Below are 57,671 nucleotides of genomic sequence, written 5' to 3' on the forward strand. Positions count from 1 at the left end.
TATCGGCGCTCCGCCCGGCGCGCGCATTGTCGAGAGCGACCGCATCCGCAAAGCGATGCATGGGGTGCCCGCCCAAGCCAGACTGCCGGACAGGGCTTATCGACCGGAGGTCTCCGAACGCGTCTACCGCGAAATGGCATGGCGCGCCGGCCTGATCCTCTCCGAAGGCGGTTCGGTGGTTGCCGATGCCGTCTTCGACAGACCGGCGGACCGTGACCGGATCGAGAAGGCGGCAAGCAGCAGAGGGGTCACCTTTGCCGGATTCTGGCTCGAGGCAGATCCACTTCTTCTCTGGCGACGGATCAGCGAGCGAAGGGGCGGTCCTTCCGACGCCACTGTAGATGTCCTTTCTCGGCAATTGCATAGAAATGCCATCCAGTCTGCCTGGCACAAGATCAACGCCGACCAGAAGCTCGGCCACATCGCCAGAGAGTTGGTGAGCTATTCGGAGGCGACCGCCTCGATGAAGGTCGATCCGCTCAAGACGGCATCCTGAACTGCCGGCGGCCAATTCAGCCGAGTTCCAACGTCGCCAATGATAGACCCGACTCGCTGGGATGATGGCTTACCAACGGCCGCCGCCTGAAAGAGCGCAAGATCATGGATTCCCTCATCTTCCGGCTCGGGCTTGCCCTGGCAATCGGCCTCCTCGTCGGATTGGAGCGCGGCTGGCGCGAACGGGATGCACCCGAAGGCAGCCGGACGGCCGGTATCCGCACTTTCGGAATTTCAGGGCTGCTCGGCGGTGTGATCGCGGCACTGGCCGATGCACTTGGCGCGGTCTCTGTGTTGGTTGGTGGCTTCACCGTCTTTGCGGCGATCTTCGCTTTCTACAAGGTGCGTGAGGCAGCCCATGATGAGGATTTCAGCGTTACGGGGGTAATTGCGGGCCTTGGCGTGTTCGCGCTCGGTGCGCTCGCCGTCGTTGGTGACTATCGAGCGGCAGCGGCCGGCGGGGCGGCGCTTGCAGCGGTCCTTGCCAGTCGCGGGATACTGCACGGCCTGTTGAAGCGGCTCACCTGGATCGAACTTCGTTCGGCACTGATCCTGGCGGTGATGACCGCGATTGTCCTGCCGCTGCTGCCAAACCGGACGCTTGACCCATGGGGCGGTTTTAATCCCTGGGAGGTCTGGTTTCTCACGGTGCTTATGGCGTCGATATCGTTCGCCGGTTATGTCGCCATTCGCATCCTGGGAAACACGCGTGGCCTCCTCGTCAGTTCGCTCGCCGGCGCCATCGTATCTTCCACCGCCGTGACCTTGGCGCTTGCCCGCAGCGCGACATCGGCAAGCAATCCACTGCCGCTCGCCGGAGCGGCTTCGCTGGCGGCGATGGTCTCAGTGCTGCGTGTTTGCGTTGTTGTTGTGATCATTGAGCCAAGTGTAGCTCCTGCGGTCGTTATCCCGGCGATTGCCGCAGCGATCACATTCGCGCTTTGTGGGGCGTTCCTGATGGCTCGCAACAGCAGGGAAAGCGAGAATAAAGCGCCGACGCGCAATCCTTTCGAGTTGGGTCCGTTGTTGCTCTTTGCCCTGCTGTTTGCCGTCGTCGCCACCGCCAGCGCCGCATTGGCGGCTCAGTTCGGCGGGCGCGGCCTGCTGGCGAGTTCGGCATTTGCAGGCACGTTCGATGTCGATGTCTCGGTTCTCGGCGCATTGCGTCTGGTCAAGCAATCTGTCGCCCTCGAGACGGTGGCCCAGGCCGTGCTTGCCGCGCTGGCGGCGAATGCGATCGGCCGCGTGTCTCTGGCAGCGTTCGCCGGACCGGTCCGGTTCTGGCTGCCTCTGGTTGGCGTGACCCTGATCGCTGCGACGGCCGGGTATTGCGCCATGGCGTTGCTGCCAGCTTTCTGACGGCTCCCGCATCGAAGGACTTGATGCGGATCAAGGCCAGATCCTGCCAGGGCGCTATAAAACTCCGACAAAGGAGTAAGCCATGACAAGCTTGAAAGACCTCAGCGCGAAATTCCGGCACATCCGATTGCTGCTTGCCCGCGAAAAGGGCCATCCCACGGGGGATCACGAGGAAGGCTATGACGTTCTCGCCCCCTTGGACAGCGATGGCCGGATCGACGCACACGAGTGGAAGGAGCATCGGGGCGCTTGTCGTGTCCGTCGCTTTCGTACCGGTGAAGACGACCTGATCGGCCGTTTGCGGCGTAAGCCCGGCGGACAGTGGTATTTCGACTATGCCGAAGGCGACCGCGACGACGATATCGGCTTCCATCTCGGTGACGAACGTTTCGTGACCGGTGAATACGTGTCGATCGAACGCAACGGAGCCATGCACACCTATCAGGTGGCACGGGTCGAGCGGCCTTAGCGTTTCAAACGAGACGCCTCGGGAGCAACTCATGTCGCGACGCATCCTGGTTGTGGTCGGCCATCCTGACCCGTCTCCGGACCGGCTCTGCCGCGGCCTTGCGAAGGCCTATGCCGAGGGCGCGGAACGGGCGGGACATGTCGTGCGGCAAATCGATCTGGCAGGGCTCGATTTTCCTATGCTGCGTACGATGCAGGAGTTCGAACACGGCGCGATACCCGACAGCCTCAAGGATGCCGCCGAAGCGATCGTCTGGGCGGAGCACATCGTGTTTGTGTTTCCGCTTTGGCTCGGAACCATGCCGGCCTTGCTCAAGGCTTTTCTGGAACAGGTCATGCGGCCGGGAACGGCCTTTGCCTACCCGGACAATGGCGGCTTCCCCAAGACACTGCTTCGCGGCCGCTCCGCCCGTATGGTGGTGACGATGGGCATGCCCTCCATTTTTTACCGGCTTTGGTTCCTCAGCCACGGCATTGCGGGCATGCGGCGGAGCATTCTGCGCTTTGCCGGCATCAGCCCGGTGCGCGAAACCCTGTTCGGCATGGTCGCGGGCGCCAGCGATGCGACGCGGGCGAAATGGCTCGGACAAATCCGCAAGCTCGGTGAGCGGGCCAGATAGTCCGGTTGGAGTCGATCACGGCACCAGGACGGCACTTTGCCGCCCTTGCGCACAGCACGCAACGCGATCGGGACCAAGTCAGCGACGGGAGCGAAGATGATCGCGGCGTGACGGGTAAGCTCAGTGATGGATACGGCGGCGAACCCGGAGTTTACACGAAAAGGTACCAAAACGGCGGGAAGGTTAGTAGGAATCCTATCCCGAGCAAGATGAGCGCTGCGACGTTGACGGTGCGCATGTTCACCGTTTCCCTTTGCCAAATCCGTGACAGCCCGTACCAAGCAATGAGCCAAACGATGATTGTTACGGTCGTCTTGCCGGAGAGCGGGCCGACAGGATTGTAGAAATTCAATAGACCCCGCAGTCCGGGCGACAACTCGGACACGAATGCTAGAACGCCGATGGCAGCACAACCGATGCCCGCTGCCAGAATGGCCGCAGCTCCGGGGCCATTCGGGATCGTCTCAACGGTCTTTCCAAACTCGACCGCATTTTGCGACGTAGTCATGGCACTTCCTCCTGCATCAGAATGATCACATCGCCACCCCGTATCGGAGCGTATTTGTTCAGGAATGCACCGAACGCTCCGGCGATCCCCGTGGCGACAAAGGCAGCCACGGCGAAACTTAATACGGAGATGCGCATGTTCCGGTGTTGAATGATTGCTCGCCCGTATTTCGTGGTGACGTAGGCCACCATGGTCATGGCGATCGGTGCTAGCCAGCCTACATGCTCTTTCCATTCCATGCCGACGTTATGCCACTCGGATGTCTTCCCGCTGGACAGGAGCAATCTCCGCGGATAGTCCGCAAGATCGGTGACGCCTTCCGGCGGAACGGCTCGATACCAAGGATAGATGACGTAGGTGCCAGAGAACACAGTGAGCCACGCGAGTATCACCATCGCCACGAGGTAAAGACCAAGCAGTGTCTGGCCTCCCGCGCTCATCGCCGACGGCGCGCCAGGCGCAGAAATTCGATAGAGTTCGACCAGCGCGCCGGAGAACGCCAGCATGAACAGGGCTCCAAACCCCATTCCATGCAGCACCGTCATGAGGTCGTGCGTTGTAATTTCCATGACAGACCCCTTTCATGCCTGGCAATATATTAGCGACCTCGTATGTTGCGGCGTTGATCAATATCAAAATCTCCCACTTACGGGCGTTACACTGCTCACCGCAGGCGACGTTTCACCCCTTCTGCGGGTCCACCTAGCGACGCTCGATTGCCGATTCGGCGGGCGATGCAAAAGTTCAAACACGGCGCGTTTCCTGACAGCCTCAAGGATACCGCCGACCGAGCTGGAGCAGGTCATGCGGCCGGGAACGGCTTCGCCTACCGGACAAGCATCGCGGCTTCACCGGGACACTGCTTCGCGGCAGGTCTGCTCGGGTCGTGGTAACGATGGGCATGCCCTCCGTTTTTATCGGCTTTGTTCCTCAGCCACGGTATTGCCGGCATGCGTCGAAGCATCCCCCATTTTTGTCGGCATCCGTCTGGTGCGCGAGACCGCGACGCGGGCGAAATGGCTCGGGCAAATGTGCAGGCTCGGCGCGCGAGCATCCGGCCACCGCCCGTGTTCCTTGAATCACGTCAAAGGCCACCGCATCCCAACGAAAAGAACCCGATCCGAGTGCGCAACTGTTTGACGCGCGTCAAAGTTGCCCGCCGCCTTTTCCTGTTCATTGCCTCCCATCGAGATCTTCAAACCCGGGAGAGCATCATGACGACGGCCGGAATAGATATCCCTATTCGAAAAGTGACGAGCACAGCAGCAACGAAGCTTCGATTGGGTTCCCTCACGGCACTGGTGATCGGCTCGATGGTCGGCTCCGGCGTGTTCAGCCTGCCGCAGAATATGGCCGCAGGCGCTGGTCCGCTTGCCATCCTGATTGGCTGGGCCATCACCGCGGTCGGCATGCTGGCGCTCGTCTTCGTCTATCAGTCGCTCGCGACCCGCAAGCCCGCACTCGACGCGGGTCCCTACGCCTACGCCAAGGCCGGCTTCGGTCCCTTCATCGGCTTCAACAGCGCCTGGGGCTATTGGATCAGCGCCTGGGTCGGCAACGTCTCCTACGCGGTGATCGTGTTCAGCGCCCTGTCCTATTTCTTTCCGGCCTTCGGCGACGGAAATACCTGGCAGGCCGTGCTCGGTGCATCGATCCTGCTGTGGCTGATCCACGCCCTGGTTCTCGCAGGCATCCGGCAACAATCGTGAACGTCATTGTCACGGTGGCAAAGATCGCTCCGATCGTTCTGTTCGTCGGGGTTTTCGGAGTCGCCTTCAAGCTGGATGTCTGGTCCCTCGACTTCAACGGGCTTGGCAACGCCGACCTCGGCTTGATCACCGCACAGGTGAAGAGCACGATGATGGTGACCCTGTGGGTGTTCATCGGCATCGAGGGCGCCAGCGTATTCTCTGGCCGTGCCGAGCGCCGCAAGGACATTGCCGTGGCGACTGTTCTCGGCTTCTTCACCTGCCTCGCGCTCTACGCCCTGGTCTCGCTGCTGTCGCTCGGCATCTTGAGCCAGCCTGAGCTTGCCGCGCTGAAGAACCCCTCCATGGCTGGTGTCCTGGAGGCGGTGGTCGGCCCCTGGGGCGCCATCCTCATCAACGTTGCGCTTGTCGTGTCGGTGGTCGGCGCCTTCCTGAGCTGGACGCTGCTTGCCGCCGAAATTCCGCATGTCGCCGCCAAGGACGGGACGATGCCGAAATTCTTTGGCCGGGAGAGCGAGCGAGGCGTGCCGTCAACTTCGCTCTTGATCACCAACCTGCTGGTCCAGGCATTCCTGGTAGTCACGCTCTTCGCGCAAAGCACCTATCAGGCGTTGTTCTACATCGCATCGGCGGCGATCCTGGTGCCTTACATCTTTTCCGGAGCCTACGCGGCCAAGCTCGCGCTGACCGGAGAGAGTTATGAGAGCGGCGAACAACGTGCCGGACCTCTTTTCGCCGGGCTGCTGGCGACGGTCTACGGACTGTGGCTCGTCTACGCGGCGGGGCCCGCCTACCTGTTCATGTGCGCGATCCTCTATGCGCCAGGCATCATCTTCTACGTCTGGGCCCGTCGTGAAACCAGTCAACGCGTGTTCCATCCTGTCGAAGCAGCTCTCGCCGCAGCACTTGTCGCTGTCGGTATCGCTGCCGCCTACCTCATCTGGAACGGGAGCATCAGCCCGCTATGAACGCTCCTATCACCACGACCAAGCTTGGCGCCTTTTCTGAAGTTGGCCGACTCCGCGAGGTGCTGGTGCACCGCCCCGATCTCAGCCTGCAAAGACTGACGCCGGACAATTGCAAGGCGTTGCTCTTTGATGATGTCCTGTGGGTCAAGAAGGCACGGCAGGAGCATGATGTCTTCGTCGATGCGTTGCGTGAGCGCGGCGTGCTGGTGCATTCTTTTGAGGACCTTCTGGCCCAGACCATGAGCATTGCCAAGGCTCGCGACTGGCTTCTCGACCGCCGGGTTCATTCCGGAGTCGTCGGGCTCGACATGGTCGACGAGATGCGGGGATGGCTCGATGAAATGTCCTCGGCGCAGCTGGCGGCTTATCTTATCGGCGGCATTGCCCGCGCGGAGCTTCCTTTCGAACCGCGGGGACTTACCGGAAGGTCGCTCGCACCCCAGGACTTTGTGCTTCCGCCGCTACCGAACCAGCTTTTCACCCGCGACAGCTCCTGCTGGATCTATGGCTCGGTCTCGGTCAACGCCATGTACTGGCCCGCGAGGCGGCCAGAAGCGGCCAATGTCGAAGCCGTCTACCGCTTCCACCCCCGCTTTCGCGACAGCGGCATCCCCTTCGTTTCACCTGATCCGGGAACCGGCATCAGCCTAGAAGGCGGAGACGTCATGCCCATCGGCGATGGAACGGTTCTCGTCGGCATGGGAGAGCGGACCACGCCACAAGCCGTGGGCGCCCTCGCACGCAGCCTGTTCGCTGCTGGCGAAGCGGCGCGCGTGATCGCCGCGCTGATGCCGCGGGACCGCAGCTTCATGCATCTCGACACCGTCTTCACCTTCTGCGACCGCGATCTGGTCACGATGTACCCGCCGGTGGTCGAGCGGCTGCGCACCTTCTCGCTGCGGCCGGGCGACGGAGCGGCAACGGTCGAGGTCACGGATGAGACAAAACCGTTCACAGAGGTTGTTGCCCAAGCGCTCGGATTGAAATCGCTGCGGATCATCGCCACCGGTGGCGACCGTTATGAGGCCGAGCGCGAGCAATGGGATGATGGCAACAACGTCGTTGCGCTCGAGCCCGGCGTCGTCATCGGCTATGACCGCAACGTCTACACCAACACGCTTCTGCGCCGCGCCGGGATCGAAGTCATCACCGTCGAGGGCGCCGAACTCAGTCGCGGCCGCGGCGGCGGGCACTGCATGACCTGTCCCATTGCCCGCGACCCGGTCTGACCTGAAAGGAAAACCGCATGTCGATCAATCTTCACGGCCGCTCCGTCCTGACCCTGGACGATCTCACGGCCGGCGAGATCCGATTTCTTCTGAAGCTGGCGGCCGATCTTAAGGCCGCCAAGCTCGCCGGGCACGAGATACCGCGTCTCACCCGGAAAAATATCGCGCTGATCTTCGAGAAGGATTCGACGCGCACACGGACGGGGTTCGAGGTGGCAGCTTATGACCAAGGCGCCCATGTCACCTATTTCGGCCCCAGCGGCAGCCACATCGGTCACAAGGAATCCATGAAAGACACCGCCCGTGTGCTCGGCCGGATGTACGACGCGATCGAATATCGCGGCTTTGCCCAGCATCAGGCCGAACTGCTTGCCGCGCATGCCGGCGTGCCTGTCTATAACGGCCTTACCGACGAGGCGCATCCGACGCAGATTCTCGCCGATTTCATGACCATGCGCGAGTATACGCACAAGCATCTTTCCGCATGATCGTCACCTTCGTCGGCGAGGGTCGCGACAATGTCGCGCTGTCGCTGGCGCTCGGAGCGGCCAAGGTCGGCATCGACATGCGCATCGCCTCGCCCAAGGAACTTTGGCCGGACGAGGAATTCTGCGCCCATGTCAGGGAACTGGCGGAACACAGCGGCGGCCGCTTCAGGCTGGACGAAGACGTGAAGGGCTGCGTCCAGGACGCCGACTTCGTCTATACAGACGTGTGGATGTCGATGGGCGAGGACAAATCCGGCTGGACCGAGCGCATTCGTCTGTTGACGCCCTACCGGATCACCAGCGAAGTGATGGCTGCCGCCAGCAACCCCCACGTCAAATTCATGCATTGCCTGCCGGCGTTCCACGACACCGATACCGAGATCGGTCAGTTCATCGCACGGGAATACGGCATCGACTGCATGGAGGTCACCGACGAGGTATTCGAATCGGACGCCTCAATCGTCTTCGACCAGGCCGAAAACCGCATGCATACGATCAAAGCCCTGCTCGTCGCCACGATCGGCAACTGAGATGCTTATCGTCGTTGCGCTCGGCGGAAACGCACTGCTGCGCCGTGGGGAACCGATGACCGCCGGGAACCAGCGCGCCAATATCGTGCGTGCCGCGGCTGTATTGGCGGATCTGGTTGGCGAAGGGCACTCGATCGTGATCACGCACGGCAACGGCCCGCAGGTTGGCCTGCTCGCGCTGCAGGCGGCGGCCACTTCGGACGGTGGAACGTTTCCCCTCGACGTGCTCGGCGCCGAGAGCGCCGGCATGATCGGTTATGTGATCGAGCAGGAGCTCGGCAACCTCCTCACGGAGAGGCTGTTTGCGACGCTGCTGACGCAAGTAAAGGTGGACCCGCACGATCCGGCTTTCGCTCGCCCGACGAAGCCGATCGGCCCGGTCTACGATGAGGCAACTGCGCGCCGGCTTGCCGCGGAACGCGGCTGGCAGATCGCGCCCGATAGCGACAAATGGCGCCGCGTCGTGCCCTCGCCCAGGCCGCTGGAGATCCTGGAAGCATCCGTGATCTCGTTCCTTGTCGAACGCGGCGTCATCGTCATTTGCACGGGCGGCGGCGGCGTCCCGGTGATAGCGCGGGATGACGGCAGTCTTTGCGGTGTGGAGGCCGTTATCGACAAGGACTTGGCAAGTTCGCTTCTGGCGCGCCAATTGAAGGCCGACATGCTGCTCATGCTGACCGACGTCGACGCAGTCTACGTCGATTACGGCACCGCTGCTGCCCGTGCGCTCCGGAGAGTGGCCCCAGGTGAGATATCGGGCAAGAATTTCCCTGCCGGCTCCATGGGGCCAAAGGTCAGTGCCGCAATCGAGTTCACTGAGGCAACCGGCAAGCCTGCCGCGATCGGCAGGCTCGATGACGCCGTCGAAATTGTTAGAGGTGAACGCGGCACATGGTTTGAGCAGGCGCTCCAATCTAACCGTCGAGCCTCAGCCGGCTGAGCAGGCATCGCTCGTTTAAGCCGATTTAGATGCATCGCTCGCCGGCTTCGGGACCTCGCCTCGGGACGATCTCGATCCCATGCTATAGCTGCCGATCACCCGGAGCTTTGGGACTCCGATGGTGTCCCAACCCTCCTGTCAGCAGCCGCCAGCGTCCTTGTCGCATCGCGCTGCCCGAGACGTTTTTTTGCCGAGCAGTTGGCCGATCGGAGTATCGCCCCCCGCGAATACGCAAACTGTTAGGCGAGCCGCCGTTTCGTCAGGACTGATGATCGATACAAATTCAGATGACCAGGACCGGAGCAAAACCGCCGCCGGGTGTGCGGAAATTGGTAGTCTGGCCCTGGTAGAGGCGCGCGGCGGCCAGCAGCACCTGGCCGCCATAAGTATAAGCCGCACGTCCATCTTGCGCGGCGCTGGTGCGCCATCGATTTCGATCATGCGCTGTCCGGGTGAGGCAGATGACTGGGCCACGTAGCCGCCACGGGCGATCTCGGCCCACACCGCTTTGGTCACCTTGTCGCCTCGGTAGACCGCCTTGCTGCCGTGGCCGGAGAGCGGCTTCGGTTTCCCCGGCCTGCAAGGCGCCGCATTCCTACCGCTGCCGCCGCGATGGGGCTCGCCGCGATTGCGAGCCTGAAGCTGCCGCGACGGCCGCCGCCGCCGCTGGGGACGGCCGAGCCTTTTTCCATTTCCAGGAGGAGTGCTCCTGCTCCACAGTGAGCAGACTCCTTCAACCGCCGAATACGCTCTACCTCGGCGCAAGCCGATCAAACAGCTGGCGTCGGTTCCCGATCGAACTCTCCCAACCAGCCGCCTTCAAATCCCGCCCGTTGCAGGCCGCTGCGGATGTACTGGCACGAGCGCATCAGCCGCCACAGGAGGCCATTGCGATCGTTCCATTAGCACGACGGGGCCCTCGTTGAGGCCGAAGTGCCAGGGCGAAACCCACCATCCAAAGGCGTTGTCCATCGTCCCTGGATGCGTCGGATTGAAAGCCGCCTTGAAACCGTAGGCATTGGCGGCCTTGAGCTTGGCCTGATGGATGCAGAAGCTGATCGCCGGTCGGACGATTTCTGGCGCGAACGGCAAGGAGGCCACGACGGCCCACGGAGCGAGCGTGCCATCGTCGGGGCCGTACGGGACGCCGCGCGCGACATAATCCTCAAAGCTGCGTTCGATGCCGTTCAACTTGAGCGTGGAAGGCCGAGGACCCTCGGTATCGAGGAACAAAGGGTCCGCACGATCATCGATTTCGTCGATCCTCCCGAAGCATGGCGGTCGCTCGGTCACGATTATCGTGTGATCGTGCATATCACGATTTGGAAGGCCGATGACGTCCTGACCGTGCCGGTGGGTGCCCTGTTCCGACAAGGAGACGACTGGGCGGTGTTCGCCGTAAGGGGCAGCAGTGCGCGGGCGACCATCATCAAGATCGGTCAGCGAAACAACCGGACGGCAGAGGTTCTGTCGGGACTTGCCGCAGGCGATCGCGTGGTGCTGCACCCGAGCGACAGGGTCACGGACGGCGTGACCGTCGCAGAGCGCGGTGGAATAGGCTGAAACGTCCATTTCGCCGGCAGCTCAGCCGCTTCATCGAAAAGCTTTCAAGGGTGGTAGGCGCGTGGACTCGCTCCCTAGTCCGGAAGAGTTACTTGCGCTGTAGCTAATGTAGTTACAATCTTACAAAGCCGGAAGCCGCACCGACCGGCGAAGCGCGACTGCTGTCGCTGGCGTCGATCGACCACGCTTTTGCCGGTGCGCTGGAGGGGAATTCAATGAGATTGACTATAATTTGCGCGGCAATTGGGATTGCCGGATCCACCGCCGCCGTTGCGCACGAGAAGAAGGTGGTGGTCGGAAAAACAGTAACGTCAGCCTGTTGCGATCTGTCAGGCACGACCAAGAAAAAGCGGGGAACTGAGTTGGATTGCCGTTCAACCGGAACTGTCTCGGGCGCAATCCCGAAAGACGATTCAAAAGACAAATCGGAACCGCGCCTAGGCTTCGAAATAGTTAATCCTGGGATCATATCCATCTTTTAGTTTAATGATTGTGTGCTTCGCTAATTTCGATGCAGCAGAGGTCGCCAGAAGAATACGCAAGTGCCCAAGAAAGCGAGAGCCGGCATGATACGCTGCCCTCCCCCTGCGACTGTTCCTTCGACGGGCGACAGCAACGAAACGGCTTGTGAGGCGGTTCTGCCCCAAGCGGATGCTGTATCATTGTTTCGGGCCAACGGGTGGCGGGATGAGGCCGGCGCCAGCTAGGAACGTGCGAACTGCTATACGAACATCCTGCTGCTGTTCAACCAGAAGATGTCCCCCAGCGTCGTAGACGACCAGTTTGGCACCTGGGATCTTGGCCGCGGCGAACTCAGCTGCCGGCAGCGTGTTAAACAGGTCGTCGCGCGCAGAAATAATGATCGTCGGCGCAGTAATTACTTCCAACGGCAGTTCATGTAACTCGGGGGCGCTATCGATGTTGATTCCGGGGAAACGCAGCGACAACGGCTCAACGCTCTTGACGACACTCATGACGCGGTCCCGCTCGGCCCGGGGCGCAGCCGCAACCAGCGCGGGCCGAACGCCGAGGAAGCGAACGAGCACTGACGGTGCGATCTTCTCGGTGGCCCACCATGCGAAATCGCCGCCGGCATTGACGACCCAGAATACGAACTTGTTGCCGCGGCTCGCTTGTATCGAGACCGGACTGGTGGGCGAATAAAGGCCTGGGACGATCAGAATGAGAGCGGTGACCTTGTCCGGGTGCCGGAGTGCTAGCTCGACCGCAGAACGCGCGCCCGCCGAAACGCCGACGACCACCGCTTTGGGAACGTTCAGTTTGGACAGCAGCGCCGCGTGCGCATCGGCCTGCGCGGCTGGAGAGGTATCCTGCGGAACGGGCGTCCGCAAATAGCCGAAGCGCGACGGCGCGATGACCCGAACGCCCTCACCCACAAAATTGGCTGCATTGGCAAGGCCTTGGTCAAAGCCGCCACCGGCGCCGTGGATCGATAAGAGCGGAGTACCCACGCCACTGTCGGCGTATTCGATCGGGCCTATGTCGAGCTTGGCGACCACACTGCCGCGGCTGGCAGCGTCGCGCATACGGCCAAGCTCGTTCTTGTAAAGCAAGAAAGCCACACCCGCCGTGGCCACTATGGCCATAGACATGGCCAGCAGGAAACCACCAATTCGTCTCATTGGAAAAAGCTCCACAAAGGACAGACGAATATTGGCATATCTCGCTTGAAAGCAGGTTGATTTACCTCAATTTCCCTGAGTGACAGCATCGGCCGGTGTATTCGGATGCTAATCAATTGTGGGAGGCGGAAGCCGGTCCGGCGCCCCCCGACTCTCCCGAGTTGTGCACGGTACATCCGGAAAACCGTTCGGCTTCGCTCCCCAAGCGGCCTGACGATCCAGGGTTCGTGCAGCACAGGGCCAGACCACTAGCGCCTCTCGAGCGCTAGGTAGTTTCCCGTAGGGACATAACCGAATTTCGCGACCCGCGGATTCGCGCGATTGCTGGTGTCACGGATCAACCGGGAAAACAGCCATGCACGCCCAATCGACCTCCAGAATTTCACTGCCGTCGCACTCCGTGCAGCCGAGCCTGCCTACGGCATTCGATCCGACACCGCTCCAGCCGGTCAGCTTCTTTCCCTCCGGTTCGGAAATCTATGCCCAAGGTGAAAAGGCCGGAGCCTTCTATCAGGTCGAGTTTGGCGCCGTCCGTATTTACCGCCTCCTTGCGGACGGTCGCAGGCAGATAAGTGCCTTCCATCTGGCGGGTGAGACATTCGGCTTCGAAGCCGACACCACCCATCATTTCTTCGCGGAAGCCATCAATGCCACGGGTGTCCGCGTCTTCCGCTTTGCCACTGGTGCAGATATCTCCGGTCAGCTGCTGCCGTTGGCGCTCAAGGGCCTGACGAGAGCGCAGGAACATCTCTTGGTCCTCGGCCGCCAGAATGCCATCGAACGCGTCGCCGCGTTCCTGGTCGACATGGCGGAGCGGCAGGGCGGGTTGCGGCAGGTCGAACTGCCGATGTCACGCATGGATATCGGCGATTATCTCGGCCTCACCATCGAGACCGTATCGCGGGTTTTCACCCGGCTGAAGGACAAGGGCGTCATCCGCCTGCTCAATCTGCGCAGCATCGAGATCATCAAGCACGACGCGCTTCATGCGATGAGCGAATGAACTGCGTCGACATCGAATCGGACGACGGAAGAGGCACTCGCAGATTCGCAGCTTTTGAGCCTGGGGGCAACGCATACACGGCGTTTCTAGCACTTCAGACCAATTGACAGTGGGACATCAGGGCTAACATAGGAGCCGGAATTACATCCATATTTGCCGCTGAACGCTGAGAAAACAGCAGGCAAGTCCATCGGCGTTCAGGCTTCGGGAGGAAGGCATGGACCGACACACGGCCACATTGCATGCGGACCGTATTCAAGCATCGATTGCGTCGGGCGCCGCCGCGAAATCGGCGTTGGTCGCTTCGTGGCGGCGCTCGGCCTCATTGCACAGGCTTGATCCTGCGGGTCAGAAGTTGCCCCGGCGGTTGACGGAGATCGAATTGAGCATGGCCCGGCAGAGGGTCGAGCCTCTGCTCGCTGCCGCCCGGTCCAGTCTGGACAGGCTCTATCTTGCTGTCGGTGGCGTCGGCTGTTGTGTGTTGCTGGCCGATGCCGATGGCGTGCCGGTCGATCGCCGCGGCGCGCCGGTCGATGACGAGACCTTTCATTCCTGGGGTTTGTGGACCGGCTCCGTCTGGAGCGAACACAGCGAGGGCACCAACGGCATCGGAACCTGCCTGGTGGAACAGCGCGCACTCACCATCCACCGTGACCAGCATTTTTTCACCCGCAATACGCTGCTCAGCTGCACCACGGCGCCGGTCTATGACCATCTGGGGAACCTCGTCGCCGCGCTCGACGTATCGTCCTGCCGGGCCGACCTGACGGAGGGCTTCGTCAATCTGATCGCCATGGCAGTTAGCGAAGCCGCCCGACGTATCGAAGCCGATAATTTCCGCATGGCGTTTGCGAAAGCGCGCATCCTGCTGGCGCCAGTCGCCGACAAGAGCACGGGCGCGCTAGTGGCGGTCGATGCCGACGATCTCGTGGTCGGGGCGACCCGTGCTGCGCGGCTGGCGCTTGGCATAACGCAGGATTGCCTGGCGAGGCCATTGCCCGCCGCCGACCTCCTGGGTGACGCTCCGGCGGTATCGGAAGACTTGACGGAAGCCGAACGCTCCGTCGTCCAGCGCGCCCTCGCCCGGTCGCAAGGCAACGTCTCCGCCGCCGCGCAGAATCTCGGCATTTCCCGCGCCACACTCCATCGCAAGCTTGCCCGGTTCGGCATCCGGCGTCCACATTGATGTTCGCGTCCGTGACCTGTCGCAGTTTTGCGACAGGTCGCCCTGGCCCGCTGCCAGCATAGGGCTGACATTGCGATCCTTATCCTGCAACGCTTTCAACCGGGACGTCCGCATCCCGCGGCGTCGCTTTCGGGAGGAAGATATGAACAAGGTGGAATTTTCGCGTACGGTCAAGGTCCCCTTTGCCAAGCGCTATGGCAACTTTATCGGCGGCAAATGGACAGAGCCACGCTCCGGCCGATACTTTGACAACTACTCGCCGGTGAACGGCCAGCTGTTATGCGAGGTCGCACGTTCCGACGAGGCCGATGTCGAAGCCGCGCTCGATGCGGCGCACGGAGCCAAGGACGCTTGGGGCCGCACCAGCGTTGCCGAGCGTGCGCTGATCCTCAACCGCATCGCCGATCGCATGGAGGACAATCTAGACCTCCTGGCACTTGCCGAGACTTGGGATAATGGCAAGCCGATCCGCGAAACGACCGCCGCCGATATGCCGCTCGCTGTCGATCATTTCCGCTATTTCGCCGGCGCGCTGCGCAGTCAGGAGGGCAGCCTCTCCCAGATCGACGACGACACCGTCGCCTATCACTTTCACGAACCCCTGGGTGTGGTCGGCCAGATCATTCCCTGGAATTTCCCGCTGCTGATGGCGTGCTGGAAGCTGGCGCCCGCGATTGCCGCCGGCAATTGCGTCGTGCTGAAGCCGGCTGAACAGACACCGGCGTCGATCTTGCTCTGGGCCGATCTGATCGGCGATCTTTTGCCGCCGGGGGTCCTGAACATTGTCAACGGCTTCGGCCTCGAAGCGGGCAAGCCGCTCGCCTCCTCGCCGCGCGTCGCCAAAATCGCCTTCACCGGCGAAACCACGACTGGCCGGCTGATCATGCAATATGCCGGCCAGAACCTCATTCCGGTAACGCTCGAACTCGGCGGCAAATCGCCCAACATTTTCTTCCAGGATGTGCTCGCTGAAGACGACGACTTCTTCGACAAGGCGGTCGAGGGCTTCGTCATGTTCGCGTTCAACCAAGGGGAGGTTTGCACCTGTCCAAGCCGTGCACTGATCCATGAAGCGATCTACGACCGTTTCATGGAGACGGCGCTGAAACGCGTCCAGGCTATCGTGCAAGGCGATCCGCTCGATCCGGCCACCATGGTCGGCGCGCAGGCATCCTCGGAACAGCTCGAAAAGATCCTGAGCTACTTTGATATCGGCCGCCAGGAAGGCGCCGAGGTGCTAACTGGCGGCGGGCGCGCCGAACTTCCGGGCGACCTTGCCGGCGGCTATTATGTCCAGCCGACCGTGTTCAAGGGGCACAACAAGATGCGAGTGTTCCAGGAGGAAATCTTTGGACCGGTGGTCTCGGTGGCCACCTTCAAGGATGACGAAGAGGCGCTGCAGATCGCCAACGACACCCTTTACGGACTCGGCGCCGGCATCTGGAGCCGCGATGCAAATCGTTGCTACCGCTTCGGCCGAGCCATCCAGGCGGGCCGCGTCTGGACCAACTGCTACCACGCCTATCCGGCGCATGCTGCGTTTGGCGGTTACAAGCAGTCGGGCATTGGCCGCGAGACCCATAAGATGATGCTTGACCACTATCAGCAGACCAAGAACATGCTGGTCAGCTACAGCCCGAAAAAGCTCGGCTTCTTCTGATCGCTCCGATGGCGCTGCCACAGCGGCGGGGTCAGCCTGGACCGCGCTGCTGTACAGGTCTTCGTGGGTGTATGCTGTATTGGCCGCTAGGAAAAAATTCGGCCATCACGGACCACGGACCATTCGGATCGTCCTGAGTATACGATACATCATGAGCCCAAGGAGCGCACTCGGTCTCGTCAGCGCAGATGTTCAGCCATGGAACGCCACCCTCACACGAAGATGCTCTCGTCATTCGGCGTCCGGACACCATTCTTGGCGGGGGCGTTGAAGCGGCTTCCACATTCCAGGACCAATTGATGGTGAAGGATGCGCTTGGAGCGCATGCGCTCGACGAACTCGGCATCTCCGAAACGAACCCGGCCGATCCAGGCGGCGCTGACTTCGGCTTCCGCCGTCGGCGCCGGCGATGCCATGCCGATGCAGGTGACCGTCGCTATCGCCTCATTGCTTCTTTTGCGCTGGCCCGTCGCAATGCGTGGCGGTGGGCATAGGTGAGCCGATCGGTACTGCGGTTAAGCGCAACCGGGTCGGTCAAGCCTTCAGGCGCTCCCGCCAGAAATGTTTCAACAACTCGAGGCAGACCAACACTGCGATCCCGGCCGCAAGCGTGACGGTAAGATCATCCAGGTGCAGCGGTCCGAATTGGAAGAGACTACTCGCAAGCGGCCACAGAAGCGTGCCGCCAAGTGCGGCAGCAACGACGGCGACGACAATTACAAGCGATCGATTTGGCCGCAACAGCGCAATCAGCAGCGACTCGCTGAACGTGCGGTTGACGAAAATCAGCCCGACGATCGTCAATACCAAGGAGAAGAACGTCAACGCGCGAATCTCATCCTCTGGCATTTCCCAGCGCAAGCCGAGAAGAAAAATGCCCGCAACGAGCACGAAAGCCCGAAAGCCCTGTAGAAGGCCCCACGCGATCAACGGACGCGAGAAGAGCGCCGCTTCCGGATCCCGCGGATTTTCCGCTTCAAAAACCAGTGAGCAGACCGGGTCGATCACCATCTCCAGAAAGGCAATGTGAATTGGCCCGAACAGGATTGGCAGTCCAAACAGCAATGGAAGTAGAGCCAAGCCGGCAATCGGCACGTGCACTGCAAGGATGAAACCCATCGCTTTGCGCAAATTGTCATAGATGCGACGGCCCAACCGTATGGCCTTGACGATCGATCCGAAATCGTCATCGAGAAGGACAATGGAGGATGCTTCGCGGGCGACATCGGTGCCGCGGCCTCCCATAGCAACGCCAATATTGGCGGCTTTCAGCGAGGGGGCGCCGCCAAGGGCTCTCCGGAGGCCATCGCGGCACTTTGTCGTCTGAGTGGGGATCGTGTCGCTTCGGTCAAGGTTTCTGTGAACGCCATGGCGCCGTCTCCCGTCATGGCGACGATCTCGCCATTGGCCTTTAAGGCTCTGACGATCGCCAGTTTCTGCTCGGGCATGATCCGCGCGAACACCGTTGTGGTCTTCACGCGCGCCGAAAGGGCCGCATCGTCCAGTGTCTTGAGCATTTCACGGTGACGACATCGTTGAAATCGAGCCCAGCTTCGCTGGCAATTGCTCGTGCGGTCGCCGGATAGTCTCCGGTGATCATGATCACTCTAATCCCGGCGGCGCGGCAATCACTCACGGCATCCGGAACGCCTGGTCGTAGAGGATCGGCCAGCCCGACGAGGCCCATGAATTCGAAATCGAAACCAGTCTGCTTGTCGGGCAGTTGGTCGCCGGCATGACTGCCTCGCGCTACGCCCAAGACGCGGAGTCCTTCCGTCGACCTGGCAATTGCTGCCGGCAGCCGCCGACCGCCACACATTCGACATGGCAAGCAAGTCGGGGCGCAGACCATAGGTGCGGACCAGTTTCCGATCAGAGCTGTTCGACTCTTCCCACCCGAAAAACCCGTTCTTGGGCGAGATTGTGAAATGCCCTTTCCATCGGATCGAAAGGAATCTCGGCACTGGCGAGCATGCCAACCTCGACCACCACGCCGAATGCCGCCGGCATCGCTCCGTTCGAGCCGTCTGGCAATCGGAGCAGTTTGCCATCCGGCGTTCTCAGTTCTGATATTGTCATGCGGTTTTCGGTCAGCGTTCCGGTCTTGTCCGTGCAGAGAACCGTTGCCGAGCCAAGCGTTTCGATCGCCGCCGTGCGGCGGGTGAGCACGCGTGCCTGTGAGATGCGCCAGGCCCCCATGGCCATGAAAATCGTCAACACCATGGGGAACTCTTCCGGCAGCATCGACATGCCGAGCGCAATGCCTGCTAGCACCGCATCAAGCCATCCTCCGCGCAAAACCCATAAAGCATGACCGCGAGAACACTGACCGCGCCGCCGACCAGTGCGAATATGCCGACAAGGCGTTTTGTTTGTCGCTGTAAGCGGGGTGCTTCGGTCTCCATGGAACTGAGCGATTGCCCGATCGCACCGATTTGGCTGCGCGGCCCGGTTGCCAAAACTTCGCCGACGCCTGAACCGCGAACAACCAGTGATCCGGAAAAGGCAAAAGGCAGGTCGTCTCCACCTGGACGGCGCTCGACTGGCAGGTGGCCATCTTTGCCTGCGATCTTGCGCACCGGGACGGATTCGCCAGTCAGCAAAGACTCGTCGGTCTGGAGGTCTGCACTCTGGATCAGCAGCACGTCGGCCGGGACCCGGTCCCCCTCGCCCAGGACAACCAAATCGCCCCGCACCACCTCGCGACCCGCAATGCGCTTGCTTTCACCGTCGCGTATCACCAGGGCACGGGGGCTCGTAAGATCACGCAATGCCTCGAGAACGCGTTCTGTCCGCGCCTCCTGAACGATCGTTATGCCGACCGACAATGTGGCAAAGGCAAGCAGGATCAACGCTTCTTGCAGATCGCCAAGAAGCAGGTAGACAGCGCCGCCACCCAGCAGGAGAGCCAGCATCGGTTCGCGCATTACCTCGAGAGCAATCCGCAACGGCGTGCGCCTACCGGTCATAGGCAATTCGTTGAACCCTTCGGCGAGGAGCCTCGCTTGCGCCTCGACCTCGCTGAGGCCGGGCGAGAGAATGGTCGATGCGTTGGATTCAGACATGTCGGCTTTCTTCAATCGCCAAAGCGCGCTCTGTTGCATTTCTTGTCCGACAGGAACTGACACCAAGTTGGTCATGTGAGGTGTTGGTGCAGATAGCAGCTGGTACCCATTCCCTTCGCTACAGACCACCGCGCTCTAGCAACGGAGTCCCGCCGCGCCCCCCGAAGACGGCGAAGGCCAGGGCGGAAAGGAATCACGGTTCAGGACCAGGACGGCGTCCGACCTCGGCCCGTCCTTAGTGCGGGCCGATTGCCGCCTCATCAGGACCCTCATTCCACCTCCATTCAAGTATCTCGGGCATGTCGCGGCCATGGGCGCGAATGTAGGCTCTATGTTCAAGCAGCTTGACGTCCATCGCCTGCTTCAGGCCGACCTGAACGCTCCTGAGCTGTGGACCCCGGTCGAGCACGCTTTGTACGAGATGGAACCGGTCGAGGCCGTTCAGCACCGTCATATCGAAGGGGGTCGTCGTCGTGCCTTCTTCATTGTACCCACAGACATGGATGTTGTCGTGGTTGGTGCGACGGTAAGTCAGGCGATGAATGGTCCAGGGATAGCCGTGGTAGGCGAAGATGACGGGTTTGCCAGTGGTGAACAGCGCATCGAAATCGCGATCTGACAGGCCGTGCGGGTGATGCTCCTTGGGCTGCAGGGTCATCAGATCGACCACATTGACCACCCTGACCCTGAGCTCAGGAACATGGTGCCTGAGGATCTGGACGGCCGCGAGCGTCTCCAGTGTCGGAACGTCGCCGGCGCAAGCCATGACGACGTCTGGCTCCGCACCTTCCTCGGTCGAAGCCCAGTCCCAGATGCCGATGCCCGTTTTGCAATGAACGAGCGCCTTATCCATCGACAGCCACTGCCATGACGGCGGTTTGCCAGCCACGACAACGTTGATGCGGTTCCATGTCTTCAGCACATGGTCGGTCGCACAGAGCAAGGTGTTGGCATCCGGCGGCAGATAGACGCGCACGACGTCAGCCTTCTTGTTCAGGGCAACATCGATAAAACCGGGATCCTGATGGCTGAAGCCATTATGTTCTTGATGCCAGACATGGCTGGACAACAAATAGTTCAGCGATGCGATCGGTCGCCGCCACGGTATGTCCCGGCAGGCATCCAGCCATTTCGCATGCTGGTTGAACATGGAATCCACAATGTGAATGAACGCTTCGTAGCAGGAGAACAGACCGTGCCGCCCGGTCAATAGGTAGCCTTCGAGCCAACCCTGGCAGGTACGCTCGGAAAGGATTTCGAGAACCCTGCCATCGCGGCCGAGATGAACGTCTTCGGGGAGGATCGTTTCCATCCAAGCGCGCTCGGTAACTTCGAACACGTCCTGAAGCCTGTTCGAGGCGGTCTCGTCCCGGCCAACGATTACGGAAGTTCTTCGAGCCGTCGTTCAGCTCCATCACGCCACGTAGGAACTTCCCCATTACCCGCGTTGACCCGGCCTTAACCGCCCCGGGCCGCGCGACGGCTATCGCATGGTCGTGCAAGACGGGTAGATCGAGGGACCGACGCAGCAGACCACCATTGGCATGCGGGTTGGCGCTCATACGTCGCGTTGCTTGCGGCGCGGTGGCGCGGATCTCGGCAAGTGGTGCGCCGGCCTCATCGAACAGTTCGTCGGGTCGATAGCTTTTCAGCCACTCCTCGAGCAGCTTGAGATGGGCGGGGTTTTCCGCAAGGCCCGACAAGGGCACCTGGTGCGCACGCCAGAAGCCTTCGGTCTTCAGTCCGTCGACCTCCTTCGGACCGGTCCAGCCCTTGGGGCTTCGCAGCACGATCATTGGCCATTTCGGTCGCGACACCAGCGCTACGGCACCATGGCGCGCTGCGTCCTGGATCGCTCTGATGCGATCCAGCGCGTCGTCGAGCACGGTCGCCATCAGCTCATGCATAATGGCCGGATCGTCTCCCTCAACGAACAGCGGTTCATAGCCATAGCCAATGAACAGCGCGCGCAATTCGTCTTCGGGAATGCGGGCCAGGATGGTCGGATTGGCGATCTTGTAGCCGTTCAGATGCAAGATCGGCAGCACAGCGCCGTCGCGCGCCGGGTTGAGAAACTTGTTAGAGTGCCACGCGGCGGAAAGCGGCCCGGTTTCGGCTTCGCCGTCACCGACGACGCAGGCGACGACAAGGTCCGGATTGTCGAAAGCGGCGCCATAGGCATGGGAAAGCGCGTAACCCAGCTCGCCGCCCTCGTGAACCGAGCCGGGCACATCGGGCGCGACATGGCTCGGAATCCCACCCGGAAAGGAGAATTGCCGGAACAGCTTGCGCATGCCCTGCTCGTCCAATGATATGTCCGGATTGAGCTCGCTATACGTGCCCTCCAGATAGGTGTTCGCCACCATTGCCGGGCCGCCATGGCCGGGGGCCACAAATATAGATGACATTTGCATCTCTGAGCCGGATCACGCGGTTGAGATGCGCGTAGATGAAACTCAGCCCCGGCGACGTTCCCCAATGGCCAAGCAGGCGCGGCTTGACATGGTCCAGCCGCAATGGCTCGCGAAGCAGTGGATTGTCGAGCAGGTAGATCTGGCCGATCGTCAGATAGTTGGCAGCGCGCCAATAGGCGTCGATGTCGTGGAGCTCCTGGTCGGTCAACCGGCGCTCGGAGGCTGCTATAAGATGCTCCGTCATATCTGGCTCCCATTGCCTTTTGGCGATTGTCGCCGAACCGCGACATGCGCCTGTCTTCGTCGATCTGCAGCGAACCAGAGAAATGTGTTCGCGCGCTTTCAGCTCATGTCACGTCGCCCAGCCTCTGTGCGTCGCTGTCCTCGAGCGCCCGGCGCATTCGCCTGACAATTGCGGCGCGGCCCCTTTCGTCGGCTGCGGCGCCAACCGCCTCGCTAATGTCCAGGAGAAGTTTTGAAGGTCATTATGCCAGTCGAGGCGGGCGATTTTTTTTGGCTCAGGCGGCGCGGCTCATTGGCGCGGGTCGTGTGGATCGGGCCAGAAAACCCCTGCTTGACCAGTTTCGGCAGAAGGCCGCTGTGGTCGATATGCGCATGCGTCAGGATGACGGCGTCAATCGCCTCAGGCGGGAACGGGAATGCACCGTAGTTCAACTCGCGCTCGGACTTCGACCCCTGGAACAGGCCGCAGTCGACGAGGATCCGTGCACGTGACGCCTCAATCTCATAGCATGAGCCGGTAACGCCGTGGGCTGCGCCGTGGAAAAGCAGATCCGGATCCTTATCGCGATCGCCTCTCATGCCACCAAGCCCTAGTGCGACAGGAGCACGGGCAGGCGCAGACCCGAGAGAATACCTTCGGTCGCCCCACCGAGCACGAAGTCTCTGATACGCGAATGACCGTATCCGCCCATGACGAGCAGGTTGCCGCCGATCTTGAGGGCGTGCTCCTGGAGAGCAGTTCCGATCGAACGACCGTCAATCTGAATCGAGGAGGCCCCGGCCGCCAGGCCGCGCGTCCTGAGGCTCTGCGCAAGGCGTTCGCCGATGTCGCGTCCGGGGAGCGGTTTCTCATCCGTCACGGTCACGACCGTTATCGCCGAAGCGCGCTCCAGAAACGGCTGTGCGTCGGCAACGGCCCGTGCCGCCACGCGACTGCCATCCCATGCGATGACGACTGGGCCAAGGACACCGATATCCGCGGCGTCAGGAAGAATTATCGTCGGGCGACCCGACCCGAACAGTATCGCTTCCGCAGCCATGCGTGCTGCCTGATTGTCCGACTCCCAACCGACCAGACAGAGATCGAAATAGCGGGACTCCTTCGCTGCAACATCACCCATCAATGCCGGCGGTGCCGTTATCTCTTGTGTGGTCAGGGTCACGCCGCTTTGCGAGGCTTCCCTCGCGACCGCCTGCAGCAGAGTGGTGCCGCACTTGCGACTGGCTGCTTCCACCTCGCGGATCTTGTTGGGAAGGTCGAGGAGATAGCTCGACAGCGCATTCGAAACGTCGGGTATATCGACAGTGATGGCGACAGCATGAAGCGAGGCCCCGATCTGCTTAACGATGGCGACTGCGTTCGCCGCTATTTTCGGAGGGGTCGGGTCCGGGTACGTCGTCAGTGACAGAGATGCTATTTGGTTCATCAGATTTCGCCTCCGTTGCGGCAAGATCAAGCGACGTCACGCCAGTGCAGGCTATCTGTAGAGGCAATGGACAGTGTCCAGCTTTGATCCACCGCAAACACGCGTGATCAAATAACAAAACGTTGGCGTCAGATAACAAGTAGGGCCGCAGGTCTCGATCAGCCTTCGTCCGGACTTCGCCCCTTCGTCAGGTTGGGCCGATCTGCCGACGCCGCCGACAAATCGTCGCGCTCGGCGAGCGCGCAAATAGGCGAATCGGGCGATGATCGGGTGGTTGCCAGCCGGTTCCGGTGACAACGTCTCTATCCTGTTCAAATCGCTGGCCGTCTGACAAACACCTTGTTCGCATGATGGTAGCGACGGCCGAGGTGTCTCCGGCCATCGCGGGTGACTCTACTGACTGTGAGCCTGCGGATCCGGCTTGGAGATCGCGGGAGTTCCCGGCCCATGCGGATGTTCCGGGCTGTAGGTGTGGGTGGAAATCTGGCCGGCAGTCGCCCGGCCGTTAGCGCCGTAGAAGGTGGCATGCAGGCCCCAATAACTCGACGACACCGCCACAAGCGCCAGGGCGAGGCTCATGGTAACAACGGCGAGAGAGCGGGCGTGCGCAATGGCTGCAGGCTGACGGGGCACTGGGGCCGCACGTTTACTCAATGGATCGACGGCGATCAGGATGAGTGCTGCCATAATCATGGCGTGGCCGACGAGGTCAATGCGTCCAAAGGGATAGACGGCCGCCGTGAAGATTATCAGCAGCGCGACGGCCGACAGTCGCCGTACCAGGGGAGTCCAGATCAGTCCGAATCCCAACGTGAATTCCGCAACCCCTGCCATCGGAATGAAGATGTCGCGGGGAATGCCGAAGGTAAGGAAGGGTTTTTCCTCCACCAGCGGGTAGAACCAGTTCGGGTAAGCGAATTTTTCCAGGCTTGACCACATGAGCGCGATTGTCACGCCCCAGAAGAGCACTAGAAAGCGCTTTTCATGCCAACGGGCATTATCAGTCGAGGCAAGAAGCAAGTAGCCAGCAACGCCCACGCCGAGCGCAAGATAGTCAAGCAGATGGAAGACGTCGTAATCCTTCAAGGCGACGAGCCAAAGCGCGATGATTCCGAGCGCTGACAGCGGCATCGTCTTGCGTGAGAAGATGCCGGCCGCAATAGCCAGTTGTGCCCACGACACCAACTCCGACGGCGTCTGGAGGTCGGGTGTCAGATAGACACCACCAACTGCAAAGATCGCCACGAAGAATGCAGCCGTCGCTGCGCGCATGAAATCGTCTGCGCGGATTGCGAGCGGCGCGCTGATCCGGTCCATGCCCGCAAGCACGCTCCGCCCGACGGAGCGCGTTTCGACGGCAATTGTCGCAGGGAAGACCGTCAGGGCCAGCGCGATACCGATCCAGAACCAGACATTGGTCAGGGTGACTCCGATTGGCTGTGGCGCCGCGTCAACGATATAAGGCGCGAACCATTTCACATGGGCCTGCGCAGGAACAGCAAAGGCCACCGTCGCGCCGACAACAGTCGCAAGCAGCTGACCAGGGCGCGTCTGTATAATGGAGAGGCGGAGCCCCCTGACGGGACCGCCACGATGAAGGGCGAAAGGCATTCAAATATCTCCTGGATCGAGCCAATAGGCGGGATTGGCGGTCGCCAATCGCTTCAGTCCACTAACAGCACGTGCCCGTCCCGGAAATTCAGATGCATTCCTTAAGGGATTCTACTGAGAAGCTGCTTGAGAGCGTAAGGTGGTCAGGGCGCGGAATTCTTCGTTGCAAAACTGATGCGCAGGCTATTTCCATGCCGAGAATATCTCGGCCGATCCACTCGGCGCCTGTGTGAGCAAAGCCTTGGGCGACAGCCGAACAGGACTAGGTTGCGCCGATGATGAAACTGTAGCAGACCGAAGCATCATGCCCGAAAGCGTCCCTCACGATTATTCTATCCTGCGCGACGCCGTCGTCTTCCTTATGGCTTCTATCTTGGTTGTGCCCCTGGTGCGCAGACTCGGCATTGATGCGGTCATCGGTTACTTGATCGCGGGCCTCGTTATCGGACCGTATGGTTTTGGACTGGTGAGCGAGGTTGAGGGAACGCACCGCCTCGCCGAGCTCGGCATTGTGTTCATGCTATTTGCGATCGGGCTGGAGCTGTCGTTCGATCGCCTTCGCACCATGGCGCTATATGTGTTCGGACTTGGCGTGGCACAGGTTGCCATCACGGGTGCTGTCATCGGAGCGGGGGTACTAGCGTTCGGAGGCACCATCGGACAGGCGGCGATAATCGGCGGCGCCCTCGCTCTCTCATCAACGGCTTTCGTGTTGCGCCTGCTGTCGGAACGCGGTGAGCTGTCCAGTCATCTCGGGCGGGTAGTTCTTTCCGTTCTGCTCTTGCAGGATCTCGCGCTCGTTCCCGGCTTGGCCGTTGTCACAGCGCTGGGCCAAGAGCCTGAAGAACTGGCTTGGACGCTCACCGAGGCGGCCCTAAACGCCACCGTGGCGCTAGTCATCTTGCTTGCCGCCGGGCGTCTGCTGCTTCGACCGCTTTACCGCGTCATCGCCGGTACGGGGAACGCGGAGCTTTTCATTGCTGCGACCCTGCTGGTAGTGCTCGGCACGGCCTGGAGTACCGCACTGGCCGGTCTCCCTATGGCCCTTGGCGCCTTTCTAGCCGGTCTCATGCTTGCCGGCACCGAGTACCGCCACCAGATCGAAGCCGATATCCGGCCTGTCAGAGGCGTCTTGTTGGGCTTGTTTTTCATCTCGATCGGCATGCTGGTCGACGTCGGTGTCGTCTTGCCTCAGCTCCACTGGATCCTGTTGGTCGCCGTTGCACTCATAGCCGTGAAGGCGCTGCTAATCCTCGGCCTATGTAGGGCCTTCGGGTTGCCGCTGCCGCTCGCAGCAAGCGCTGGCCTGCACCTTGCCCAAGGCGGCGAGTTGGCTTTTGTGTTGTTCAGCCTCGCAATGGGTGCCGAGGCGCTATCGGTCGAGACCGGTCAGTTCCTGCTTGCCGTCGTAGCCGTCAGCATGGCGACCACACCACTTCTGGCCCGGGCCGGTCGAGCGGCCCAGAGCCAGCTTGAGCGCCGGGGGCTACCCAGCAGAACTCGGTTGCAGGCAGAGACCGAAGGTTACTCGGGCCATGTTGTCATTGCCGGGTTCGGGCGGGTCGGCCAGGTGATCGGTAAATTGCTCGACGAGCGTGGATACAGGTGGGTTGCAGTCGACCTCGACGCCAAAAATGTAGAGCGGTCCCGGAAAGAACGTCTACCGGTCTTTTTTGGCGACGCTTCTCAGGAGGAGATGGTGGCCGCAGCGAGAATCGACAGCGCAAAGGCCATGGTGATAACTCTGGACGACCCCGAGGCAGCCAAATCGGTTCTTACGGCGCTGAGACGCAAACTGCCCGACCTCCCAGTGGTTGTCCGGGCGCGTCACCACGTGCATTTGCAAGAGCTGCTTGAGAAAGGCGCGACAACCGTGATGCCCGAAACGACGGAATCCAGCCTTCTCCTGGGTGCAGCTGTCCTTCAAGAACTCGGGGACAGCAAAACGGATGTGGATGCGGCCGTCAGGACCGTCCGCAAGCGTTCTTACCCCACGTCCCCAAGCGGCTCCGGCCTTCTCTGAGTCTGAGTGCTTGGCATATCACCGCTTCGCGGTGATCTGTACCCGCCCCATGCAATCGGGAACTCCACGGCCATCGAAGGAAACGGCAGATCAGCGGCCTACGAGGAGTGCACTCCGGAGGCGTTAGCTATTCGGCTCATCCGCCAGCCGCCGAGAAACGTGGATATCCCGGAGCGGAGACTCGCGGGATTGGCGATGGCCGCCAGCAAAGAAGCGTTTGAAAAGGGCCTAACGGAGACGCCTTCGCAGGAACGAAATGGAAGAGAAGCAGCACTTTCGTGTGCAGGCTTTGCACACGCGCCCCCATAACTTTTTGATTTTGTTTAGTTGTCGGTCCAGTCCATCATCGGTGCAACGGCGAAACGCCTGCTTAAGCCGTTCATTTATTATGCTTTTTGCTTTCAGTCGGTCCAACGCTTCACTGGACCGACAGATAAAGAAGTTGCCATATCATATCCGATGCGTCCACGCCAAGGTGGTCGGTAATGACACGTCCTGCCGACCGCTTCTCGCGACCGCACGGCCGGCGGCTGCGTCTTGATCCTGCGGAGCGCTGCTCCCCACCGCTAGCATAGGACTCGGCGCCCTTCCCTGACTGTCGGCGGCGGTGCTAGGCTCCCTCGCCCTCTGCGCTTGCCGAAGATGTCGCCTAGAAATAGCCGAGGATGGATTTGACCTCGAAATACTCCAACATGCCCTCGAGACCGTACTCGCGTCCGTTTCCGGACTGCTTGAAACCGCCAAACGGGGCGTGCGGATCCCAGGCCGGGTAGTTGAGATGCACTTGACCCGCGCGAATCCGAGACGCGACGTCTCTGACGGCGTCCAAATCCTCGCCCTGCACATGGGCCCCCAGGCCGTAGACCGTGTCGTTGGCGATGGTGACGGCCTCGTCGACTGTGTCGTAGGGGATGATGCAAAGGACTGGCCCGAAGACCTCCTCCTGAGCGATGCGCATGCCCGTGCGCACGTCGGAAAGGATGGTCGGCTTCACATAGAGCCCGACATCTAGGCCGTCCGGACGGCCCAGTCCGCCGGTGAGAAGCTTCGCGCCTTCCGAAACGCCGACGCCGATCATTTTTTGGATCCGGTCGAACTGAGCACGATTGGCGATTGCTCCGTGGGTGGTGGCTTCCGAAAGCGGATCGCCGACGACGATCTCATCCGCGGCCCGCTGGGCAATTGACTCGATCTCGGAAAGCAGCGCGCGCGGCACGATCATACGCGTCGGCGCACTGCATGACTGGCCGAGATTGCGAAAGGCGGCGGCTATGCCCAGCGAAACGGCGCGATCGAGATCGGCGTCGGGCAGGATCACGTTCGGCGACTTGCCGCCGAGCTCCTGCGCGACGCGCTTGACCGTCGGCGCGGCGGCCTGGGCTACCGCGATGCCGGCACGGGTAGAGCCGGTAATGGAGATCATGTCGACATCCGCATGGGACGCGAGACCCGCACCGACGCATGGGCCGTCACCATTGACGAGGTTGAAGACACCGGCAGGGAAGCCGGCTTCCTCGATCGCCTCGGCGAACAGAAGGGCGTCCAAAGGAGAAAGCTCGCTCGGCTTCAGCACGACCGTACAGCCTGCGGCGAGCGCCGGCGCGACCTTGGCGGTGATCTGGTAGAGCGGCCAGTTCCACGGCGTGATCAGGGCGCAGACACCGATCGGTTCGTGAGTGACCGCGATGTGGCCGCGCTGCTCGACGAAGGGGAAGGCTGTAAGGACATCGCGAGCGACTTGCACATGGGCGATCGCTAGCGGCACCTGCGCGGTGCGCGCATATCCGATCGCCGTTCCCATCTCGAGTGTCAGGCATTGTGCAAGCAGTTCACGGCGCGCTTCGAGCAGCGCCTGCAGGCGATCCAGCAGACCCGCGCGGTGTTCCGGCTTGGTACGACTCCAAGTGGCGAACGCCCGGCGGGCCGCTGAAACGGCCGCGTCCACATCCTCGCAATTTCCGAGCGGAAACCGGGCCACAACCTCTTCGGTTGCGGGATTCACGATGACGCCCTTGGCGGTGCCTCTCGGCTCGACCCATTGACCGTCGATGAAGAACTTGTCCAGACAGCCGTTGCGGGACAGGTGTTCGAGGGGCGTGATCATCCTACAAGGTCCTTCATGCGGTAATAGGCACCGAGGATCGGCAGGAACCAGGGACGCCCGAAATAACCGGGGATCGCCGGCCAGTCGAAATCCTTCCAAGGGTTGAGGTCAGGGCGCCCGTTCATGACCTCGGCCATGATGCTGCCCATCAGCGTCGACATGTGGGTGCCGTGCCCGCTGTAGCCCATGGAGTAGTAGATACCGCCGCGCTCTCCGGCGCGGGGCAGGCGGTCGCGGGTCATGTCGACCATGCCGCCCCAGCAGTAATCAATGCGGGTGTCGGCCAGTTCGGGGTAGACGTCGACCATCGCCGCTTTCAGGATCTGGCCGCTCTTCTCGTCGGATTCCGGATTGGACACCGCAAACCGGGCCCGCCCGCCGAACAACATGCGATTGTCCGGCGTGAGCCGCCAGTAGACCACGAGGTTGCGCGTGTCGACGACATTGCGTCGGGTCGGCATGAGGCGCGCGATATCTGAAGGCGACAGCGGTTCCGTCACAATCAGGAAGGCGCCGACCGGCACGATGCGGCGGCGGATCCAGCCGAGCGGACCAACCTGGGAAATGCCGCTCGCCAGCAGGACCTGACGCGCGACAATCTTGCCCCGCGGGGTCTCGACCTCATGTCCGGCGGCGACCTTGCGCAGAGCCATGACGGGGGCGTTTTCATAGACCTCTGCGCCCCGCCGCACTGCCGCCGCCGCCAGGCCCCGGACGAAACGGCCGACATGCATGCTGGCGCTCTTGGGAAACAGCAGCCCACCATAGTAGCGGTTGGTGCCGACTTCGGTTCGCAGGTCGGCGCGCGCGATCATCCTCGTTTCGGGATCGACATTGGCCGCGAGGAGTTCCTGGCTGCGCGCCAGCACATCGTAGTGCTCGGGCTTGGCGGCAAGCTTTAGCTTGCCGACACGCGCGAAGCTGCAGTCGATCCCTTCTTCCTGCACCAGCCGCTCGACCATGTCGACGCCGGCGTCGAAGGCCTTGTAGAGCGCGTTCGCGGCATCCTTGCCGTGCTTACCGGCCATGATCGCATAGTTCTGGGCAAAGCCGTTGTTGCACATGCCTCCGTTGCGCCCCGACGCGGCGTTGCCGATTGTTTCAGCCTCAAGCAGGGCGACCCGGGCGCCCTTTTTGGCAAGGGCGAACGCCGCGGAGGATCCGGTCAAGCCGCCACCCACCACAGCCACGTCGTAGCGGCCTTCGAGGGAATTAGACGAGCCGTGATCGAATGGCTGAGACGTGTCGAGCCAATAGGAGGTAAGTTTCATCTTTTGCTCCACCAGAGCGTCAGTTTGCATGGGCGCCATGCAAAGCGTGGATCGGGAGCTCCTACCAGCCGCGGATCCGTTCCCACCGCGCTTCAATCTCGGGGCTCTCACCGTTTACGACGCTGTAGAAGTCATGCTGGGCGGCCGTCGCGCAGGCATGGTTGGGCAGGATCCGCACCCGCGTGCCGACGGGGAGCTCGGGCATGCTCTTGCCGGAACCGCTGCGGATCGTGAGGATGCCGTGCTCCTGGCTGGCCTGGGACACGACTACATCTTCGAGCAGCCGCCCCTTTTCGTCACAGACCACACCGTAACCCTGGTCGACCTTCTGGGTCGCGGTTCCACGGTCGCGCGAAAGCGCCATCCACCCCGCATCGACCAGCACCCATCCTTTTTCCGGCTTGGCGCCGATCACGGTGGCCAACACCGAAATCGCGATATCGTCGATGGCGCAGACCCCCACCCCGTGCTGGACGAGGTCGAAGAACATGTAGACCCCGGCGCGCAACTCGGTGACGCCTTCCAGATTCTCAGCGAAGTGCGCCGTCGGCGTCGAGCCGAGGCTGACAATTGGGCAGGCATGGCCGTGAGCGCGCAGGATTTCGGCAGCGCGCACAATGGCCAAACGCTCGTTCTCGGCTGCCTTCACCAACGCACCGGGCGTGCTCAAGCTATAGGACTCGCCGGCATGGGCGAGGACGCCGACGAGGTTGGCGCCCGCTGCGACGACCCTGTTGGCCACCTCAAGCAGCTTGGGATCGTCCGACTTCAATCCACCGCGATGGTCGTCGCAGTCCAGTTCGATGAACACGGACGGCGTCACGCCGGTGGCCTCGCGCACGTCCGCCAAAGCATCAGCCTGCTCCACAGTGTCGAGCAGCAGCTTCACATCGACGCCCGTGCGGCGACATAGCTTCATGGCGCGAATGGCCGAAGCCGTCGACATGCCGACCGCATAGGTGATGTCGCGAAAGCCGTGGCCTGCGAAATATTCCGCCTCGGCGATGGTCGAGACCGTGATCGGGCCGGGTTCGCGGGGGAACACGTGTCGGGCGACGTCGATGCTCTTGGCCGTCTTCATGTGCGGGCGCAGCACCACGCCAAGCTTTCTGGCGTGCTCGGCGAGACGCTGGGTGTTGCGCTCGAGCCGTCCACGGTCCAGAAGCTGAGCCGGGGTGACCAGGGCGTCGATGCTCTTGGCCGTCTCGCTCACTGAAAGGTTTGCCGCCATCTTGTCCATCATCTCGTTTCCTAAAAGAACGATTGGTTCGCCAAGGCATACATATGGGCCGACCCGTCGGAGACGGGTCGTTGCCCTTTGACCATTGCGGTCGCACCGCCGGCTCGCTCGAGGCCGAGGCTTTCGAGCCAGTCGCCCAATCCATCTTCGGCATAGACGTCGATGCGAACGAATTGATCGTGAAGTCTGGAAAGCTGCGCCAGGATCAAAAGCCGCGCGTCCTCCACGCTTTCGGCCGCACAGGGGCCGACGACATAGCCGCGCCCGAACCTCCTGGCGATGGCATAGCCTGCAACCCGTCCCGCGCGCTCGATAACAACGACCTTGCCCGCATCGGCGAGCGCAGCCACCATCGACGGCCGGGGCATGCCCATGGCCCGTTCGTCGAAGGCCTGGATCGCCGCAAGGTCGGAGACCGTCGCCTGGCGAACGTCGTTGCGCGCACTCTGCGTCACGGCGACGGTCAGCGGGCCCTGAAGCTGAAGCACCCTGCCCCAGGCGGTGAAGCCGCGCCGCTTATAGAGCGCAAGCCCCTCTTCCGTCGAATTGAGCAGCACGTTGCGACCGTCCGTGGCCTGAAGCAACCCATCAAAGAGCCGGGAGCCGTTGCCACCGCCTTGTGCGGAGGCGGTGACGATGATCATCCCGGCCGTGGCATAGGCCTGTCCATAATTCCACGACATGGCAGTGCCGATCACCTGTCCTGCCCGCTCCAGGACTAGGCCCTGGCCGAGCGTCGCGGCAAATTCCCAGTCCTCGCGGCGATAAGGCCAGGCCATCTCCCGCGACAACTTCAGCGCGCCTGGCACATGGAGGGTTTCGAATTTCATCAGCTCGGTCGGGGCGCTGACGATATCTCTGTCATGCTCAACGGTCATGGGTGCAACGCTGTCGCTTGATCCAAAGTCAGATTGAAGTCGGATCTTAGAGTCGCGTCCGGCGGACAGATTTCGCTGCTGTTTTCCCCTTTCAACTCGGCGGGATCATTCTTTTTGACCCCGTCCCTCGGCATACAAAATGGCGCAAATCGGGGGAGAAGTACTCATCTGCCACCTTGCGTCGCCCGTCATGGTTGCCAGTCGGCGTGACGTCCACACCTCTGATGCGATCACGGGCCCGACCAACACCATGGGCCGAACACTCTGAAGCGACGAGCGGCTTGATGCTCAGGAGGAATTTCGGATGATCTACATCAGCGAGGAGGAGTCAGCCGCCCTCGTCACGCATGAACTTGCTTTCGAGGCAGCGCGGGAGGCTCTCGTGGTGGCAGCATCGCCGCAGAGCTTGGTCTTTCCCGCTGTTCTCGGGCGCACACAGGAGGCGACCAATACCTTCTCAATCAAATCCGGTTCGTCGGACGACCTGACCGGAGTGAAAATTGGTTCCTTCTGGTCGGGCAACCCGGCACGTGGCCTTCCACGCCACAACTCCACCATCGTGCTGCTTGATCAGCATACAGGTCGGCTCGGCGCCGTGATCGAGGCCGGCAAGGTCAACGCCTACAGGACGGCCGCCGCCGACGCGGTTGCGGCCGATCTTCTTGCGCGGAAGCAAGCCAAGGTTCTGGCGATATTCGGCGCCGGCAACCAGGCGGGCTTCGAAGTGACGGCGCTGGCACGCATCCGCCCTATTGAAACCGTGCTGGTCGTGGCCCGGCCTTCGCCGCGACGCGACGCTCTTGTTGATCAGATCGGCGAAAGGGGCCTGGAGGCGCGCGCGGCCTTGCCCGAAGAAGCCGTGCGCGCGGCCGACATCGTGGTGACGGCGACACCCTCACGTGAACCACTGTTCGATGCCGCTTGGGTGGGGCCCGGAACCCATGTCGTCAGCATCGGATCGGATGCTCCGGGCAAGCGCGAATTGCCGAGCGAATTATTTCCCAGGGCACGTCTGTTTTGTGATCTGCTTTCCCAGTCCGTCCAGATCGGCGAATTCCAATATTTGCGCGACCAGATCAACGCCGGCGTGCTTCCGGTAACACCAATCGGCGACGTCATTGAAAAGCGTGCGCCCGGACGCCGCTTCGACAACGAAATCACGGTCTTCGACAGTTCCGGCATCTCCCTGCAGGACCTCTACATGGCCGACGCACTGATCCGCGCTAAGGCGTCCCACCGCTGATCAGCTTCGCACCGACAAGTCCCAGCCCCGACGGATTTTTCCGCCGTACTGGAGTGCTCTCCGGCAACAACATGTCTCGCGCGATTTTGCAGTGGTGTCAGCGGCGGGCCCGCCACCAGGCGATGCGGTCCTGCAGCCGATAGCCCTGAATGATTGCCGGCAAGAACCAGGGATTGCCGCGATAGAGCGGGATCGCAGCAGGCGGCCGGAAGTCGAACGGGGTGCGCGCCTGCCCGCCATGTCCCATCAGCTTGTGGGCAGCGCGCATGCCGACCCAGGGGGCCCAGACCACACCCGAACCGCAGAAGCCGGTGGCATAGACCACGCCGTTCTTTTCAAAGATACGGGGGATCATGTCACGGTGCATGGCCACATTGCCGAACCAGCTGTGCGAAAGGCGAACCTTCTCCAGCTCCGGGAAAATCTCGACCAGCCCGTTGCGGAGTCGGAGCGTCGGGGCTACCGGGTCGCCTACCCGAGAGCTGTCGCGCCCGCCGAGCAGAATGCGCCTGCCATCCGGCGAAGGCCGGTAATAGAAGCCGAGCTCGCGGCCCTCGCCCATCATCATCAGCTTCGGCATCAGCCGCGCCATCACTTCGGGCGCGACCTCCTCAGTGGCGATGATCCGGCTGCGAACCGGAACCAGCCGGCGGCGCAGGAAGGGACTGGCGCCATCGGTATAGCCGTTCGTGCAGACCAGCACCTGCCGCGCCTGCACCGTCCCGGCCGAAGTGGCGACGCGGAACCCGGAGCCATCCCTTTCTATCGAAGTTACGGGCGTGCTCGAATGGACCGTCAGTCCCGAAGCGAGCGCCACCCGCAGGAGCTCGGCGTGGAACTTAGCCGGGTGCAAGCCACCGATGTCCATCCGGATCACGCCGCCGCGGTAGAAGTCGGTCCCGATGTAGTCGCGCTGCTCGGCATACGGAACGGCGTAGGACTCGATCCCCAGTCGCTTCGCCAGCACCTCGGCGCCGCGAGCCATCTTCTCGTACTGGTCGTATCCCAGAGCACCCGTGAACCGGCCGACCAGCTGGAAGTCGCAGTCGAGCTTTTCCGTCTCGATGAAGTTATAAAGGAATTCGCGTGCAATCTTGCCCTCGACCTCGATCGCCTTGGCCTTCTCTTCGCCGAAGCGCCGGGTGATCGCAGCGTAGTCCGGCCGGATGGACCCACTCGTGATCCCGCCGTTGCGCGACGAGGCGCCCTCGCCCGGATTCATCGTATCGAACGCCGCAACTGAACGCCCTTCGCGGGCCAGCACCAGCCCGGCCGACAGGCCGGCGTAGCCAGCGCCGACGATCGCCACGTCAAGCCTGTTGGCGAGCGGCTGCCGCGGAAGGGGTTTGACGGGCGCAGCCTCCCACCAGTAGGGCGTATTCTTGTCCGCGACTTTCGGCTGTTGCACGTGAGTAACTTCTCGTTGCGTTTTGAGGATCGGGAATGGATCGCGTTTGCTGACGAGATCAGACACGGTCGTCCCGCACGTCGAGCGCATCGCGCAACCCGTCGCCGATGAAATTGAAGCTGGTCACGGCGATCGTGATGGCGGCCCCGGGAATGATCGCCAGCCACGGCGCACTGTCCAGATACTGCTGGGCGCCCTCGAGCATGTTGCCCCAGCTGGGCAGCGGCGGCTGAATGCCATAACCCAGGAAACTGATATAGGCTTCCAGCAGGATCGCGCGCGCGACTGTCAGCGTAGCGGCCACGATGATCGGGCCCATGGCGTTGGGCAGGATCTCGCGGAACATGATATGCGTGCCGCTCAGCCCCAGCATGCGCCCGGCCAGCACAAACTCGCGCTCGCGCAATGACCGTACCTCGGCCTCGACAATTCGGGCTACCTCCATCCAGCTGGTGACAGCGACGATGACGGTGACCATAGCGGGGCTCGGCTTCAGTGCCGCGGCCAAGGCCAGTAGCAGGAAGATGGAGGGGAATGACAGGAAGCCGTCGACCGTCCGCATCAGTGCTGCACCGATCCAGCCGCCACGGTAGCCGGCGATCACGCCGACGAAAGTTCCGATCAGCGTCGACAGCAGCATGGCAAAGAAAGCCACCAGCAGTGAGGTCCGCCCCGCCATGAACAGTCGCGCCGCCACGTCCCGCCCCAAAGGATCGGTCCCGAGATAGTGGTTGCCTGTCAGCGGCGGTGAAAAGCGGGCGCGCAAATCGATGTATAGGGAATCATAGGGCAGGAGATGAGGGCCGAAGACGCATGCCAGCGTGAGTAGGGTGATCATCGCCACCCCCAGCAACGCCAGATGATGGCTCGTGAAACGGCGCACGGTGCGGCTGCGCCACCAGCGGCTTGATCCTGCATTTGCGGCGAGAGCGGTCATTTCGGGTGCCTCCTGTTGGGGCGTGAGGTTACGCGCTCAACCCAGACGAATGCGCGGGTCGACGATCGCCACGGCAATATCTGCGATCAGGTTGCCCAGAATGACGAGAATGGCTGAGAACATCAGCAGTCCCATCACGACCGGGTAGTCGCTGTAGCCAAGGCTGTCCAGGAACAGTCGACCCATCCCCGGCCAGGTAAACACTGTCTCCGTCACCAGCGCGCCGGTCAGGATGCTGGGAAGCTGCACCCCGGCCAGTGTGATCATCGGCAAAAGCGCATTGCCGACGACGTGCTTCATTATGACTCGGCGCTCGCTCAGGCCCTTGGCGCGGGCGGTCTTGACAAAATCCTGGCTGATGGCGTCGAGCGTCGCTGTGCGCATGTAGCGGCTCCAGATCGCGACATGCACCAGCGACAGCACGATGCTTGGCAGGATCAGGTGATGCAGGTAGTTCAGGACCGAACCGTCGCCGATCGTGTACATGTTGCCTGCAGGCACCCAGCCCAGCCGCAGGGAGAAGATGTAGATGCCGACGAGCCCGAACCAGAAGGTCGGGATCGACAGCGCGACCATAGCTCCGACCGTCGCCACATGGTCGAACAGCGAATAGCGATGCGTGGCGCCACGAATGCCGATCCAGGTGCCGATCGCGATCGCAATCGCGGTGGACGTACCCATCAGCAGCAGCGTGGCAAAGACGTGCCGGCCAATCACTGCCAGCACCGTCGAACCGTCGCGGAAGGAGTGGCCCCAGTCGCCCTGGAGAAGCCGCCAGGCCCAGTCGAGATATTGCATCCACAGCGGCCGATTCAGCCCCATTTGCTCTTTCAGGCGATCGAGATCGTCCTGCGTCATGCTGGGATCGAGCCCGAATTGCGCCAGCGGGCCGCCCGGTAGCAGGTTCAGGACGAGGAACCCGATGACCGAGACGATCAGGAGCAGGATGAGGCTCTGTGAGAGCCGGTTGAGCAGGAAGCCGCGCATTTCAACTCTCCTCTTTCAAGACAGCGCCGATGACTGGCCGCCGCCGCAGGGCGGCGGCGGCATAAGTATGTCAGTCCTTCCAATGCCATCCGGCGGCATGCCAGGATGCGACGCGGGCGTTGGAATTTGCCTCGAAACCCTCCAACCCTTCCTTGCGGCCGAACACATTGGCGTAGGCAAACAGAGGCAGGAACGGCAGATCCTGCCGAACAATTTCCTGAACACGCAGATAGATGGCGCGCCGCTCTTCCCGATCGAAGGTGCGGGTGCCCTTCTCGAGCAGCGCATCGACCTCCGGGTTGGAGTATTGGCCTGTGTTCGAGCCCTTTCCGCCCTTCGCGACGATTGCCCTGGTGTGCAGGCGGTTGGAAACGTCGGGATCGCCTGCGATGACATTGGTAACACCGGAAATCGCTGACTCGAACTGCGATTTGAGCCAGAAATCGCCCCACATGACGGCGGCCGGCAGGTTCGAGATGGTCATCTCCACCCCGATCTCGGCGAATGTCTGCTGCAGAAACTGCTGGGTCTGCTCGCGCAGGTGGTTGCCGGAGGTGGTGGAGTTGGCGAACGACAGACGCACCCCGTCCTTCACCCGTATTCCATCGGCTCCCGGTACCCAACCAGCCTCGTCGAGGATCTGGCGCGCGCGCTCGATGTTGAACTCCTGCGCCGGCAGGTTCGGATTGTAGTAGTAGGAATTCTGCGGCATGAACGTCTCGGTGGGGCTGTGGACCCCGTAATAAAGACCTTCGAGGATCGCTTTCCTATCTATTGCGGCGTAGAGCGCCTGGCGGACCGCCGGGTCCTTGAATTGCGGCTTCTCAAGATTGAGATAGATCGACTCGACCGATGCCCCGCGCTCCAACACGACCACGCGATCCGATAGTTTGCTGGCTTCCGCGTAGTGGTCGGCGGTTATGAATGCCTGATCGACAAGATCAATGTCGCCGCTCTTGAACTGGGTGTAGAGCACTGTCATGTCGGGGATGTATTTGAAGACGAGCCGCTCCAAATAGGGGCCCTCCCCTGCATAGTCCGTGTTCGCGACGAGTTCGATATGATCGCCGGCGATGCGCTGCGCCCACTTGAATGCGCCAGTGCCGACAGGCGCCTGATTGAAGGCGGCGGCGTTCGGGTCGGCCTCTTTTTCGAGGATGTGCTTGGGAACCATGAAGGTTTCGGCGAGAAACGACAGGTAGGGGGCGAAAGCCTCCTCCATCCGCCAGGTGAGCTCGGTCGGCGAGACCACCTTGATGTCGCGCACCAGCGAATGGCCTGCCGTGCGCCACGCGCGGAATTTCGGATTGGTGATGAGCTCAAGCGTGAACTTCACGTCCTCGGCCGTGAAGGGTTGGCCGTCGTGCCAGCGGACGTCATCACGCAGGCGGATGCGCCACAAAAGTCCATCCTCCGAGATGCCACCGTTTTTTTGGCTTGGCACTTCGACCACAAGATTGGGTTGAAGAACGCCCTTAGGGTCCATTCGAACGAGTGCATCAAACACTGAGAAATGCACAGCGTCGTCGCACTCGGTATGCGGCATCAGTGGATTGAAGACGGTGGGTTCCTGCGAAAATCCGACGACGACGCGACCGGTTGGGCTCGCTGGCGGGGTCTCGGCGAAGGCGGGCTTGCCCAACAGATTGGGCGCAATGAGTCCTGCCGCCCCGCCTATGGCCAGCATTCGCAGCGCATCGCGCCGCGAGTAGTTTGATTTGGAGTTTGAACGTTCAGTCATTGGAATTCCCCTTGTTCTGGCGGTATCCGCCGTGGCTCTTTACCCGTTTGCTGCAACCGGGCGGGTAGATCCCGGCTGCTCTCCAGGAATCGCCGCCACCAGCTCACGCGTGTAGGCTGATTGCGGGTCGAGGAAGATTTGCGAGGGTGGTCCGCGTTCAACGATCCGCCCTTTCTGCATCACCGCGATTTCGTCGCAGATCTGGCTGGCGACGCGCAGATCGTGGGTGATGAAGACCATCGACACGCCGGTCTCTCGCTGGATCTGGTCAAGCAGCTTCAGGATCTGGGCCTGGATCGACACGTCGAGCGCCGACACAGCTTCGTCGGCGATCAGCAGCTTGGGCTTGAACATCAGCGCCCGAGCGATGCCTATGCGCTGGCGCTGCCCACCGGAAAATTCGTGCGGATAGCGGCCAAAGGCGCCGGCATCGAGCCCGACATGAGCCAAAAGCGCCTTCGCTTCTTCACGCGCTTGGGCATAGGGCATCCCGTGCGCGACTGGGCCAACGGTCAGGATGTGGCCGACAGTGGAACGCGGGTTGAGCGATGCGAAGGGGTCCTGGAAGACCATCTGGACCCGCGGCCGCAGCGGACGGAACTCGGCTTCGGAAAGCCTGGCAATGTCGCGGCCCTCGAACAGAATCCCGCCGCCGTCGCTGTCCAGCAGCTTAATCAGAAGCCGGCCAAGCGACGATTTGCCGGAACCGCTCTCGCCAACGACGCCCAGCGTGCGCCCGGGCGCCAGATCGAACGAGACCTCGTTAACGGCGGGCACGACGCGCTCCTTGCCGAACAGCGCACCGCCACTGCGGTAGGTCTTCACCAGACCATCGACCTTCAGGATCGGCGCTTTGTTGGCCGTCTCCAGAGGAACGCGGTCCTCGCCGGTCAGGTGGGGGACAGCTGCGATAAGGCGCCGGGTGTAGGGATGGCTGGGCGACTTCAGGACCTGTTGGGCGCTACCCTGTTCGACGATGTGGCCCTTCTCCATCACGACGACACTGTCTGCGATCTCGGCCACCACCCCGAAGTCGTGAGTGATGAACATGACGCTCATTCCCTTGCGGCGCTGAATGTCGCGGATCAGCTCCAGAATTTGTGCCTGGGTGGTCACGTCGAGCGCGGTCGTCGGTTCATCCGCGATCAGGATCGTGGGTTCAAGCGCCAGCGCCATGGCGATCATAACCCGCTGCCGCTGCCCGCCAGAAAGCCGGAACGGGTACTGATGATACATGAGTTCGGGGTCGGGCAGCCCCACCTCGGTCAGCAACTCGACAGCGCGGCCGCGACGGGATTTCGGGGTGCCGACGCCATGTGCCGCCATCACTTCGTCGATCTGCGCGCCCACCGTCATCAGCGGGTTGAGTGCCGAGAGCGGATCCTGGAAAATCATCGACACAACCCGGCCGCGTAGGCTGCGCAGCTTGTCGGCCGACATGCCTATTATGTTCATCCCATCCAGCTGGATGGCCCCCGAGGAAACGCGGATCACCTTGGGCAGAAGCCCCATGATCGCATTGGCTGTGACAGACTTTCCCGATCCGGATTCGCCGATGATGCACAGGATTTGGCCGCGCTTCAGATCGAAGGAGATGTTCTCGACGGCATGGGTCCGTTCCATGCCGTCCGGCAAACTCACCGTGAGGTCGCGTATCGAAAGCGCCACATCGTGGGGGGCTACAGCCTGGATGCTTGCGACCATCGAGATCACCTCCCCTTTAAACCGAACGGGTCCACGCTGTTGCGGACCGAATCATCGCCCTTTGGGCAGAAGCGCCTCACCGGAGCGGCCGTCGACTGGCCATCTCGGCGCTTCGCGCCCTGAGGCTGTGAGAAACGGATTCTGCTCATCCTGGCGGCTCCCTTGATGAATATCCGGGTCCGTGTACCGGACACTGTTCCCTTTTCTTGAAGAACTCTCCGAAGGCGTAAGCCCTGCCTTTCGGAAGTCCTCTGGAGCTTGCCTGCCATAGGGAAGGGTTGCTCCGTTCTTTCAGCCAGTTTGAATGTTTTGTTTCCGCAGAGTCATCGAAACTTGGCCCTCGGGCGGCAGGAACTTCTGAAAAGAACGTCCAGTTCGGCATTTCACTCTGCAACTGGTCGGGGCCCGCGACATGATCCGGCAATCATATCCTTCATGCGGCAATACGCGCACACGACGGGCAGGAACCAGGCTTCCGGCGTGCATCCGCACCGTGTGCCACGCAATGCGGTCCAGCGGAACGGTGTCCGTGCGGCCCATCGCAATGTAGGCCAAGGCACTGCTGATCAGGGTCGGCAACCGTGCGCCGCGCCCTGAATAGCCATGCCGTAGATGTGACGCGACTGCATGAAGTGTACTCCTGCTTGCCCCGGTGACAGCGAGCTTTTCGCGCAACAATTGCCCGTCCTAGAGGCCGCTAACCGCACGATATTCCGTCCAGGCACGAACTTCGCGGCCTGCCTCTGCAGGGGGCAGGTTAGGATGCTTCAAATTACCGGAGTCCCCATCCATGCCCGCGCCGCTCATGCACATCGATTCCAGCCCATCCCTGCCTCGCGAGGCGGACGTCGTCGTCATCGGCGGCGGCGTGGTAGGCGTATTCACGGCATATTATCTCGCACGCCGCGGCGTCAGCGTTGCCCTGCTGGAGAAGGGGCGCGTTGCCGCCGAACAGTCGAGCCGCAACTGGGGCTGGTGCCGCCAGCAGAACCGTGACGCGCGCGAGTTGCCGATGGCAACCAAGAGCCTCGATCTCTGGGAAAAAGTGGCGCAGGAGACTGGCGAAGACACCGGCTTTCGCCGTTGCGGGCTGCTCTATCTCTCGCAGGACGAAAACGAGTTGGGAGGCTGGGCAAAGTGGCGCGATTTCGCAAGGACGGTTGGCGTCACTACGCATGTGTTGAGCGCGGAAAAAGCCACCGAACGGGGCAAGGCGACCGGCCGCAAATGGAAAGGCGGCGTGTTCTCGCCAACCGACGGAACGGCGGATCCTTCAAAGGCGGTGCCCGTTGCAGCGCGCGGAATCGTGGCGGCCGGCGGCACGGTGCATCAATATTGCGCGGCTCGCGGCATAGAGCTGAGCGCCGGCCGGATCAGCGGCGTCGTTACAGAAGCGGGAACCATCCGGACAACGACCGTGGTCAACGCCGGAGGCGCGTGGGCTTCTTCCTTCTGCAACCAGCTTGGTATTCGTTTCCCGCAAGCTGCCGTGCGTCAGTCCATTCTAGCCGTAGCGCCGGGCGCAAATGGCCTGCCGGATGCCCTGCATACCGCGCGCGTCTCGCTGACGCGACGCGGCAACGGTGGATACGCGCTGGCGATCAGCGGGCGGGCGCGCGTCGATCCAACGCCGCAGCAGCTCAGGTTCAGCCGCGAGTTCGTGCCCATGTTCGCCCGCCGCTGGCGCAGTCTGGCCCCGGGAGCGTTCGAGGGCTGGCGTCAAGGTCATGAAAGCCTGAGGAAATGGGTACTGGACGACGTGACACCAATGGAACGGAATCGGATTCTCGACCCCAAACCTGACATGAGGCAGATTCGCCTGACATATCAAAGAGCCTGCGAATTGCTGCCCGAATTCCAGCGAGTCGCGATTTCTCATGCTTGGGCGGGCTATGTCGACAGCACGCCCGATGGCATCCCGGCAATCGGTGAAGTGGAGGGGATTCCGGGCTTCCTTCTCGCCGCGGGATTTAGCGGCCACGGCTTCGGGATCGGCCCCGGCGCTGGGCATATGATCGCCGATATCATCACCGGCAGCGAGCCGATTGTCGATCCGCGTCCTTATAGGCCGGAGCGTCTGAAGACAGCTGCGTGGGGCAAGGTCGCTGAATTCTGAGAAGACCGATTTGCCAAGGTCCAACCGGTCGCACACGAGATCGAGGCCGCGAGGCGGCCAGCACTGAAAACAATGGGGAAGTGACGATGCGCGAATATGAGATTGCCGCCATTCCAGCCGACGGGATCGGCCCAGAGGTCATTGCCGCCGGTCTCCAGGCGCTTGAGACACTTGAAGAGCGCTGCGGCGACTTCAAGCTGCGCGTCCAGCACTTCGACTGGGGCTCAGACTACTACAAGGCCCATGGCCGGATGATGCCCGAGGATGGGGTGGCGCAACTGAAGCGTTTCGACGCTATCTTCTTTGGCGCGGTCGGTGCTCCCGATGTGCCCGACGACATCACGCTCTGGGGCCTCCGGCTGCCGATTTGCCAAGGCTTTGATCAATACGCGAACGTGCGGCCGACCAGGATATTGCCGGGCATTGCTTCGCCGCTGGCGGGCGTTGGCCCTGGCGATCTGGATTGGGTGATCGTGCGGGAGAATTCCGAGGGCGAGTATTCGGGCCACGGTGGCCGCGCCCATCGCGGCCTTCCCGAGGAAGTCGGAACCGAGGTCGCGATCTTCACGCGCGTCGGCGTCACCCGCATCATGCGCTATGCATTCCGGCTGGCGCAGTCACGGCCGCGAAAGCTCCTGACAGTTGTTACGAAATCCAACGCGCAGCGTCACGGCATGGTAATGTGGGACGAAATCGCCGCCGAGGTGGCACGGGAATTCCCGGACGTCACGTGGGACAAGATGCTGGTTGATGCTATGACGGCGCGTATGACGCTGAAACCACGGAGCCTCGATACGATTGTCGCCACCAATCTTCACGCCGACATATTGTCAGACCTTGCAGGCGCGCTTGCGGGCAGCCTCGGTGTAGCACCGACCGCCAATATTGATCCCGAGCGGCGCTACCCCTCGATGTTCGAGCCTATCCACGGCTCGGCATTCGACATTGCCGGCAAAGGTATCGCCAACCCTGTCGCCACCTTCTGGACCGTTGCCCAGATGCTTGACCATCTGGGCGAAAGCGAAGCGGCCGACCGGCTGATGCGCGCTGTGGAATCGGTGACAAGGGAAGGCGTGCTGACGCCGGACGTTGGTGGCACCGCGACCACGCAGGAAGTAACGGACGCCGTTTGCCGGACGATCCGCGGTTCGAACGTGTGACAGGTTTCTGATGAAGCTCGACAAGATCGACATCAAAATTCTCTCCGAGCTGCAAAAGAACGGGCGCATATCCAACGTCGAGCTTGCCGAGCTGGTGTATCTGTCACCGAGCCCCTGCCTGATGCGGGTCAAGAAGCTTCAGGCGGAAGGCTTCATCACCGGTTATTCCGCCCAGATCGACGTCTCCAAGCTCGGGCAGACGTTAACGGTCTTCACCGAGATCACGCTCAGGAACCATCGGCAGAACGACTTCGCGCGGTTTCTTGCCACCGTCGAGAAGATCGATTCCGTCATCGAATGCCATCTTGTTTCAGGCGGCTACGACTACCTGGTGAAGTTTGTCACAGCGGGAATCACCGAATACCAGACGGTCATGGAGCGCCTTGTCGAAATGGACATCGGCATCGACAAATATTTTAGCTTCGTCGTGCTGAAATCCCCTATCGTGAAATCTCACCTGCCGCTCGACGCCATCTTCGACAGATGAGGAAGAGGCTGCCGCGCATGCGGCGGCAGTCTGGACGATCATCTTTTCATCGCCGCCCGCACGTCCTTGTCTTCGAGGGTTTGGTCCAGCGTCATCCGCGTGCGTTCGAGGATTCCATCGATATCGTCCTCCGTGCAGCAGAGCGGCGGCGCATAGCCCAGGATGCCGCTGTTGAAGGCGCGGATGATGAGGCCGTTCGCCCATGCGCGGTCGAAAATACGGCGACCCGGATCGGCTGCCGCCGGCAGCGGCGTCTTGCGCTCCTTGTCAGTGACCAACTCGACCGCGGCCAGCATGCCGCGACCGCGAATATCGCCAACCAGCGGGTGGTCGGCGAGCGAGCGAAGGCCTTCCATCAAGCGCTTCCCGGCCTTCCGCCCGTTCTCGAGCAAGCCCTCTTCGTAGAGACGCAGGCATTCCAGCCCCACCGCCGCGCTCACGGGATGGGCTGAATAGGTGTAGCCATGGCCGACAGGCGCTTTGCCGGCTCCGTCCGCGATCGTATTGTAGACATGGTCCGATATGAAGACTGCGCCCATCGGCACGTAGCCCGAGGTCAGTCCCTTCGCCGTGGTCATGAAATCCGGCACCACATCGTCCTCTTCACAGGCGAAGAGCGGACCGGTGCGGCCAAAGGCAGTGATGACTTCGTCGGCAACGAACAGAATGTCGTGTTCCTTGCACACGGCGTACAGGGCCTTTAGCCAGCCTGTCGGTGGAACGAGGACACCGCTCGAACCCTGAATGGGTTCGGCGTAGAAGGCCGCAACGCGGTCCGCGCCGAGTTCCGCGATCTTGGCGCGCAGGGCCGCGACCGATGCGTCGATAATCGTCTGCGGATCGGAACCGACCGGATTGCGATAGGCGTAGTGCGAGGGAATCTTGTGCTGCCAGTCGTAAGGCACGCCGAAGCCCGCATGGAAAGCGGGGATCGCGGTCAGACCGGACCCTGCCGTCGAGGATCCGTGGTAGCCATGCTCGACCGAGATGAACTGGTCCTTTTGCGGCGTGCCCTTGGCATGGTAATAATAGCGAATGAAGCGGATCGTGCTGTCGATTGCGTCGGAGCCGCCAAGCGTGAAATAGACATGGTTCAGATCGCCGGGCGCCAGTTCGGCAAGCCTGGCAGCAAGACGAATGGCAGGCTCGGATCCCAGCCCGAAATATCCTGTCGCATAGGGAAGCTCTCTTAGCTGCTTTGCGGCTGCTTCAACGACACTTTCCTGGCCGTAGCCGATGTTCACACACCATAGACCGGCGAATCCGTCCAGCAGGGTTTTCCCGCTTGCATCGGTCACCGTCGCGCCCTTGGCGGATTTGAGCACCCGCACGCCCGTTTCCTCGTGGCTCCGATAGCACGAAAACGGGTGAACCAGATGTGCGCGATCGAGTTCGATCAGTGAATTTGCCAGCATTTCTTCCTCCGATTCAACCGAGTGCCTGATTTAGCCGAGTGCCTGATTTAGCCGAGTGCCTGATTTAACCGAGTGCCTGATTTAACCGAGTGCTTGGCTGACCAACGCATAGGTGCGGTAATGCGCGGGCCTGCTTTCTTTGTGCGTGGCCGTGGAGCGTCGCATCGTGATCCCACCGCCGACGTGCGCGAGCCCGCGTCCGGTGAGCCATTCAGCAAGATCCGTTGAGACGTCGGTATCGACACGGACGAACCTGCCCTGATGATGGGCGAGCAGAAAGTCGATCAGTGCCTTGGCCTCGGTAGCGTTTCTCGCCACCACCGGGCCGATGACCAGCCCCCGGCCGAATGGCCGGATGGCGGAAAAGGCCTGGATATCGCCTTCATCGCGAATGACAGCGAACTTCGCGCTCTCGAAAAGCCGCTTCATCAGCGCCGAACGGTCATGGCCAAATGCCTCGCGATCCAGCAACTCGAGGCGGGCAAGATCGCCGCTCTCTGCCCAGGATACACGGGCCGGGGCCGAAACTGCCAATGCCTCGCCCTGATGCTGCACGATCTCGCCAGTCGTGACGAAGCCCAGCTTCTCATAGAGCGGCAGGCCTTCCCGTGTCGCCGTCAGGCGACAGGTACGCTCACCCGCCTTCGCCAGCGCCTCTTCCATCATCTTTCGGCCGAGTCCGCGGCCGCGCATCGCCGCATCGACGATCACCATGTTGATGGCGGCGGCATGGTCGCCGTAGGGGGTCATCATGATGGTCGCCACCACGCGTTCTTCTTCCAGAGCCACGATCCCCCGGCTGACCGACTGGGCCAGTTCCCAATCCTCGCGGCGATGCGGCCATTCAACTTGGCGAGACAACTCGACAGCGCCTTCCAGGTGCCCCGGTGTCATCTCTTCAATGATGATCTGTCGTGTGGTCATGATGAATTTCCGGCCTTCGTCTTCAGGTGCTAACGGTAGACCACCAAAGACAGCAGTTCCTCCCGACCGGCAGCCCATGCGCGACGCGTTTTCACTATCCTTCGCCGCTCGCGCCGCATCTTCTGCCGAAGCATGGCCGACAGGCCGCGCTGCTCCCAAAGCTCGAAAAAACACCTGGCGCAACACTCTGCCAAACCGGCGATGCAATACGAAACGATCTGCTTCAGGTCGCCGCGAATGCGGCCGTTAGTCTTCCAGATCTCCGACTATGGTGATTGTGGTACAGGCAGGCTGTGCCGAGAAAACCAGGAGGATTGTCGCCATGTCGACGTTCAGACCGAAATACATCACCTTCGACTGCTACGGCACGCTCACCAATTTCGATATGGCCGGCGCGGCGCGGCGCGTCTATGGCGAACGCCTCTCCCCAGAGGCGATGGCCAGCTTCGTCGAGGCTTTTAGAGGCTATCGCCTTGACGAGGTAATGGGGCCATGGAAACCCTTCCTCGAGGTGGTGCAGAATTCCATCGAACGCAGCTGCAAGCGCATCGGTATCCCGTTCAAACCCGAAGATGCCCAATTGATCTATGACGAAGTGCCGACCTGGGGTCCGCACCCCGACGTCCCGGCTGGCCTGTCCAGAGTGGCCAAGGAAATCCCACTGGTGATCCTGTCCAACTCCATGAACAGCCTGATCATGTCGAATGTGGAAAAGCTCGGCGCGCCCTTTGACACCGTCATCACCGCCGAAGAGGTTGGCGCCTATAAGCCGCTGATGAAGGGCTTTGAATACATGCTCGACAAGCTCGGCTGCGGCCCGCAGGACATCACTCATGTGTCGTCCTCCTTCCGCTACGATTTGATGACCGCCTACGATCTCGGCATCAAGAGCAAGGTCTGGGTGAACCGCGGCCACGAGCCTGCGAACCCCTTCTACGAATATACCGAGATCAAGGATATCGGCGGGCTGGCCGCCGCCGTCGGACTGGAGCCCGTTCGCGAAGTTGCTTGAGGCTGGCGGGCCTCCGGCCATCGCGGCATCCGAAGTATCGAATGAGAAAGGGGCGGTTCGACCGCCCCTTTCTCATTGCCTGCCGGTCGGGCAACGCTGGCGATTGGCATAAGCCACCACGACTTCGTCATCCTAGGGCGAAGCAAGGAGCGCAGCGACGCGGCGCAGACTCTAGGATCCATGCCGTTACGCCACCCGAAGCATGCAACGGCTCAGAACGGTGCTTGCATGCGCAACGGTGTTCGTTACCCTTCCGCCAGCTATGCCACCAGAAGCGCGGCACGATCTACATCGGCGTCACCAACGACCTCGGCCGCCGCATGCCGGAGCACAAATCGGGCAACGGCTCGCGCTTCACCAGCCGCTACTGTTCCGGTCCGCAGGAGCACTGCCGCAAGGTAACGGCATGGATCCCAGGGTCGCGCCGCGTCGCTTCGCTCCTTGCTTCGCCCTGGGATGACGAAGTGGAGGGATGCTTCGGCTAATCCTGGAGGTTTGCGATTGCCATTGAAAATCGACCGCTGAAAAGGGACCGTGGTCCAATGCATGTCGCGCAAAGGGATGCCCTCGGGCCTGAGCCAGGGCCTGACCCGAGGGTGTGCAGCGGTTTTGCGATAAGGACATACATAAAAGACAACAACCTAAAGCGCGTCGCATGAGGCCGGTCAAAACGCGACGCGCTTAGGTTGCTGTTGCGACTCCGGAAAAGCCTCTAATTCAACCCGCCGACGTGGAGCGTCTTGACTTCCAGATATTCCTCAATCCCCAGCTGCGATCCTTCGCGCCCCAGCCCCGACTGCTTCACACCGCCGAACGGCGCGACCTCTGTCGAGATCAGACCGGTGTTGAGTCCGATCATGCCGAACTCCAGCGCCTCGGCCACACGCCACGATCGTTTGAGGTTTTCCGTGTAAAAATAGGCGGCAAGGCCGAAGGGTGTTCCATTGGCGATCGCAATTGCTTCCTCCTCGGTTTCAAAACGGAACAACGGCGCAACGGGCCCGAACGTCTCTTCCGACGCCAGCAGCATTTCGGTCGTGGCGTCGCCAAGCAGAATAGGCCGGGCGTATTGCTTGCCTTCCGGCACTGCTTCGCTCCGGGCAATTATCCGGGCGCCTTTCTCCAAAGCATCGGCGACATGCCGCTCGATTTTCTCGATGGCGGCACCATTGATCATCGGCCCGATCACGACGCCCTCCTCTGTACCGGCGCCAACCTTCATCTCTGCAACTCGGCTGGCGAGCTTCGCAGCAAACGCCTCATAGATGCCTGCCTGCACGAGAATGCGGTTGGCACAGACGCAAGTCTGGCCGCCATTGCGAAATTTGGAGTTTACCGCCCCTTCGACAGCGACCTTGAGATCTGCGTCATCGAAGACGATGAAAGGCGCGTTCCCGCCGAGCTCGAGGCTGAGCCTTTTGATGCCGTCAGCGGCGCCCTTCATCAGAAGCGCGCCGACGCGGGTTGAACCTGTGAAGGAGATCTTGCGCACCGTTTCGTTGGCCATCAGCTCTTTGCCGATCTCCGCCGGCATGCCGGTTACGATGTTGATAACGCCTGCCGGTATGCCCGCTCGCTCCGCCAGGACGCCGAGCGCGAGCGCCGAAAATGGTGTGAACTCGGACGGCTTGATCACCACCGTGCAGCCGGCAGCCAGTGCGGGGGCGACTTTGCGCGTGATCATCGCGTTGGGGAAATTCCACGGGGTGATGACGGCGCAGACGCCGACCGCTTCCTTGAGAACCAGAATGCGGCGATCGGCAGTGGGTGACGGAATGGTCGAGCCGCCGATCCGGCGCGCCTCTTCGGCGAACCATTTTACAAAGGATGCGCCGTATCGGATTTCCGCCGACGCCTCGGCAAGCGGCTTACCCTGTTCCAGCGTCAGCAGAAGCGCCAGATCCTGTTCGTGCTGGCGAATGAGGTCGTGCCAGCGCTCCAGCAGTCTCGCACGCTCGGCATGGGTCGTCTTCTTCCAGCTTTTGAATGCCTCGGCCGCAGCACCGATCGCGGCCCTGGTCTCGTCGCCGCCCATGTCGGGAACGCTGCCAAGAACATTCAGGGTGGCAGGGTTGGTGACATCGACGACGACCTTTTTATCCGCCTCCTGCCACACACCGCCAATCAACGCCTGCTGGCGCAACAGGTCCGCATCGTCAAACGTGCCTATCTTCGTTATCGCATTCATGGTCTTTTCCTCTGCCCTTTCAGCTCAACGCTGCAAGCACGGCTTGCGCGATTGTTTCAGTCCGGTCCTTGCCTGCGATCGTGCCTATCCCCTGCGCGGTTACGGACTCGATCGCCGAGATCACTTCTGCCGCAGCATGCCCCTCGCCCAGATGCTCGAGCATCATCGCACCGGACCAGATCGCAGCGATCGGATTGGCGACCCCGAGATGCGCGATGTCGGGCGCCGAACCATGGACCGGCTCGAACATGGAAGGCGCGCTGCGATCGGGATTGATATTGGCAGAGGCGGCGTAACCCAGCCCGCCCTGAATGGCCGCACCAATATCCGTGAGGATGTCGCCAAAAAGGTTCGAGGCGACGATCACGTCGAGGCTTTCCGGCGCCAGCACCATGCGGGCGGCAATGGCGTCGATGTGGTAGTGCGAGACCTCGACATCGGCATAGTCCTTCGCCACTTCGCGGGTGACCTCATCCCAGAAAACCATGGAATGTTTCTGTGCGTTGGATTTGGTGACGGAGGCGAGCTTTTTGCGGCGCGCCCGCGCTTGTTCGAAACCGAACCGGATGATCCGTTCCACACCCGTGCGCGTGAAGATTGCTGTCTCAACCGCGACCTCATTGGCCGTGCCGGAATGAATGCGCCCACCGGCGCCGGAATATTCGCCTTCCGTATTCTCGCGGATGCACAGGATGTCGAAACCATCGGAGCGGAGCGGGCCCTGAACGCCCGGCAACAGCCGGTGCGGCCGTATGTTGGCGTACTGCGTGAACCCTTTCCGGATCGGCAGGAGCAGTCCGTGAAGCGATACTGAGTCGGGCACTTCCGCGGACCAGCCGACAGCGCCGAGATAGATCGCATCGAATTTTCGAAGCGTCTCGATGCCGTCTGGCGGCATCATTGCGCCGGTTTCCAGGTAGTAGGCGCAGGACCATGGGAAGCGTGTGCCATCAAGGGCGAAACCGCCCCGTTTGGCCGCGGCCTGCATCACCTGCCATGCCGCCCCTGTCACCTCCTTGCCGATGCCATCGCCGGGGATGAGCGCTATGTCGTAGGTCTTCATTGATGGCGGTCCTCATTTGCACTAGCGTTTCATCGGAACAATAGCGGACCGCGCGCCGCATTTTCCGTCGAGGATGAGCCGCCGGACGGCGTCGAATCGCGTCAGGCGGGGCTTGGAAAGTCGATTGTTCCGGAATCCGTCGCGCGCTCTACTCGGCCGTACATTGAGCACTGAAGTCAGTCATAAACGCAGACGTAGATCTTGCGCACGGTCTCGATCGTGCGCCAGACGCCGACGAAACCGGGCTTCATCACGAAGCTGTCGCCGGCGCGATAGGTCTTTGTCTCGCCTCCCTTCTCCTCGATTTCGATCACACCAGAAATGATGTGGCAAAACTCGTAGGTGGTGCCCTTGATCGAATGCGTCTCGCCGGGCGTCGCCTCCCAGACGCCGGTCAGAACCGTCTCACCTTTCGAGGCATCCTGCGCCCAGGTCTTGAAGGATGGAGTGCCGGAAATGAGCCGCTCCGGCAGCGGCAATGCCTCCTTCGGCGTGAAGGCGGGATTTGTGTCGACAGTGATCAGAAGTGACATGTGAGGTTTCCTTGTTAATAGCCGAGCGTCCGATCGACGAGGCCGATCAGAGCCTTCCCGGCGCGGTGGCGGCGGATGTTGTCCACGGCGGATTGCGCCGCCGTATGAGGTTGCGTCACCGAGGCGATGTGCGGCGTTATCATCACCTTCGGATGCGACCACAGCGGATGGTGTTCCGGAAGCGGTTCTGGATCAGTGACATCAAGCATCGCCGCAGATACGTGACCGGTGTCGAGCGCGTCGATCAGCGCGGCCTGGTCGAGTTGCGGACCTCGGCCGACATGCAGCAGCCGCGCCCCGGCGGGCAGTAGGTCGAAGAGCTTTGCATCGAGCATGCCGCGCGTTTGTTCCGTCAGCGGCAGCAGGCAGACGAGAATATCCGTTTGCTTCAGAAAGCCCGCGAGTTGGTCCGCGCCATGAAAACAGGCCACGCCCTCTATCCGCTTTTCGCTGCGGCTCCACCCGGCAAGCGGAAACTGGAACGGCTTCAAGCGCTCGATAGCCGCCTGTGCCAGCATGCCAAGGCCGAGGAAGCCAACCCGGCGCTCGGCCGCCTGTCGAGCGGCAATCGGTTGCCAGAGGCACCTTTTCTGCTGCTCGAGATAGGCGGGCATCTCCCGGTGGAGCGCCAACACGCCTAGCGCGACGTATTCCTGCATCATGCGGATGATGCCATCCTCGACCATCCGCACAAGCTTCACATGGCTCGGCACCACGTCCTGCTTGAACTGGTCGACGCCCGCTCCGATGGAAAACAGCACTTCCAGATTGCGGTAGCGCGAGATCTCGTCCGGCACTGTCCAGGTAATGAGATAGCGCACCTTCTCCGGCTCCAACTCCTCGCCGGAATGGAAGAATTCCAGCTCCGGGAGCTCGCGCGTTAAGATCTCGCGGAACACCGCAGCACGCGCGGCATCGGAATTGAAAAGAAACGCCATGGAAACCGCCCCTTCCCTCAGGTCGCGAGACGCGCGCCGAGCCCGTGGATCATCTTCCGGCAAGCGGCGAGTTCACCGGTCTCGATATATTCGTCGGCACGGTGAGCACGGCCGATGTCGCCGGGGCCGCAAATGATCGCATCGATACCGGCCTGCTGATAAAGCCCGGCCTCCGTGCCGTAACTGACCGCTGTGAGCGGCTCCTGCCCCGTCAGCTCGGTCAGAACCGCCGCTAGCTCACTCCCCTTCGCGGGTGCAAGGGCGGGATAGGAACTCAACTCGTGCCAAATTACCTCAAAGCCGCTGTCGCGCAGGGCAAAAAGCCCAGACTTGACCGGCTCAAGCAGGGAGGATGGAGAAACGCCCGGCACGGCACGTACCTCGATATCGGCAGTGCAGTGGCCAGCGATGATGTTGACCGCCTGTCCACCGGCGATGACGCCCACCTGCAACGAAGAATATGGGGGCTCGAAATCTTCATCGAGCGGTCCGTCGGCGAGGGATTGGCCATAGGCCACGGCGTGCGTGATGACGCCGGCCATGGCGTGCACGGCATTGAGTCCGAGATCGGGGCGAGACGAATGGCCGGATCGCCCGACCACCTCGAGCCGCGCGGCGGCCTTCCCCTTGTGCGCCCGCACCGGCTGCATCCGGCTCGGCTCGCCGACAATCGCGCCAAGCGGCCTCTCGCATAGGCCTGGCAACGCAGCTAAGAGATGCGGCACGCCACAGCACCCCGCCTCTTCATCGTAGGAGAATGCGAGATGAATCGGCTGCCGCAGGTTCATCGCCGCAAGTCCTGGGAGCGCGGCCAATGCGCAGGCGAGAAAGCCCTTCATGTCGGTGGCGCCGCGGCCGTAAAGCCTGCCGCCCTCGCGGCGCAGGACAAACGGATCCGAGCTCCATTCCGGCTCGCCGGCCGGCACGACATCCACATGTCCGGAGATGATGTAGCCCCGACCCTCGCGCGGGCCGATCGTGACGAAGAGGTTGGACCGGTCGCCCTCGGGACCAGGAAGAACCGTCACCTCGGCTCCCGCTGCCTGACAGTAGTCGCGGATCCAATTGACGATCGCGCCGTTTGGGGTGCCCACAACAGAGGGAAATGCAATCAGGGTCGCGAGGATTTCTTCCACGTTCATGGCGGTTCCGCTCTGCTTGCACATTGTCACCGGGTGCGACCAGCCTATCCGTAGGCAGCAGTGTTCCCTGCCGAATCGCGTCGTGCTTTGGCTGAAGATTGCGAAAAAACGCCTCGAACCAGCGAAACCTGCTGGCTTTCCCGTGTAAAGCTGCGGCAAATGAGGCTTATCGCGACATGGCGTCGACGACGGGATCAAACACCACATGCTTGCGACGCTGGGCATTGGTTGAAGGAGCGGATCGACTGAGATGCAGAGATCAGTGCGCCTGAAATCCTTTGAACTGGTCGCGCGGGACATCAATGATGTCGACGTTGAGCTGCTGCATGCACTATCGATTTCTGTCCGCTGGCCGCATCGCCCCAAGGATTGGGATTTGTTGCGCCGCGCCGGCCACGGCATCGTCGCCGTTGACGGAATTGGGCGCGTCTTCGGAAGCGCGATGTGGTTTCCCCACGGGGACAATTTTGCCACCATTGGTCTTGTGATCACGACGCCCCGCGCACAGGCGCAGGGAGGTGGCCGATGGCTCATGGAACAGGTCCTTGAGCAGTGCGGGGATCGCAATCTGGCCCTGAATGCAACTCATCCCGCCTATCCTCTGTATATTTCACTCGGCTTCACGAGCGAGGCGATCGACTATATGCGCCAGGGACAGGTCCCCCAAACACTCCCGCCGATGCCAGCTCTCGACGGTGAACTAAATGACCTGCCTAGCGACAGGCTCGGCGACATCACCGCGCTGGACGCGCGCGCGTTCGGGACAAACCGTGCAAGGCTGCTTGCGCTGCTCTCGGACGATGCCTCAATCGCCACTTTGAGTCGTGGCGGCGAGGTCGTTGGCTATTCCATGTGTCGCGAGTTCGGGCGCGGCCACGTGATTGGCCCCATTGTGGCTCGGAGCGACCAGGACGCGGTCCATCTCACCGCCGTCCATCTGAAGAAGCTGGCAGGTCGATTCGCGCGCGTCGATACGCGCGAGAGGGATGGCGTGTTTGCCGAGTTCCTTCAGCAGAGCAGCCTCGGCGTTGCCGAGACCGTGACGACAATGTCCAAAGGCCGCCGGTTTCTGAACCGGGAAAGCAACGGACCATGGGTCTATGGATTGGCCAGCCACGCCTTGAGTTGAATGCAAGCACGCTATCGCCGTCAAGCAGCGATGGAACACCATGGTCGGCGGCCGACCTTCACGACCGAGCTTTTCTCGACGCGCTCCGCGTAGTCGAGATACTGCGCCCGGGAAAGCTTCTGACCGGGCTCCGGATTGACGGGCAGCCTGTAGAGATATTCGCGGCATTTGAAGAGGCCTTTTGCGTAGACGCCGGCGTTACCGCCAGAAGGTCTGCCGCCTGCCGCAGGGTAATCCATGCGCTAACTCGGGTCCTCCGAGCGGTTTGTTTTGCGCCACTCCTCGTACTCCCCACGGGCGTCGTCATGCAGCGGATAGTAGCGTTGCAACGGCCCTCCCTCCATGAGCTTCACTCGCGAGAACTCCTCCCAATCGTGATGCTTCTGTGATTCTTCGATTACCGTCGGCGCCATTGCGACAGGGAGCACCACCACCCCGTCGTCGTCGGCGACGATGATGTCACCGGGGATCACCGTGACACCGCCGCAGGCAATCGGAACGTTGACGGCATTGGGATAGATGCTGGTCTGCACATGATAATTTGGCGTCCAGCCGCGCAGCCATAGGGGCAGATCGAGCTTTTCAACATTGGGCCGGTCGCGCATGCATCCATCGATGACGATGCCCGCGCCGCCCCTGCCTTTGAAATACGTCGACATCATATCGCCGAAGACGCCCGAGCTCATGTCGCCGCGCGCATCGACCACGACTACATCGCCCTCCTGTGCGTGATAAAGCACGTGCCGATGCAGCTGCGTCTCTGGATCGGCATATTCTCCTTCGGTGAATAGGTCCGGCCGCTGTGGCATGAACTGCAGCGTCAGCGCCGGCCCGACGATCGACTTCCCGTGGTTCTGCGCCACCGGTCCCACCATGTGCGGATTGCGAAAACCCATGTGGCCAAGCGTGCCAGCAACTGTCGCGGCGCCGATCTCCCTTAGCGCGTCGATCAGGTGTTTTGGCGGCCGCGTGATGTCGGGAGCATGTGTCATCGTGGACTCCGATTGAAAGGGAACTACCAGTTCGTAACAGAACCGTCGCGGCGCTTAAGGTGAGGTGCTTCCCAAAAACGAAAGCTCGCCGCCTGGATCGCCTCCTCGTTGACCTCGACGCCGAGCCCCGGCAGATCGCCGACCGGATAGTCGGTCCCGTCGAGCCGTGGTTGCACGGGGAAGAAGTCGGAATTGTCGAAGCCCAGCTTTGTTTCGGGTTCCCTGGTCTCGAGCCAGGCGAAGTTGGGCACCGCAGCGGCGAGATGCACGGTCGCGGCCGTGCACACCGGACCAAGGGGATTGTGCGGCATCAGATCCACGTAGTGCGCCTCGCTCCAGCCAGCGACTTTCATAGCCTCGGTAAGCCCGCCGACATTGCAAACATCGAGCCGATTGAATTGGTGGATGCCACGCTCGATGTAGGGCAGGAACTGCCACTTGCTGGCAAATTCCTCGCCGATGGCAAAGGGGATGTGGGTCATCGTACGCAGGGATTCGTAGGCCTCCGGTGCCTCGTCCCGTATTGGCTCTTCGATGAAATCAAGCACGCCGCGGCCGAGCTTGTTGCAGAAGCTCGCCGCCTCGGCCACCGACAGCCGATGATGATAGTCTATGCCGAGGACGACGTCGTCGCCCAGCGCCTCGCGTGCCTTGTTAAGCATACTCGAGGTAGTGCCGATCGACTCGCGCGGCTCGAAGATGTCCCTGCTGCTTTGACCGGCAGGGAAGAAGCGGATCGCCTGCCACCCCTGTGCGCGTAGCTCGCGGGCTCGCTCGATGGCAACGTCGCCTTCGGCCTCGTCTCCGGTCGAGGCGAAGGTGGGGATGCGGTCGCGCTGCTTGCCGCCTAGCAGGTCGTAGACCGGCACTCCCAGCGCCTTGCCCTTGATGTCGTGAAGGGCGATGTCGATGGCGGAAGTCGCCGCTTGCAGGACTCGTCCGCCTTCGAAGTACTGGCTGCGATAAACCTCCTGCCAGATCCGGCCCATCTGCATCGGGTCGCGGCCGATGAGAAACTCGCGATAGTGCTCGACCGCGCCGGCCACCGCTTTCTCGCGACCACTCAAGCCGCTCTCACCCCAGCCGAAGATGCCTTGGTCGGTCTCGACCTTGACGAGCATCTGGTTGCGCGTTCCTACCCACACTGGATAGGGCTTGATCGCGGTGATCTTAAGCTTCGTAGTCATCCACGCCACGTTCCAAACGCATCCGCCCTGCCTCAGTTGGCCTTGAGGGCCATTTCGGTTTCGCCGTCGAACAGATGCATCCGCTCCTGGTCGAACTCGAGCCAGATCTGTTCATCGGGCGCGACGGCAATGTTGGGCGGCACGCTGACGTTGACGATGGCACCGGACAGGAACGCCTGCACGAAGGTGACGTCTCCGGTCGGCTCCACCGTGTAGGCCTTGGCCGGAATGGCACCGGGGACCGCGCTCTTGCGCAGCTTGATCGTCGAGTGACGCGCGCCGAGCACGACTTTCCTGGTCGTTGCCCTTGCGACCTTCTGGGCGTTGCGCGGCGAGAGCTCAAAGCTCCAGCCCTCCGCGCCCGTCAACACGGAGTTGCCGTTTGCCGTCGATGCCTCCAGCGGAATAAGGCTCATCGCCGGGCTGCCTATGAAGCTGGCGACGAACATGTTGACGGGATGGGCAAAGACCTGCGCCGGTGAATCGTATTGCTGCAGGTAGCCGCCGTTCATCACCGCCATCTTGTCGGCCATGGTTACGGCTTCGAGCTGGTCGTGCGTCACATAGATGATCGTCGCCTTGAGATCTTGGTGGAAGCGCTTGATCTCCGACCGCATCTGCACGCGCAGTTTGGCGTCGAGGTTAGAGAGCGGCTCGTCCATGAGGAACACGGCGGGGTCGCGGACAAGCGCACGGCCCAGGGCCACCCGTTGCTGCTGC

General features: G+C 61.7%; 46 protein-coding genes and 5 pseudogenes (2 of these 51 running past the window's edge). 21 read left to right on the forward strand and 30 right to left on the reverse strand.

What is annotated here, in order from left to right:
• The 4 genes from EN807_RS22125 to EN807_RS22140 all read left to right on the forward strand — a co-directional run.
• Positions 1-496, forward strand: partial view of a bifunctional aminoglycoside phosphotransferase/ATP-binding protein gene (locus EN807_RS22125; protein WP_135936667.1) — the final stretch only. Its footprint begins 1,076 nt before the window's first position; the window shows 496 of its 1,572 coding nt (coding positions 1,077-1,572); its start codon lies beyond the left edge, outside the window; its stop codon occupies positions 494-496.
• Between the two features lie 104 nt (positions 497-600).
• Positions 601-1,854, forward strand: a complete 1,254-nt coding sequence (locus EN807_RS22130) for an MgtC/SapB family protein (protein WP_065010722.1) — start codon at positions 601-603, stop codon at positions 1,852-1,854.
• Positions 1,855-1,936: 82 nt separating this feature from the next.
• Positions 1,937-2,323 carry a hypothetical protein gene (locus tag EN807_RS22135; RefSeq protein ID WP_128341569.1) on the forward strand — a complete coding sequence of 129 codons (387 nt, stop codon included), beginning with the start codon at positions 1,937-1,939 and terminating at the stop codon, positions 2,321-2,323.
• A gap of 31 nt (positions 2,324-2,354) precedes the next feature.
• A complete protein-coding gene (locus EN807_RS22140; RefSeq protein ID WP_135936668.1) occupies positions 2,355-2,942 on the forward strand; it encodes an NAD(P)H-dependent oxidoreductase in 588 nt (195 codons plus the stop codon).
• A 151-nt stretch (positions 2,943-3,093) separates the two neighbouring features.
• Here the strand turns inward: EN807_RS22140 and EN807_RS22145 are convergent, their stop codons facing one another.
• Together EN807_RS22145 and EN807_RS22150 are read right to left on the reverse strand one after the other, a co-directional pair.
• Entirely contained in the window at positions 3,094-3,450 is a 357-nt protein-coding gene (locus EN807_RS22145) for a hypothetical protein (protein ID WP_082982612.1), read from the reverse strand.
• On the reverse strand, positions 3,447-4,019 hold the full coding sequence (locus EN807_RS22150; RefSeq protein WP_135936669.1) for a hypothetical protein: 573 nt from the start codon (positions 4,017-4,019) through the stop codon (positions 3,447-3,449). The genes EN807_RS22145 and EN807_RS22150 overlap by 4 nt, the downstream gene beginning before the upstream one ends.
• A 567-nt stretch (positions 4,020-4,586) precedes the next feature.
• Between EN807_RS22150 and EN807_RS37475 the strand changes: the two genes are divergently transcribed.
• From EN807_RS37475 to arcC, 5 genes and pseudogenes are all read left to right on the forward strand, one after another.
• Entirely contained in the window at positions 4,587-5,159 is a 573-nt protein-coding gene (locus EN807_RS37475; RefSeq protein ID WP_281405217.1) for an amino acid permease, read from the forward strand.
• Positions 5,156-6,127, forward strand: coding sequence for an amino acid permease (locus tag EN807_RS22160; protein WP_281405218.1), 972 nt, complete (start codon positions 5,156-5,158; stop codon positions 6,125-6,127). Before EN807_RS37475 ends, EN807_RS22160 begins: the two co-directional genes overlap by 4 nt.
• Positions 6,124-7,356: an arginine deiminase gene (locus EN807_RS22165; RefSeq protein ID WP_065010727.1), complete on the forward strand. Its 1,233-nt coding sequence runs from the start codon at positions 6,124-6,126 to the stop codon at positions 7,354-7,356. The genes EN807_RS22160 and EN807_RS22165 overlap by 4 nt, the downstream gene beginning before the upstream one ends.
• Before the next feature lie 17 nt (positions 7,357-7,373).
• Positions 7,374-8,374 (forward strand): annotated as a pseudogene (gene argF / locus EN807_RS22170) (ornithine carbamoyltransferase).
• 1 nt (position 8,375) lies between these two features.
• Positions 8,376-9,314 carry a carbamate kinase gene (gene arcC / locus EN807_RS22175; protein ID WP_065010728.1) on the forward strand — a complete coding sequence of 313 codons (939 nt, stop codon included), beginning with the start codon at positions 8,376-8,378 and terminating at the stop codon, positions 9,312-9,314.
• A gap of 819 nt (positions 9,315-10,133) precedes the next feature.
• On the opposite strand, the gene EN807_RS22185 is transcribed toward arcC, so the two are convergent.
• The 3 genes from EN807_RS22185 to EN807_RS22200 form a co-directional block, all read right to left on the reverse strand.
• Entirely contained in the window at positions 10,134-10,886 is a 753-nt protein-coding gene (locus EN807_RS22185) for a glucoamylase family protein (protein WP_348640258.1), read from the reverse strand.
• A gap of 103 nt (positions 10,887-10,989) precedes the next feature.
• Positions 10,990-11,352 carry a hypothetical protein gene (locus tag EN807_RS22195; RefSeq protein ID WP_135936670.1) on the reverse strand — a complete coding sequence of 121 codons (363 nt, stop codon included), beginning with the start codon at positions 11,350-11,352 and terminating at the stop codon, positions 10,990-10,992.
• A gap of 184 nt (positions 11,353-11,536) precedes the next feature.
• Positions 11,537-12,520 (reverse strand): alpha/beta hydrolase, encoded by a 984-nt coding sequence (locus EN807_RS22200; RefSeq protein WP_135936671.1) that lies wholly within the window; start codon positions 12,518-12,520, stop codon positions 11,537-11,539.
• 355 nt (positions 12,521-12,875) lie between these two features.
• Between EN807_RS22200 and EN807_RS22205 the strand changes: the two genes are divergently transcribed.
• From EN807_RS22205 to EN807_RS22220, 4 genes and pseudogenes are all read left to right on the forward strand, one after another.
• Positions 12,876-13,523, forward strand: coding sequence for a helix-turn-helix domain-containing protein (locus EN807_RS22205; protein ID WP_065010732.1), 648 nt, complete (start codon positions 12,876-12,878; stop codon positions 13,521-13,523).
• Positions 13,524-13,740: 217 nt separating this feature from the next.
• Positions 13,741-14,709, forward strand: a complete 969-nt coding sequence (locus EN807_RS22210) for a helix-turn-helix domain-containing protein (RefSeq protein WP_135936672.1) — start codon at positions 13,741-13,743, stop codon at positions 14,707-14,709.
• Positions 14,710-14,851: 142 nt separating this feature from the next.
• Positions 14,852-16,369, forward strand: coding sequence for an aldehyde dehydrogenase (adh, locus tag EN807_RS22215; protein ID WP_065010734.1), 1,518 nt, complete (start codon positions 14,852-14,854; stop codon positions 16,367-16,369).
• 290 nt (positions 16,370-16,659) lie between these two features.
• Positions 16,660-16,792 (forward strand): annotated as a pseudogene (locus tag EN807_RS22220) (VIT family protein); the annotation flags it as partial.
• 111 nt (positions 16,793-16,903) lie between these two features.
• On the opposite strand, the pseudogene EN807_RS22225 reads toward EN807_RS22220, so the two are convergent.
• The 5 genes and pseudogenes from EN807_RS22225 to EN807_RS22245 all read right to left on the reverse strand — a co-directional run bounded on the left by EN807_RS22225 (position 16,904) and on the right by EN807_RS22245 (position 25,129).
• Positions 16,904-19,434: pseudogene (locus EN807_RS22225) on the reverse strand (cation-translocating P-type ATPase).
• 235 nt (positions 19,435-19,669) lie between these two features.
• A pseudogene (locus tag EN807_RS22230) lies at positions 19,670-22,092 on the reverse strand (phosphoketolase family protein).
• A gap of 296 nt (positions 22,093-22,388) precedes the next feature.
• Positions 22,389-22,670, reverse strand: a pseudogene (locus tag EN807_RS22235) (MBL fold metallo-hydrolase); the annotation flags it as partial.
• A gap of 11 nt (positions 22,671-22,681) precedes the next feature.
• Positions 22,682-23,518, reverse strand: coding sequence for a universal stress protein (locus EN807_RS22240; protein ID WP_065010737.1), 837 nt, complete (start codon positions 23,516-23,518; stop codon positions 22,682-22,684).
• A gap of 393 nt (positions 23,519-23,911) precedes the next feature.
• On the reverse strand, positions 23,912-25,129 hold the full coding sequence (locus EN807_RS22245; protein ID WP_246684270.1) for a hypothetical protein: 1,218 nt from the start codon (positions 25,127-25,129) through the stop codon (positions 23,912-23,914).
• Positions 25,130-25,433: 304 nt separating this feature from the next.
• Between EN807_RS22245 and EN807_RS22250 the strand changes: the two genes are divergently transcribed.
• Positions 25,434-27,152: a monovalent cation:proton antiporter-2 (CPA2) family protein gene (locus EN807_RS22250; RefSeq protein WP_065010738.1), complete on the forward strand. Its 1,719-nt coding sequence runs from the start codon at positions 25,434-25,436 to the stop codon at positions 27,150-27,152.
• A gap of 649 nt (positions 27,153-27,801) precedes the next feature.
• Here the strand turns inward: EN807_RS22250 and EN807_RS22255 are convergent.
• The 4 genes from EN807_RS22255 to EN807_RS22270 form a co-directional block, all read right to left on the reverse strand.
• Positions 27,802-29,256 (reverse strand): aldehyde dehydrogenase family protein, encoded by a 1,455-nt coding sequence (locus tag EN807_RS22255; RefSeq protein WP_135936673.1) that lies wholly within the window; start codon positions 29,254-29,256, stop codon positions 27,802-27,804.
• Positions 29,253-30,527, reverse strand: coding sequence for an FAD-binding oxidoreductase (locus EN807_RS22260; RefSeq protein ID WP_135936674.1), 1,275 nt, complete (start codon positions 30,525-30,527; stop codon positions 29,253-29,255). Before EN807_RS22260 ends, EN807_RS22255 begins: the two co-directional genes overlap by 4 nt.
• A gap of 61 nt (positions 30,528-30,588) precedes the next feature.
• Positions 30,589-31,767, reverse strand: coding sequence for an alanine racemase (locus EN807_RS22265; RefSeq protein WP_189522551.1), 1,179 nt, complete (start codon positions 31,765-31,767; stop codon positions 30,589-30,591).
• An 11-nt stretch (positions 31,768-31,778) separates the two neighbouring features.
• On the reverse strand, positions 31,779-32,597 hold the full coding sequence (locus EN807_RS22270; RefSeq protein WP_246684272.1) for a GNAT family N-acetyltransferase: 819 nt from the start codon (positions 32,595-32,597) through the stop codon (positions 31,779-31,781).
• A gap of 352 nt (positions 32,598-32,949) precedes the next feature.
• Here EN807_RS22270 and EN807_RS22275 point away from each other — a divergent pair, with 352 nt between their 5' ends.
• Complete coding sequence (locus tag EN807_RS22275) at positions 32,950-33,888, forward strand: ornithine cyclodeaminase family protein (RefSeq protein ID WP_135936677.1); 939 nt, start codon at positions 32,950-32,952, stop codon at positions 33,886-33,888.
• Between the two features lie 97 nt (positions 33,889-33,985).
• Here the strand turns inward: EN807_RS22275 and EN807_RS22280 are convergent, their stop codons facing one another.
• From EN807_RS22280 to EN807_RS22300, 5 genes are all read right to left on the reverse strand, one after another.
• Positions 33,986-35,296, reverse strand: coding sequence for an FAD-binding oxidoreductase (locus tag EN807_RS22280; protein ID WP_135936742.1), 1,311 nt, complete (start codon positions 35,294-35,296; stop codon positions 33,986-33,988).
• A 58-nt stretch (positions 35,297-35,354) separates the two neighbouring features.
• Positions 35,355-36,233, reverse strand: coding sequence for an ABC transporter permease (locus EN807_RS22285; protein ID WP_135936678.1), 879 nt, complete (start codon positions 36,231-36,233; stop codon positions 35,355-35,357).
• Between the two features lie 36 nt (positions 36,234-36,269).
• Entirely contained in the window at positions 36,270-37,220 is a 951-nt protein-coding gene (locus EN807_RS22290; RefSeq protein ID WP_135936679.1) for an ABC transporter permease, read from the reverse strand.
• Between the two features lie 70 nt (positions 37,221-37,290).
• Positions 37,291-38,961, reverse strand: a complete 1,671-nt coding sequence (locus EN807_RS22295) for a peptide ABC transporter substrate-binding protein (RefSeq protein ID WP_135936680.1) — start codon at positions 38,959-38,961, stop codon at positions 37,291-37,293.
• Positions 38,962-39,000: 39 nt separating this feature from the next.
• The gene (locus EN807_RS22300; RefSeq protein WP_135936743.1) at positions 39,001-40,665 is read right to left on the reverse strand and encodes an ABC transporter ATP-binding protein; all 1,665 of its coding nucleotides are present in this window, start codon (positions 40,663-40,665) and stop codon (positions 39,001-39,003) included.
• A 790-nt stretch (positions 40,666-41,455) separates the two neighbouring features.
• Between EN807_RS22300 and EN807_RS22305 the strand changes: the two genes are divergently transcribed.
• The 3 genes from EN807_RS22305 to EN807_RS22315 all read left to right on the forward strand — a co-directional run bounded on the left by EN807_RS22305 (position 41,456) and on the right by EN807_RS22315 (position 44,428).
• Positions 41,456-42,781 carry an FAD-binding oxidoreductase gene (locus EN807_RS22305; protein WP_135936681.1) on the forward strand — a complete coding sequence of 442 codons (1,326 nt, stop codon included), beginning with the start codon at positions 41,456-41,458 and terminating at the stop codon, positions 42,779-42,781.
• An 86-nt stretch (positions 42,782-42,867) separates the two neighbouring features.
• Positions 42,868-43,941: a tartrate dehydrogenase gene (locus EN807_RS22310; protein WP_135936682.1), complete on the forward strand. Its 1,074-nt coding sequence runs from the start codon at positions 42,868-42,870 to the stop codon at positions 43,939-43,941.
• A 10-nt stretch (positions 43,942-43,951) separates the two neighbouring features.
• Positions 43,952-44,428, forward strand: a complete 477-nt coding sequence (locus EN807_RS22315; protein WP_029352587.1) for an Lrp/AsnC family transcriptional regulator — start codon at positions 43,952-43,954, stop codon at positions 44,426-44,428.
• A 38-nt stretch (positions 44,429-44,466) separates the two neighbouring features.
• Here EN807_RS22315 and EN807_RS22320 read toward each other — a convergent pair whose 3' ends face one another.
• Positions 44,467-45,843, reverse strand: a complete 1,377-nt coding sequence (locus tag EN807_RS22320; protein ID WP_135936683.1) for an aspartate aminotransferase family protein — start codon at positions 45,841-45,843, stop codon at positions 44,467-44,469.
• Positions 45,844-45,924: 81 nt separating this feature from the next.
• The gene (locus tag EN807_RS22325) at positions 45,925-46,767 is read right to left on the reverse strand and encodes a GNAT family N-acetyltransferase (RefSeq protein WP_135936744.1); all 843 of its coding nucleotides are present in this window, start codon (positions 46,765-46,767) and stop codon (positions 45,925-45,927) included.
• Positions 46,768-47,089: 322 nt separating this feature from the next.
• Here EN807_RS22325 and EN807_RS22330 point away from each other — a divergent pair, with 322 nt between their 5' ends.
• Both EN807_RS22330 and EN807_RS36725 read left to right on the forward strand, forming a co-directional pair.
• Positions 47,090-47,779, forward strand: a complete 690-nt coding sequence (locus EN807_RS22330) for a haloacid dehalogenase type II (RefSeq protein WP_135936684.1) — start codon at positions 47,090-47,092, stop codon at positions 47,777-47,779.
• Between the two features lie 224 nt (positions 47,780-48,003).
• Positions 48,004-48,264, forward strand: coding sequence for a GIY-YIG nuclease family protein (locus EN807_RS36725; RefSeq protein WP_246684273.1), 261 nt, complete (start codon positions 48,004-48,006; stop codon positions 48,262-48,264).
• Between the two features lie 227 nt (positions 48,265-48,491).
• On the opposite strand, the gene EN807_RS22340 is transcribed toward EN807_RS36725, so the two are convergent.
• The 5 genes from EN807_RS22340 to argE form a co-directional block, all read right to left on the reverse strand.
• Complete coding sequence (locus EN807_RS22340) at positions 48,492-49,967, reverse strand: NAD-dependent succinate-semialdehyde dehydrogenase (protein ID WP_135936685.1); 1,476 nt, start codon at positions 49,965-49,967, stop codon at positions 48,492-48,494.
• Positions 49,968-49,986: 19 nt separating this feature from the next.
• Complete coding sequence (locus tag EN807_RS22345) at positions 49,987-51,030, reverse strand: tartrate dehydrogenase (RefSeq protein ID WP_135936686.1); 1,044 nt, start codon at positions 51,028-51,030, stop codon at positions 49,987-49,989.
• Between the two features lie 176 nt (positions 51,031-51,206).
• A complete protein-coding gene (locus EN807_RS22350; protein ID WP_135936687.1) occupies positions 51,207-51,563 on the reverse strand; it encodes a cupin domain-containing protein in 357 nt (118 codons plus the stop codon).
• Positions 51,564-51,577: 14 nt separating this feature from the next.
• Entirely contained in the window at positions 51,578-52,501 is a 924-nt protein-coding gene (locus EN807_RS22355) for a glyoxylate/hydroxypyruvate reductase A (protein ID WP_135936688.1), read from the reverse strand.
• A 17-nt stretch (positions 52,502-52,518) separates the two neighbouring features.
• Positions 52,519-53,643, reverse strand: a complete 1,125-nt coding sequence (gene argE / locus EN807_RS22360; protein WP_135936689.1) for an acetylornithine deacetylase — start codon at positions 53,641-53,643, stop codon at positions 52,519-52,521.
• Positions 53,644-53,893: 250 nt separating this feature from the next.
• Here argE and EN807_RS22365 point away from each other — a divergent pair, with 250 nt between their 5' ends.
• On the forward strand, positions 53,894-54,772 hold the full coding sequence (locus tag EN807_RS22365) for a GNAT family N-acetyltransferase (protein ID WP_135936690.1): 879 nt from the start codon (positions 53,894-53,896) through the stop codon (positions 54,770-54,772).
• A gap of 20 nt (positions 54,773-54,792) precedes the next feature.
• Here EN807_RS22365 and EN807_RS22370 read toward each other — a convergent pair whose 3' ends face one another.
• The 4 genes in view from EN807_RS22370 to EN807_RS22385 are tightly spaced (at most 32 nt apart) and all read right to left on the reverse strand, a layout consistent with a single transcriptional unit that may run on beyond the window.
• Positions 54,793-55,011, reverse strand: coding sequence for a hypothetical protein (locus tag EN807_RS22370; protein WP_135936691.1), 219 nt, complete (start codon positions 55,009-55,011; stop codon positions 54,793-54,795).
• A gap of 3 nt (positions 55,012-55,014) precedes the next feature.
• Entirely contained in the window at positions 55,015-55,764 is a 750-nt protein-coding gene (locus EN807_RS22375) for a ribonuclease activity regulator RraA (protein ID WP_127315059.1), read from the reverse strand.
• A 23-nt stretch (positions 55,765-55,787) separates the two neighbouring features.
• Complete coding sequence (locus EN807_RS22380; RefSeq protein WP_135936692.1) at positions 55,788-56,951, reverse strand: mandelate racemase/muconate lactonizing enzyme family protein; 1,164 nt, start codon at positions 56,949-56,951, stop codon at positions 55,788-55,790.
• Positions 56,952-56,983: 32 nt separating this feature from the next.
• Positions 56,984-57,671, reverse strand: the 3' portion of a protein-coding gene (locus EN807_RS22385) for an ABC transporter ATP-binding protein (RefSeq protein WP_135936693.1). The gene runs 410 nt beyond the window's last position; only the last 688 of its 1,098 coding nucleotides appear in the window; its start codon lies beyond the right edge, outside the window; it ends in the stop codon at positions 56,984-56,986.

Source organism: Mesorhizobium sp. M5C.F.Ca.ET.164.01.1.1 (assembly GCF_004792125.1).
GTDB classification, from domain to species: Bacteria; Pseudomonadota; Alphaproteobacteria; order Rhizobiales; family Rhizobiaceae; genus Mesorhizobium; species Mesorhizobium wenxiniae.

Bases quoted from the DNA above. Each gene is read 5' to 3' on its own strand.
- EN807_RS22130 (WP_065010722.1), top strand. From the start codon at position 601: ATGGATTCCCTCATCTTCCGGCTCGGGCTTGCCCTGGCAATCGGCCTC.
- EN807_RS22135 (WP_128341569.1), top strand. From the start codon at position 1,937: ATGACAAGCTTGAAAGACCTCAGCGCGAAATTCCGGCACATCCGATTG.
- EN807_RS22140 (WP_135936668.1), top strand. From the start codon at position 2,355: ATGTCGCGACGCATCCTGGTTGTGGTCGGCCATCCTGACCCGTCTCCG.
- EN807_RS22145 (WP_082982612.1), bottom strand. From the start codon at position 3,450: ATGACTACGTCGCAAAATGCGGTCGAGTTTGGAAAGACCGTTGAGACG.
- EN807_RS22150 (WP_135936669.1), bottom strand. From the start codon at position 4,019: ATGGAAATTACAACGCACGACCTCATGACGGTGCTGCATGGAATGGGG.
- EN807_RS22165 (WP_065010727.1), top strand. From the start codon at position 6,124: ATGAACGCTCCTATCACCACGACCAAGCTTGGCGCCTTTTCTGAAGTT.
- arcC (WP_065010728.1), top strand. From the start codon at position 8,376: ATGCTTATCGTCGTTGCGCTCGGCGGAAACGCACTGCTGCGCCGTGGG.
- EN807_RS22185 (WP_348640258.1), bottom strand. From the start codon at position 10,886: ATGGACGTTTCAGCCTATTCCACCGCGCTCTGCGACGGTCACGCCGTC.
- EN807_RS22195 (WP_135936670.1), bottom strand. From the start codon at position 11,352: ATGGATATGATCCCAGGATTAACTATTTCGAAGCCTAGGCGCGGTTCC.
- EN807_RS22200 (WP_135936671.1), bottom strand. From the start codon at position 12,520: ATGAGACGAATTGGTGGTTTCCTGCTGGCCATGTCTATGGCCATAGTG.
- EN807_RS22205 (WP_065010732.1), top strand. From the start codon at position 12,876: ATGCACGCCCAATCGACCTCCAGAATTTCACTGCCGTCGCACTCCGTG.
- EN807_RS22210 (WP_135936672.1), top strand. From the start codon at position 13,741: ATGGACCGACACACGGCCACATTGCATGCGGACCGTATTCAAGCATCG.
- adh (WP_065010734.1), top strand. From the start codon at position 14,852: ATGAACAAGGTGGAATTTTCGCGTACGGTCAAGGTCCCCTTTGCCAAG.
- EN807_RS22240 (WP_065010737.1), bottom strand. From the start codon at position 23,518: ATGAACCAAATAGCATCTCTGTCACTGACGACGTACCCGGACCCGACC.
- EN807_RS22245 (WP_246684270.1), bottom strand. From the start codon at position 25,129: ATGCCTTTCGCCCTTCATCGTGGCGGTCCCGTCAGGGGGCTCCGCCTC.
- EN807_RS22250 (WP_065010738.1), top strand. From the start codon at position 25,434: ATGCCCGAAAGCGTCCCTCACGATTATTCTATCCTGCGCGACGCCGTC.
- EN807_RS22255 (WP_135936673.1), bottom strand. From the start codon at position 29,256: ATGATCACGCCCCTCGAACACCTGTCCCGCAACGGCTGTCTGGACAAG.
- EN807_RS22260 (WP_135936674.1), bottom strand. From the start codon at position 30,527: ATGAAACTTACCTCCTATTGGCTCGACACGTCTCAGCCATTCGATCAC.
- EN807_RS22265 (WP_189522551.1), bottom strand. From the start codon at position 31,767: ATGGACAAGATGGCGGCAAACCTTTCAGTGAGCGAGACGGCCAAGAGC.
- EN807_RS22270 (WP_246684272.1), bottom strand. From the start codon at position 32,597: ATGAAATTCGAAACCCTCCATGTGCCAGGCGCGCTGAAGTTGTCGCGG.
- EN807_RS22275 (WP_135936677.1), top strand. From the start codon at position 32,950: ATGATCTACATCAGCGAGGAGGAGTCAGCCGCCCTCGTCACGCATGAA.
- EN807_RS22285 (WP_135936678.1), bottom strand. From the start codon at position 36,233: ATGACCGCTCTCGCCGCAAATGCAGGATCAAGCCGCTGGTGGCGCAGC.
- EN807_RS22290 (WP_135936679.1), bottom strand. From the start codon at position 37,220: ATGCGCGGCTTCCTGCTCAACCGGCTCTCACAGAGCCTCATCCTGCTC.
- EN807_RS22295 (WP_135936680.1), bottom strand. From the start codon at position 38,961: ATGACTGAACGTTCAAACTCCAAATCAAACTACTCGCGGCGCGATGCG.
- EN807_RS22300 (WP_135936743.1), bottom strand. From the start codon at position 40,665: ATGGTCGCAAGCATCCAGGCTGTAGCCCCCCACGATGTGGCGCTTTCG.
- EN807_RS22305 (WP_135936681.1), top strand. From the start codon at position 41,456: ATGCCCGCGCCGCTCATGCACATCGATTCCAGCCCATCCCTGCCTCGC.
- EN807_RS22310 (WP_135936682.1), top strand. From the start codon at position 42,868: ATGCGCGAATATGAGATTGCCGCCATTCCAGCCGACGGGATCGGCCCA.
- EN807_RS22315 (WP_029352587.1), top strand. From the start codon at position 43,952: ATGAAGCTCGACAAGATCGACATCAAAATTCTCTCCGAGCTGCAAAAG.
- EN807_RS22320 (WP_135936683.1), bottom strand. From the start codon at position 45,843: ATGCTGGCAAATTCACTGATCGAACTCGATCGCGCACATCTGGTTCAC.
- EN807_RS22325 (WP_135936744.1), bottom strand. From the start codon at position 46,767: ATGACCACACGACAGATCATCATTGAAGAGATGACACCGGGGCACCTG.
- EN807_RS22330 (WP_135936684.1), top strand. From the start codon at position 47,090: ATGTCGACGTTCAGACCGAAATACATCACCTTCGACTGCTACGGCACG.
- EN807_RS22340 (WP_135936685.1), bottom strand. From the start codon at position 49,967: ATGAATGCGATAACGAAGATAGGCACGTTTGACGATGCGGACCTGTTG.
- EN807_RS22345 (WP_135936686.1), bottom strand. From the start codon at position 51,030: ATGAAGACCTACGACATAGCGCTCATCCCCGGCGATGGCATCGGCAAG.
- EN807_RS22350 (WP_135936687.1), bottom strand. From the start codon at position 51,563: ATGTCACTTCTGATCACTGTCGACACAAATCCCGCCTTCACGCCGAAG.
- EN807_RS22355 (WP_135936688.1), bottom strand. From the start codon at position 52,501: ATGGCGTTTCTTTTCAATTCCGATGCCGCGCGTGCTGCGGTGTTCCGC.
- argE (WP_135936689.1), bottom strand. From the start codon at position 53,643: ATGAACGTGGAAGAAATCCTCGCGACCCTGATTGCATTTCCCTCTGTT.
- EN807_RS22365 (WP_135936690.1), top strand. From the start codon at position 53,894: ATGCAGAGATCAGTGCGCCTGAAATCCTTTGAACTGGTCGCGCGGGAC.
- EN807_RS22370 (WP_135936691.1), bottom strand. From the start codon at position 55,011: ATGGATTACCCTGCGGCAGGCGGCAGACCTTCTGGCGGTAACGCCGGC.
- EN807_RS22375 (WP_127315059.1), bottom strand. From the start codon at position 55,764: ATGACACATGCTCCCGACATCACGCGGCCGCCAAAACACCTGATCGAC.
- EN807_RS22380 (WP_135936692.1), bottom strand. From the start codon at position 56,951: ATGACTACGAAGCTTAAGATCACCGCGATCAAGCCCTATCCAGTGTGG.